This window comes from Methylobacterium sp. E-016 (genome assembly GCF_022829745.1).
Lineage (GTDB): Bacteria > Pseudomonadota > Alphaproteobacteria > Rhizobiales > Beijerinckiaceae > Methylobacterium.
Genome location: NZ_JAKSYF010000083.1, coordinates 1 through 54,640, shown reverse-complemented (window position 1 = coordinate 54,640; position 54,640 = coordinate 1). Strand labels below are relative to the sequence as shown.

Genomic DNA, 54,640 nt, shown 5'->3' with positions numbered 1-54,640 from the left:
GGGGCGACCTACCGGGTCTACATGTACGGGTTCGCGCCGGGCTTCGCCTATCTCGGCGGCCTGCCGAGGGAACTGGCGGTGCCGCGCCGGGCAAAGCCCCGCCCGCCGCATCCGGCCAACGCGCTCCTCGTCGGCGGAGGGCTCGCCGCAATCGGCACCGTGCCGATGCCGACCGGCTGGTACGTCATCGCGCGGACCCCGGCCCGGCTCTATGCGCCCGAGCGCGACGAGACCTTCCCGGTCGCCGCCGGCGACCGCATCCGCTTCGCGCCGGTGGACGCCGCGACCTTTTCGGCCCTGGAGCGGCGCGCCGCAGCCGGCGAGGTCGTGGCCCGGCGCGAAGCCTATGCCGGGGACCCGGCGCCGTGAGCCCGCGCCTCGCGATCCTCGCTGCCGGGCCGAGCGTGACGCTGCAGGATGCCGGGCGCCACGGATACCTGCGCTACGGCATCACCTCTGCCGGGCCGATGGACGCGCTCGCCTTCGACACCGCCAACCGCGCCGCCGGCAACCCGCCCGGCGCCACGGCGATCGAGGTCTCGGCCGGCGGCATCACCGTCGCGGCGGAGGGCGGCCCGCTCAGTCTCGTCCTGGCGAGCACGAGCTTCCGCATCGCCCTCGACGGCCAGGCGCTGCCGGCCGCCGTCGCGCTGACGCTGGAGCCCGGCCGGACGCTCGCGGTGCGGGCGGGCTCGGCCGGGGCATGGTGCTACCTCGCGGTGTGCGGACGCATCGCCGTCGCGCCGGTGCTCGGCTCGACCGCGACCCACACCCGGTCCGGCCTCGGCGGCCTCGATGGCCGCGCGCTGGCGGCCGGCGACAGCCTCGCGATCGACGCGGCGCGCGCCGGCGCCGGCGATCCGCAGGCCCTGGTCGCGCCCTGGCTCGACCGGCCGGCCGACACGATCCGCGTCGTCCTCGGGCCGCAGGACGACGCCTTCGCGGCGGACCAGATCGCGGCGTTCCTCGACGGCCCGTGGACGGTCGCCGGGCGCGGCGACCGCATGGCCTGCTTCCTCGACGGTCCGCGCCTGACCCATGCACGCGGCCACGACATCGTCTCCGACGGCATCGCCATGGGCGCGATCCAGGTGCCGGGCGAGGGGCTGCCGATCGTGCTGATGGCCGACCGGCAATCGACCGGCGGCTACCCGAAGATCGCCACGGTGATCGGCCCCGACCTCGGGCGGCTCGCCCAGGCCCAGGCCGGCACGCGGCTGCGCTTCGCCGCGGTCTCGATCGCGGACGCCGTCGCGGCCCGCAGGGCGGAGGCCGCGTGCCTCGCGCCCGAGATTCGGGTGGAGCCGGTGGTCCGCACCGCATTCCCGTCGGAGCTGCTGCTTGGGCTCAACCTCGTGGACGGCGTCGTCGACGCACGTGGGTGATCGCTTAGGCGGTTGGACGAAGACTTGCTTGGGCGCAGCCGCATGGATCTCGATACGATCAGCTCGGTCCTCACCCCGCGGGAGCCCGGCTCGCTGCCGGGCTGGCGCGCGGGCGACGCGTGGCTCGCCGGCGGCACCTGGCTGTTCTCGGAGCCGCAGCCGCATCTCGCGCGGCTGATCGACCTCACCGCCCTGGCGCTTCCGCCGAGCGCGGCGACCGAAGCGGGCTTGAGCCTGTCGGCCACCTGCACGATCGCCGAGCTGGACCGGATCGAGCTGCCGCCCGCCTGGATCGCCGCGCCGCTCGTCGGGCAGAGCTGCCGGGCGCTGCTCGGCTCGTTCAAGATCTGGAACCGGGCGACCGTGGGCGGCAACCTCTGCCTTGCGCTACCCGCCGGGCCGATGATCGCGCTCGCCGTGGCGCTCGACGGCGTCTGCACCATCCGCACCGGCGCGGGCGGCGAGCGCCGGATGGCGGTGGCCGAGTTCGTGCTCGGGCCGCAGGCGACCGCGCTCGCTCCGGACGAGGTCCTGCTGCGCCTCGACATGCCGGCCTCGGCCCTCAAGCGGCGCGCGGCCTTCCGCCGGATCTCGCTGAGCCCGAACGGCCGCTCCGGCGCCCTGCTGATCGGCACGCGGGACGCCGACGGCACGCGCGTCGTCACCGTCACGGCCTCGACCCGCCGCCCGGTGCGCCTCGTCTTCCCGGCGCCGCCGAGCGCCCGCGACCTCGCCGACGCGATCGCAACGCGGATCGACGACGCGCTCTGGTACGACGACGTGCACGGCGCGCCGGATTGGCGCCGCCACGTCACCGGCCTGCTCGCCGAGGAGATCCGGGCCGAGCTCAGCGAGGGCGCATGAGGATCGTCGTCAACGGCCATGCCGAGGAGGTGGCGCCGCGTCCCGGCCAGTGCCTGCGCACGCTGCTGCGCGAGCAGGGCTGGTTCGGCGTCAAGAAGGGGTGCGACGCCGGCGATTGCGGCGCCTGCACGGTCCACCTCGACGGCGAGCCGATCCACAGCTGCCTGCTGCCGGCGTTCCGGGCCGAGGGGCGCAGCGTCACCACCATCGAGGGGCTGTCCGGCCCGTGCCGGCCGGGGCAGGGGGTGCCGGACCGGGCGCCGGACCCGCTGCACCCGATGCAGGCGGCCTTCGTCGCGGCCCAGGGCTTTCAGTGCGGCTTCTGCACGCCCGGGATGATCATGACGGCGGCGTCCCTCGACCAGGGCCAGAAGCGCGACTTCGGCGCGGCGCTGAAGGGCAATCTCTGCCGCTGCACCGGCTACCGCGCCATCCGCGACGCCATCGCCGGCATCGCCTCGGCCGAGGCGGCGACTGCGAGCGACCCGATCGGGCGCAGCGTGCCGGCGCCCGCGGCGCCGGACATCGTGTCGGGCCGCGCCGGCTACACCTTCGACCTCGCCATGCCGGGCCTGCTGCACATGCGGGTGCTGCGCTCAGACCACGCGCACGCGCGGATCGTCGCGATCGATCGCGCGGCCGCCCTGGCGCTCCCGGGCGTCGTCGCGGTGCTCACCCATGCGGACGTGCCGAACCTGCGCTTCTCCACCGGCCGGCACGAGAACCCGGCCGACGACGCGTCCGATACCCGCGTGCTCGACGACACCGTCCGCTTCGTCGGCCAGCGCGTCGCCGCGGTGGTCGCCGAGACGGAAGCCGCGGCCGAGGCCGGCGTGCGAGCGCTCGGGATCACCTACGCGGCGTTGCCAGCTGTGTTCGATCCGGTGGCCGCGATGCAGCCCGGCGCCCCCCTCGTCCACGCGTCGATCGAGCCGGGCGCGGACGCGCCGCCCCACCCGTCGCGTCCGAACCTCGCGGCCGAGGCCCACGGCCTGGTCGGCGACGTCGAGGCGGGTTTTGCCGAGGCGCACCGCATCCACGAGGGCACCTATCTCTCGCAACGGGTGCAGCACGCCCATCTCGAGACCCACGGCGCGATCGGCTGGCGGGATGCGGACGGCCGCCTCGTGATCCGCTCCTCGACGCAGGTGCCGTTCCTGACCCGCGACGCGCTCTGCATGCTGTTCGGCCTCGACCGATCGCAGGTGCGGGTGATGGCGGCCCGCGTCGGCGGCGGCTTCGGCGGCAAGCAGGAGATGCTGACCGAGGACCTCGTCGCGCTGGCGGTGCTCCGCACCGGGCGCCCGGTGAAGTGGGAGCTCACCCGCCAGGAGCAGTTCACCGCCACCACCACCCGCCATCCGATGCGGGTTCGGGTGAAGCTCGGCGCGCGGGCCGACGGCACGCTCACCGCGATCCAGCTCGACGTCGTCTCGAACACCGGGGCCTACGGCAACCATGCCGGCGGCGTGCTCCACCACGGCACCAACGAGGTGATCGGCGCCTATCGCTGCGCGAACAAGCGCGTCGACGGCTACGCCGTCTACACCCACACCCTGCCGGCCGGCGCCTTCCGCGGCTACGGCCTCAGCCAGACGATCTTCGCCGTCGAATCGGCGATGGATGAGCTCGCCCGCGACCTCGGCCTCGACCCCTACGCGATGCGCCGCCGCAACGCAGTGCGCCCCGGCGACCCGATGGTCTCGACCAGCCTGGAGCCGCACGACGTCGAATACGGCAGCTACGGCCTCGACCAGTGCCTCGACCTCGCCGAGCGCGCGATGGCGGCCCCCGGCGGCGACCCGGCTCCGGAAGGCTGGCGTGTCGGCGAGGGCATGGCGATGGCGATGATCGACACGATCCCCCCGCGCGGGCATTTTTCGGACGCGCGGATCGCGCTGCGCGCGGACGACGGACGCGATCGGGCCCACCTTTTCCCTCCCCCCGCTGCGGGGGAGGGTACCCTGCGCAGCAGGGGGGGAGAGGGGAGCGCCGTATCCGGCACTGTCGCTCCCCTCTCCCGACCCTCGCTGACGCGAGGCCCACCCTCCCCCGCAGAGGGGGGAGGGACCCGCGCTTCGCCCGTCGCGCCCGCGCTCTACGAATTGTCCGTCGGCACCGCGGAGTTCGGCAACGGCACCACCACCGTGCATGCGCAGATCGCGGCGGCCGCCCTCGGCACCGCGCCGGACCGGATCCGCATCCGCGCCTCCGACACCGACGCGGTCGGCCACGACACCGGCGCCTACGGCAGCACCGGCATCGTCGTGGCGGGCCGCGCGACGCTGAACGCGGCCGAGGCGCTCGCGCGCGCGATCCTAACCTGGGCCGCGGCGCAGGCGGGCGCCACGGCCGCCGACTGCCGCCTCGAAGCCGACCACGTGATCGTTCCGGGGAGCCGCATCGCGTTGGCCGACCTCATCGCCGAGGGTCCGCTCGAAGCGGAAGGCCGGGCCGACGGCTCGCCGCGCTCGGTCGCCTTCAACGTCCAGGCGTTCCGGGTCGCCGTGCATCCGGGGACCGGCGAGGTCCGGATCCTGCGCAGCGTCCACGCGGCCGATGCCGGCCGCGTGATCAACCCGATGCAGTGCCGCGGGCAGGTCGAGGGCGGTGTCGCGCAGGCCCTCGGCGCGGCGCTGTACGAGGACGTGCGTCTCGACGAGGCCGGCCGCGTGATCACCCAGACGTTCCGGAACTACCACATCCCGGCCTGCGCCGACGTGCCGGCGACCGAGGTGCTGTTCGCCGACACCCACGACAGCATCGGCCCGCTCGGCGCGAAATCGATGAGCGAGAGCCCGTTCAACCCGGTCGCCCCGGCGCTCGCCAACGCGATCCGCGACGCGACCGGCGCGCGGCTCACCGCGACGCCGTTCGCGCCGGACCGGATTTTTCGGGATGTCGGGGCGGCCTGACCTTCAGCCCGGCACGATGCTCCGGTCGAGCACGCGGCCCTGGCCCGGCACGGACAGCACCCGGCCGTCCTCGGCGACGACCTGCCCGCGCGCGATCGTCATCACCGGCCAGCCGGTCACCGAAAACCCCTCCCAGGGGGTGTAGTCGGCGCCGTGATGGAGCGCCGCCTGCGTGATCGTCTCGCGGCGGTTCGGGTCCCACAGGGTCAGGTCGGCGTCGAAGCCGGGGCCGATCGAGCCTTTCTTCGGATACAGGCCGTAGAGCTTGGCGTGGTTCGTCGCGGTGAGCGCCGCGAACTGGTTCAGCGAGATCCGCCCCTTCGACACGCCCTCGGAGAAGAGCACCGGCAGCCGGGTCTCGATGCCGGGGATGCCGTTCGGGATCCAGCGGAAGGAGGTTCTTGCGCGCGGGTTGAGCTTGCCCTGGGGGTCGTCGTAGCGGAACGGGCAATGGTCGGAGGAGACCACGTCGAAGATCCCGCGCTGCAGGCCGGACCAGATCGCCGCTTGGCTCGCGGCATCCCGCGGCGGCGGCGAGCAGACGTACTTCGCGCCCGACATCGGGTCGTCGCCGATCCCCTTCATGTCTTCGGCCGTCAGCGTCAGGTATTGCGGGCAGGTCTCGGCATGGATCTTCAGGCCGCGCCCCTGCGCCCACGCGATCTGCTCCATCGCCTGCTCGCCCGAGACGTGGACGATGACGATCGGCAGGTCGACCAGCTCGGCATGGCTGATCGCCCGATGCGCCGCCTCGCGCTCGACCGGTTGCGGCCGCGACAGCGCATGGCCGAAGGGCCGGGTCTCCCCGGCCTTCTCCAGGCGCTCGCCGAGGTAGCGGATCGCGTCGTAGCCCTCGGCATGGACCATCACGCGGGCGCCCTCGCGCCGGGCGACGTCGAACACGTCGAGGATCTGCCGGTCGTTCAGGACCAAGTCGTCGTACGTCATGAAGACCTTGAACGAGGTGTAGCCGGCGGCGATCAGCGCCGGCAGCTCCTGCCCGAGCACCGCCTCGGTCGGGTCCGAGACGATCAGGTGGATCGCCGCGTCGACGTGGCATTGCCCCTCGGCCAGACCGCGATAGGCCTCGGCCGCCGCGCGCAGGGAGCCGCCGCGCGGCTGCAACGCGAACGGCATCACGCAGGTGTTGCCGCCGGCGGCGGCCGCCCGCGTCGCCGAGGCGAAGTCGTCGGCCATGACGATGCCGGGCCCCGAGGGCTGCGCGATGTGGACGTGGCTGTCGATGCCGCCCGGCAGCACCAGCAGCCCGGACGCGTCGATGGTCCGGGCCGCGTCCGCCACCCGCTCGGCCACCGCGACGATGCGGCCGTCGCGGATGCCGATCTCGGCACGCAGCGTGTCGGCGGCGGTGACGACGGTGCCGCCGCGGATCGCGAGATCGAAGTCGGGCATGGTTTCGCCGCCTCTCGGGTGGAACCTCGGTCCTGTCGACCGGTCCGGCCGCCCTGGCACGATGCGTGCCCGGATCGCCTCCATCCGCCCGCGAGAGTGTCCGACCCGATGTCCCCAGCGCCGCTGAACCGCTTCTCCGTCGTGCCGCTCGCGCAGATGACGCGCCGCCTCGCCGACGTGGCGTCGGGCCGGGCCGAGCCGGACCTCGTGATCGCCGGCGCGCGGGTGCTCTCGACCTATTCCGACCGCATCCTGCCCGAGCGCGAGGTCTGGATGGCGGGCGGCCGGATCGCCGCGGTGAAGCCCGCTGGCAGCCATCGCGGCGGCGCGGCGCGGTTCGATGCGGGCGGCGGGCTGATCGCGCCGGGCCTCGTCGACCCGCATCTGCACATCGAGAGCAGCATGATCACCGCCTGCGCCTACGCCGAGGCGGCGCTCCTGAACGGCACGACGACGATCGTCTGCGACAGCCACGAGATCGGCAACGTGCTCGATGCCGACGGCGTCGCCTGGATGCTAAAGGATGCCCGCGCGGCGCCGCTCAATATCTACCTCACCGTGCCGAGCACGGTGCCGGCAACGACGCCGGAGCTGGAGACCGCCGGCGGCGACCTCACCGCCGAGAAGATCGCCGCCCTGTTCGACGCCTGGCCCGAGGCCTTGGGCCTGGGCGAGAAGATGGATTTCGTCGCGGTCGCCGAGGGCGATCCCCGCGCCCACGCGATCATCGCGGCCTCGCTGTCGCGCGGGCGCCCGGTCTCGGGCCACATCTACGGCCGCGACTTCGTCGCCGCCTACGCCGCGTCCGGCGTCACCGACACCCACGAGGCGATCGACCGCGACATCGCCGACGACCTGCTCGACGCCGGCATCTGGATCTTCCTGCGCGGCGGGCCGCCGACGACGCCGTGGCACTCGCTGCCGAAGGCGATCGGCACGGTGGTCGATTACGGCGCCGCCTGGAAGCGAGTCTGCTGCTGCACCGACGACCGCGACGCCGAGGACCTCCTCGCCTACGGGCTCGACTGGGTGGTGCGCGAGGCGGTGCGGATGGGCATCCCGAAGCCGGCGGCCTGGTCGATGGGCTCGCTGCACCCCGCGACGCGCTACGGCCTCGACGGCGAGATCGGCGGCCTCGGCGGCGGCCGGCGGGCCGACCTCGTGCTGCTCGACGACGACCTCGTGCCGCAATCGACCTGGTACGGCGGCGAGCTGGTGGTCGAGAACCGCACGATCACGCCGCGCCTCGACGCGGCCCTGTCGCGCCCCTACCGCTACCCGGCGCGCGCCTACGCCACCGTCCACCTGCCGGTGCCGGTGCCGTCGCTGATCCCGACGCTGCCGGAAGCCCCCTGCACCGTCAACGCGATCCGCACGACGCTGCCCGGCATCGAGCTCGTCCACGAGCGCGTGGCCCTGACGCCTTCCGCGGACTGGCCGACGACGCTCGCCGAGAACGATCTGTGCCACGTCGCCGTGGTGGAACGGCATGGGCTCGGCGGCCACGCCGCGCACGGGCTGCTGCGCGCCTTCGGACTCAAGCGCGGCGCAGTGGCGAGCAGCGTCGGCCACGATTCGCACAACCTCATCGTCGCCGGGCTGGACGAGGCCGACATGCGGGTCGCGGTCGACGCCGTCGCGGCGCATCAGGGCGGGGTCTGCGTGGTCGAGGACGGCGCGGTCGTCGCGATGGTGCCGCTGCCGGTGGCGGGCCTGCTCTCGGACAAGCGCGTCGGCGCGGTCGCCGAGGAGGTCCGCGCCCTGAAGGTCGCCTGGGAACGGGCCGGCTGCACCATCCCCTACATGGGCTTCAACCTGATCCCGCTCTCGGTGATCCCGCAGATCCGCATCACCGACAGGGGCCTGGTGCTGGTGCCGGAGATGCGCCAGGTGCCGCTGTTCGAGCCGGCCTAGGAGAGTTTCCGCCCAATCAGAGCAGGAAGTCGAGCAGCGTCCGGTTGAAGCCTTCCGCCCGCGTGACGCTGTGGGCGTGGCCGCCCTCGGACACCAAGTCGAGGCGGGCCTTGGCGAGGCCGGCGGCGAGGCGTTCGGACGCGGTGTAGGGCACCAGCACGTCGTCGCGGGCGGCCATCACCAGGGTCTCGTGCGGGATCGCGCCGAGCCGCCCGGCCAGGGTGAAGCGCTCCAGCGCGCCGATCCGCGCGAGCACCGTCTCGGGCCCGGGGTAATGCGCCAGCGCATGCGCCTCGTCCGCCGCCACCCGCGCGGCATTCTCGGACAGCCACGGGGCAGGATAGAGGAAGATCGCCTGCGCGCGGACGAAGGCCTCGGGGCCGGCATGGTTCAGGAGTGCCTTGCGGGCGGAAAAACACCGCAGCGTCGCGGAATCGATCGCGTCCCAGCCGTTGATCACGACGATGCGCCCGACGCGCGTCGGGTGGTTGAGCGCCAATTGCAGCGCGATCAACCCGCCGAGCGCGTGCCCGACGACGTCCGCCCTCGCGGTGCCGGTGGCGTCGAGGACCGACAGCGCGTCCTCCGCCATCGCCGCGATGTCGTGGCCGGGCTCGAGCGAGCCCTTCGAGCGGCCGGTGCCGCGATGGTCGTAGGTCAGGACGCGGAAGTGCGGAACCAGCGCGGGCATCTGCGGCGCGAAGTAGCCTGCCATCCCGCCGAGCCCCGGCGAGAGCAGGACGGTCCGCGCGCCGTTGCCGGCGACGTCGTGATGGACCGGCATCAGACCGAGGTGTCGACGGCGAGCGCGCCGACCGGCCTGCCGACATGCGCCATAGAGGCGATCTCGACCAGCGCGTCCGGCTTCACCAGCCCGCACTGGATGCAGTAGCGCGCCGGCTTCTCGCCGGGGAAGTATTCGGCATAGACCGCGTTGATCGCCGCGTAGTCGGCCCAGTCCTTCAGGAAGACGTGGTTGAAGGTCACGTCGTCCATGGTCCCGCCGGCGGCCGCGACGACGCCCTTGATCGTCTCGAGCACGTGGCGGGTCTGGGCCGACGCGTCTCCCACATGGACGACGTTGGCGTCGGCGTCGAGCGGCAGCGTGCCCGAGACGTAGAGCACGCCGTCGGCCAGGGTTCCGGGCACGTAGGGCGCCAGCGGCTTGCCGGTGCCGGGCGGGATCACGACGGTCTTGGGCATTGTGTTCGGGACTTTCCGTTGGCGATCACTCGGCGGCTTCGGTGCGACGCGGCTCGGCACCGAGCGCCGTCTCGAAGGCCGCCACGTCCGAGACCCAGCCGAAGAACGTCTCGATGTTGAGGAGCGCGCCCTCCTGCAGGCTCGGCGGGCCGGCCTGGTGGGTAGCGTCGGCCAGCACGATGCCGAAGTATTCGAGGAAGAACCCGTCGCGCAGGGTCGATTCCACGCAGACGTTGGTGGCGATTCCGGTGAAGACCAGGGTGCGGATGCCGCGCGCCCGCAGGGTGCTGTCGAGCGCCGTGTTGTAGAAGCCGCTGTAGCGCGGCTTGCCCATCACGATGTCGCCGGGCTGCGGCTTCAGCGCGTCGACGAGGTCGTAGTCCCAGGTGCCGCGGGTCAGCAGCCGGCTGTTCAGCCCCGGCTGCCGGCGCATGGTCTTCAGCGCGTTGGACTTGTGCCAGTTCGGCGAGCCCGGCCCCCCGGCCTCGACGTAGTCGGCGTCCCATCCGTTCTGGAACCACAGCACGACGATGCCGGCCGCCCGCGCGGCCGCGACGGCGGCGGCGATGCGGCCAATCACCGGCCCGGTCTGCGACACGTCGAAGCCGGCCAGATCGAGGTAGCCGCCCTTCGTCGCGTAGGCGTTCTGCATGTCGACGACGATGAGCGCGGTGGCCTCGGGCGCGAAGGCGATCGGCTCGGGCCGCGCGGGCAGCGTCACGCCGCCGAAGCGGCCGGCGGCGTCGCGGTATCCGGCGGGCGCCTCCATCACGCGACCTCGGAGAGCGGCGCCGCAGCCGCGGCGACGTGCCGGCGGGTCTGCATCAGCGGCTGGATCTTCTGCCCGAAATCGTCGAGCCCCTTCAGGAAATCGTCGAACACCAGCAGCACCCCGCCGGTGCCGGGCACGGTCATCACCGCGTCGAGCATCCGCGCCACGCTCTCGAACGAGCCGACGAGGGTGCCCATGTTGATGTTCACCGCCGAGGTCGGGTCGGCCATCTGGCGCACGTTGGTGTCGGCGCCGGACTTCGTGTCGGCCGCGCCCTGCACGCCGAGCCAGGCGATCGCCTCCTGGTCCGCGCCCGCCTTGTAGTGCTCCCACTTGGCGTGAGCGGCGGCGTCGGTCTCGTCGGAGATCACCATGAACAGCACGTAGGAGGAGACGTCGCGGCCGGTCTTCGCCTTGGCGGCCTCGAGGCGCGCAACCGTCGGCGCGAAGGCGGTAGGGGTGTTCACGCCCTTGCCGAAGCAGAAATTGTAGTCGGCGTAGGTTGCGGTGAAGGCCATGCCGGCCTCGCTCTGGCCGGCGCAGATCACCTTCATCGCACCTTGCGGCCGCGGGCTCAGGCGGCAATCGTCCATCTGGAAGTATTGGCCCTTGAGGTCGCTGCGCCCGGTCTCCCAGAGCTCGCGCAGGATCTGCGCGTATTCCGAGAGGTACCGGTACCGGTCGGCGAAGAAGGCGTCGCCGGGCCAGAGGCCCATCTGCGAATATTCCGGCTTCTGCCAGCCCGTGATCAGGTTGAGGCCGAAGCGTCCCTCGGAGATCGAGTCGATCGTCGCGGCCATCCGCGCCGTGATCGCGGGCGGGAAGCACAGGGTCGGCGCCGTGGCGTAGAGCTTGATCCGCGAGGTGACGGCGGCGAGCCCGGCCATCAGCGTGAACGATTCGAGGTTGTGGTCCCAGAACTCGGTCTTGCCGCCGAAGCCGCGCAGCTTGATCATCGACAGGGCGAAGTCGAGGCCGTAGCCCTCGGCCTTCAACGTCACCGCCTTGTTGAGGGCGAAGCTCGGCTTGTATTGCGGAGCATTCTCGGAGAGCAACCAGCCGTTGTTGCCGATCGGGATGAAGACCCCGACATTCATCGCTGCGGCGGGTTCGTCCATCGGCCACCTCTTCCGAACGCGACCCGACCCGCTCGCGGCGGGCCCGAGACGGGGAACGGTAACCGCTCGAACCAGCCCGTCAAATCGCGGACGCGGCTCTGCACAAAATCTCCGCGGGTTGCTCAGGCGATGCGCGCGATCCGCCCAGACGGGAAGCGATCCCGGGTGCGGATCGAGCCGCCCGGATGCGCGAAACGCCGCCCGCGATCTGGTAGACCGGGCATCACGTGCCCTGCCCGATGGACGCCGCGATGCGCGAGACGCCTGCCCCGAACGCCGCCACCCCACTCCGCGCCGCCACGAACCGGGCGTCCTATCCGCGCCACGTCCCGATCGGCACGCGCTGGGCCGACAACGACGTCTACGGGCACGTCAACAACGTGGTCTACTACGCGTTCTTCGACACCGCGGTGAACGGCCTGCTGGTCGAGGCCGGCGTGCTCGACATCGCGCGATCCCCGGTGATCGGCCTCGTCGTCGAGACCGGCTGCCGCTACCACGCGCCGATCGCCTTCCCGGACGTGGTCACCGCCGGCGTGCGCGTCGCGCGGATCGGCCGGTCGAGCGTGCGCTACGAGATCGGGCTGTTCCGCGGCGACGCCGACGAGGCCGCGGCCGAGGGCTTCTTCGTGCACGTCTACGTCGACCGCGCCACCCGCCGGCCCGTCGCGTTGCCGGAGCCGCTGCGCACGGTTCTGCAAGGGTGGACCAGCGCCGCGGAGCCGTCCCTGCCGTGACACCTCCGCCCCCCCTTGCTATGGCGCGGGGATGAGACACCGTCGCATCGTCGGGCGCCGGTGCGAGCGGATTTGACACGATCATGAACATCTTCGCCCTGTTCGAGGCGCGCGTGCGCGAGGCCGTCGAGGCGCTGGTCCGCGGCGGGACGCTGCCCGAAGGCCTCGACCTCGCCCGGGTCGTGGTCGAGCCGCCGCGCGACGCGAGCCACGGCGACCTCGCCACCAACGCCGCCCTGGTGCTCGCCAAGGAGGCCAAGACCAACCCGAAGGCGTTGGGCGAGGCGCTGGCCGCCGAGCTGCGCACGGACCCGCGCGTGGTCGGAGCCGAGGTCGCCGGCCCCGGCTTCATCAACCTGCGCCTCGCGCCCGCCGTGTTCCACGGCGTTCTGCGCGGCGTGCTGGCCGATCCCGTTGGCTATGGGCGCGGACGGATGGCGGGCGGCCGGGTCAACATCGAGTACGTCTCGGCCAACCCGACCGGCCCGATGCATGTCGGGCACGGCCGCGGGGCGGTGTTCGGCGACGCGCTGGCCAACCTCCTCGTCGCCGCCGGCCGGCAGGTGACGCGCGAGTACTACATCAACGACGCCGGCGCGCAGGTCGACGTGCTCGCCCGCTCCGCCTACCTGCGCTACCGCGAGGCGCTGGGCGAGGAGGTCGGGGCGATCCCCGAGGGTCTCTATCCCGGCGACTACCTCGTGCCGGTGGGGCAGGCGCTGGCCGAGACCCACGGCCGCGCGCTGCTCGGACAACCGGAATCCGAATGGTTGCCGGTGGTGCGCGAGACCGCCATCGCCGAGATGATGGCGATGATCCGCGGGGACCTCGCCGCGATCGGCATCCACCACGATGTGTTCTTCTCCGAGCGCGCCCTGCAGGGGGAGGGCGGCGGCGCGGTCGCGGCGCTGCTCGCGGAGCTGCGCGAGAAGGGCCTCGTCTACGAGGGCCGCCTGCCGCCGCCCAAGGGGCAGGTGCCGGAGGATTGGGAGGACCGCGAGCAGACCCTGTTCCGCACCAAGGATTTCGGCGACGACACCGACCGGCCGCTGCTGAAGTCGGACGGCTCCTACACCTACTTCGCCTCCGACATCGCATACCACCGGGCGAAGTACCTCGCCGGCGCCACCGAGCTGATCGACGTCCTCGGCGCCGACCACGGCGGCTACGTCAAGCGCATGCAGGCGGCGGTGAAGGCGGTCACCGACGGGCGGGCGAGCCTCGACGTGAAGCTGTGCCAGCTGGTGCGGCTGTTGCGCGCGGGCGAGCCCGTGAAGATGAGCAAGCGCTCGGGCGAGTTCGTGACGCTCCGCGAGGTCATCGACGAGGTCGGCCGCGACGCGATCCGCTTCATGATGCTCTACCGCAAGAACGACGCGACCCTCGATTTCGACCTCGCCAAGGTGGTCGAGCAGTCGAAGGACAATCCGGTCTTCTATGTCCAGTACGCCCATGCCCGCATCCGCTCGGTGCAGCGGCAGGCACGCGAGGCGTTCCCCGACTTCGATCCCGCCGATGCGGCGGCGCTGGGTGATGCGGACTTCGCGCTGCTGTCCGATGAGGGCGAGGCCGAGATGCTGCGGCTGATCGCGCAATACCCCCGCGTGCTGGAGGCGGCCGCCGCCGCCCACGAACCGCACCGGATCGCGTTCCACCTCTATGAAACGGCGAGCAGCCTGCATAGTTTCTGGAACAAGGGCAAAGACTTGCCGCAATTACGGTTTGTTAATCCAACCGACCGAAAGTCGACTCGGGCGAGGCTGGCGCTGATCGAAGCGCTGCGAGGCGTCCTGGCATCCGGTCTCGCCGTGCTTGGCGTGAGCGCTCCGGACGCGATGCGATGAGTGCGCCCCCTAAGTCGGCGTAGGATAAGGATGCTGCCATGACGAACGCTTCGCGTGCGCCTGTCGATTTCGACGCCTTCGCGCGCGATCTGCAGCAGCCTTCGCCGGCCCCGCGGGCCGTCGAACCTGCCGCGCAGAAGCCCGACCCGCTGGCGGAACTCGCCCGCATCGTCGGCCAGGACGATCCTTTCCGCGCCCTCCTCGCCGCCCGCGACGACCGGCGCGAGCCCGCCCCCCAGGCGTCCGCCCATCGCGGCCGCCAGGAGCCGAGCTTCGGCAACGAGGCCGCCCATCATCCGAACGATTACGCCGAGCCGCAGCGCAACACCCCGGCCGACGCGTTCGACCAGTATCTCGCCTCGGTCGACCACGGCTCCGACCAGCCGGTGGCCTACGGCGACGCGCAGACCTACCAGGACGGCGGTTCCGAGGCCTACGACCAGCGCAGCCTGAAGCGGGTGAAGCCGCGCCGGCGGCTGGTCACGGTCGGCGCGGGCGTCGCCGTCGTCGTCGTCGCGGTGACCGGCGCACTGACCTACAAGGGCCTGAGCCGCGGCGGCAGCGGCGGCGGCGTGCCGGTGATCCAGGCCGACACCTCGCCGGTGAAGGTCGCGCCGAAGGTCGCCGACGGCGTCGAGATCCCGGACCAGAACCGCCAGATCTACGAGCCCAAGGCCAAGGACAGCCAGATCCGCATCGTCAACCGCGAGGAGCAGCCCCTCGACGTGGCCCAGGCCGCCCGCGCGGCGCAAGGGCAGGATCGGCCGGCACAGGATCGCGGCGAGACGGCCAACCTCACGCCGGGCTCGGCCTCGTTCGACGTGTTCGGCCAGCCGCGCAAGGTCCGCACCGTCGTGGTCCGGCCGGACACCCCGCCCCCGGCGGTCCAGCGCGAGGCCCAGGCGGAATCGTCCCCGATCTCGCCGGTCCCGACCATGACGCTGCCGGGCGACGATGCATCCGCCGCACGCCCCAAGCCCGGCCGGATGGCGGCGGCTTCGACGCCGCAGATGCCGAGCCAGACCGCGACCGCGCAGCCGCCCTCGCAGCCCGCCGCAACGCAGGCGCCGCCGGCGCCCGAGCGCACGCCCGCTGCGGCGGTCCCGCCGCCGGCCAAGCCGAAGGCACCGCAGCGCGTCGCCGCCGTCGCGCCCGAGGCCGCCGTCCCGGTCGAGGCCCCGGCCACGACGGCGACCGTGAGCAACGCCGCCGTCGGCGGGTTCTCGGTCCAGCTCGGCGTCCGCACCAGCGCCAAGGAAGCCCAGACCGCCTTCCGCGAGATGCAGGAAAAGTACAGCCAGCTCGCCGGCAAGCCGGAGCTGATCCGCCAGGCCGAGGTCAACGGCAAGACGATCTTCCGGGTCCGCGTCGGGCCGCTGGCCAAGGCGGAAGCCACGAGCCTCTGCACCGAGCTTCAGGGCGCCGGCGGACAGTGCTTCGTCGCCAAGAACTGAGCCCGCCTCCACAAAACCCGCGTCGGCGGATCGCCTGAGATCGGCGATCCGCCGGGGCCGCGCCTGAGTCGCCGGCGCAACACCCGAGCGTGCGCGGACCGATGGTCCGGCAGACGTCGCGGTTTGGCCTTGCGGCGCGGGCATCTCCTGTCGGACGCTCGCCACGGATTCGTATTCTTCGTCCGGGCAGGCGATGCCCGCAACCCAACCCTCCCGGGAAGACCGTCCCCGATGACCTCCCGTGCCCTGATCCTCGGCTGCGCCGGCAAGACCCTGTCGCCGGACGAGACCGCGTTCTTCCGCGACGTGCGGCCCTGGGGCTTCATCCTGTTCAAGCGCAACATCGGCACGCCGGACGAGGTCCGGGCGCTGACCGCGTCGCTGCGCGCCACGATCGGCCGGGACGACGCGCCGATCCTGATCGACCAGGAGGGCGGCCGGGTTCAGCGCATGGGGCCGCCGCACTGGCCGGCCTACCCGGCCGGCGGGCGCTTCCGCCGGCTCGACGGGGCGGCCGCCGCGATGGCGCGGCTCGGCGCGCGCCTGATGGCGCACGACCTCGCCGACGTCGGCATCAACGTCGACTGCGCGCCCGTCCTCGACGTGCCCGAGCCCGGCGCCCACGACATCATCGGCGACCGCGCCTACGCCACGACGCCGCAGCAGGTGGCCGAGATCGGCCGGGCGGTGGCCGAGGGCCTGATGGCCGGCGGGGTGCTGCCGGTGATGAAGCACATCCCCGGGCACGGCCGCGCCGCCTGCGACAGCCACCACGGCCTGCCGGTGGTCGAGGCGAGCCTCGAATCCCTCGCGGCCCAGGATTTCCGGCCCTTCCGCGCCCTCGCCGACCTGCCGATGGCAATGAGCGCCCACGTGGTATTCACGCAGATCGATCCCGACCGGCCGGCGACCCAGTCGGCGCCCGTGATCGCCGACGTGATCCGCGGCGCGATCGGCTTCGACGGCCTGCTGATGACCGACGACCTGTCGATGCATGCCCTGACCGGGCCGTTCCGCACCCGGGCCGAGGCGGCCTTCGCCGCCGGCATCGACGTGGCGCTCCACTGCAACGGCGACGCGGACGAGATGCGCGCCGTCGCGGAGGGCACGCCGTCGCTGGCCGGTGCCGCCCTGCGCCGCGCGGAGGCGGCGCTCGCCCGGCTCGGGGGCGCCCGCGACGGCCTCGACCTGCCGCTGGCCCGTGCGCAATTCGCCGCGGCCCTAGCGCAGGCCGCCTGACGGGGCGCGGTCCCCGCATGGGATTGCCGGGGCGATCCGGGTTTGACCGCTTGTGTTAACCCGGCGCGGTCCCTAGGTTCTGCCCGAAATTCAACCGCGGACACGTGCCGACGCGGACACGTCTCTCACGATGCGTGACCCGTGGCGCAGGAGGTTGCCATGGGCAGCATGAGTATCTGGCACTGGGTCGTCGTCGCCGTCATCGTGATGCTGCTGTTCGGCCGCGGCAAGGTCTCGGACCTGATGGGCGACGTCGCCAAGGGCATCAAGGCGTTCAAGAAGGGCATGGCCGAGGACGAGGCGCCGACGCAGGCCGCGACCCCGCCCGTCGCCCCGGCCGAGCCCGTCCGCACCATCCCGCACGCGGGCGAGACCAGCCCCGGCACCGCGATCCCGGCGAGCCACCTGCCGCAGGGCGAGCGCAAGCCCGTCTGAGGAGGCCCGGGCCCGCGCCCCCGCGTGGGGGCACGGCTCATTTCCCGAGGCCCGTCGGCGCCGTGGCGACGGGCCCGAGGCTGCAGGACCGTCGACGACATGCTGGACATGAGCTGGGGGGAGGTGATGCTGATCGGCGGCGTCGCCCTCATCGTCATCGGGCCGAAGGACCTGCCGAAGGCGCTGCGCACCGTCGGGCAGGTGACGCGGAAGGTCCGCCGCATGGCGGGCGAGTTCCAGATGCAGTTCAACGAGGCGATCCGCGAGGCGGAGCTCGACGACGTCCGCAAGGAGGTCGACGGCATCCGCGACACGGTGCGGGGCGCGAGCGGCGGCTTCAACCCGGTCCAGACCATCCGCGACGAGCTCAAGGGCGCCGTCGAGGCCCGCGCGCCGAAGCCGAGCTCGGCGACGCTGGCCGACGCCACCGCGCAGCTGAAGGCGGCCGAGAGCGCGGCCCCGACGACCGGCGGCGCCTACGACGTGCCGAAGGCCCTGGAACAGCCCGTCGCCCAGCCCGTCGCGGAAGTGCAGGCCGCCCCCGAGCCGCTTCCCGTCCCGGGCTCCGTCGACGACCCCTACGGGCCGGCCCCGGACCCGACGCCCGCGCCACACGGCCCGGCCCCCTCCGCACCGGCCGCACCGGCCGCAGGCCATTAAGCGATGATCGATGAGACGGACGAGGCCGAGATCGAGGCGTCGCGGGCGCCGCTCCTCGACCACCTGATCGAATTGCGCGCACGGCTGATCAAGTCGCTGATCGCGTTCGTGATCATGTTCTTCGGGTGCTTCTTCTTCTCGCGCGAGATCTACAACATCCTCGTCCACCCCTACGTCTCGATCGTCGGGGTCGAGAACGCCAAGCTGATCGCGACGCACTTCCTCGAGCAGGTCTTCACCAACATCAAGCTCAGCGTCTTCGGCGCGGCGTTCCTCGCCTTCCCGGTGATCGCGACGCAGATCTACGCCTTCGTCGCCCCGGGCCTGTACCGCAACGAGCGCAAGGCGTTCATGCCCTACCTCGTCGCCACGCCAGTGTTTTTCGTGCTCGGCGCGCTGGTCGTGTTCTTCCTGGCGATGCCGCTGCTCATCAAGTTCTCGGTGTCGCTGCAGCAGGTCGGCGTCGCCGGCGAGCCGACGATCGCGCTGCTGCCGAAGGTCGACGAGTACCTCTCCCTGATCATGACGCTGATCTTCGCCTTCGGCATCGCCTTCCAGCTGCCGGTGATCCTGACGCTGCTTGGGCAGATCGGCATCATCGACGCCAAGTTCCTGCGCGAGAAGCGGCGCTACGCGATCGTCCTCGTCTTCGTCGCCGCCGCCGTGCTGACGCCGCCCGACGTGATCTCGCAGCTCTCCCTCGCGCTGCCGATGCTGCTGCTCTACGAGGCCTCGGTGTTCTCGGTGTCGCGCATAGAGACGCTGCGCGCCCGCCGCCGCATCGCCGAAGGGCTCGACCCGTAGGACCGAGCCGCGACGCCGGGCGTCGATGACGACGGGGCATGACCCGGCTGCGGGTGAGGCTCGATTCCAAGGATCCCGGGCGGGGCTTGCTCCGGTTCGACGCTCCGTGCCGCAGCGACCGGGCCCCTCAGAGACCGGGCCCTTTGGCGGCGCCGAATATCTTGGCCGGCCGACCGCCGACCGTCCCCTGAACCACCACGACCCAGGCATCCGCCTCCGCGACGCGGGCCGCCGTTCGGGGCACCTCGAACCGCACCGCCTGTCCGGTCCAGGGCCCGAGGCGCTGCAGGCCGCGCACGACGTTGACGTAGGTGGCGGTTCGGCCGCGGTTCTCGCCGCCGCCGATCGCGACCGGGCGGCTGCGCAGGACCGGAACCAGCCAGACGTCGCCCTTCAGATCCGCCTTCGGTACCGGCTCGGCCCCGATCTCGATCACGATCCGCTCGTCGCGCTCCTCGCCGCGGACCGGCACGGGGAGACCGCCGCGGGCGTTCGCCTCACGCAGCAGCTTCTCCAGGGCGGCCCTGTCCGAGGCGACGGTCGAGGCCGAGCCGTTGATCACGGCCTGGGGGGTGAACATCTGGCGCGCGCCGTGCACGCCGGAATAGGCATGCTGCCGCTCGCCGAACGGGCGCTGAGCCAGGGTGTCCTTCCAGCCGAGATAGTCCCAGTAGGTCACGGGAAGCGTCAGCGCGAGGATGCCGGGCTGGCGGGCGAGGTCGCCGATCACCGGATCGGCCGAGCGGCAGGCGGCGCAACCCTGGCTGGTGAACAGCTCGACCACCGCGCGCAACGGCTCGGCCGCAGCCGGACCGCACGGCAGGCCGGCGGCCAACGCCGCGAGCAGGACGCGGATCGGGACGAACGCGTGGGAACGAGCGTGGGTCGCCGTCATCGCCTCAGGAGAGCGCACGCGACGCCGGCTGGGAAATCACGTTGGCTTGAGGCTCGGCGACCTCGGTCGCACGCGCCTTCGGCAGCATGTTCGGCCGCCAGCGCCGGTGCATCCACAACCACTGCCCGGGATTCTCGCGCACCCAGCCCTCGACGATCGCGGTCATCGCCTGCATCGCGCCGGCCACCTCGATCTGCCCGTCCGCGTCGCGCGGCAGATCGAGGGGCGGGGTCAGCTCGAGCCGGAACCGGCCGTTCGGAAGGCGCACCACGCGCGCGCCGTGCACCGGGCAATCGTAGTGGCGGGCGAGCTTGGCGAGCAGCGGGTTCGCCAGGCACGGACGCCCGAAGAACGACACCACGACGCCGCGGGTGAAGTGCTGGTCGATCAGCTGCCCGAGATGGCCGCCGCGCTCGACAACGCCCTGCATCGCGAAGGCGCCGCCCGGCCCGGAGGCGGCGAGCCCCCCCATGGTCTTGCGCCGGACCTCCTGCACGAGGCGCGCCGCGGCCGGGTTGTTCGGCGCGCGGAACACCGCGGTGGTCTCGAGATCGAACTTCGCCGCGCAGATCGCCGGCAGCTCCCAGTTGGCGAGATGGGCCGAGAACACGAGGCCCGGGCGGCCGTCGTCGCGCAGCGCCAGGAAATGCTCCAGGCCCTCGACCTGCATGCGCTGGGTCGCGGGGTCGGCGGGGTCGAAGTCGAACAGCGTGTCGAGATGGGCGTACTCGGCGCCGGTGCGGCCGAGATTGTCCCAGGCGGACCGCGCGATCCCTCGGATCTCGGCCTCGGACGCGTCGGGGAAGGCGGCGCGCAGATTCGTCAGCGCCGTCCGGTGCGAGGGCAGCCAGGGCCCGAGCGCGCGCAGCAGCGCGCCGCCGGCATCCCCCGCGCGCTCGGGGCCGAGGACCCGCGACAGCCAGAACACCGCGCGGATCAGCGGCAGCATCGCATAGCCGGCGAGCCGCGGCAGGTTGCGCTTCAGGGTCAGGGCGAGGCGCAGCAACGGGTCACTCTCGGGTGGGAGGCGCCCCGTCGAGGCGGGGCGCGGGCGCGGCGGGCGACGCCGCGCGGGAAGCTCCGCGGGCTTAGATCATTTCATCGCGACAGGGGAGGGCGTCAGAAGCTCACGAGGATCTTGCCGAAGACCTGGCGCGATTCCAGCCGTTCGAGCCCCTGCGCGAAGTCCGCCAGAGGATAGACGGTGTCGACGACGGGGCGGATGCCGTCGGCCATCTTGTCGAGCGATTCCGAAATGTTGGCGAGCCGGCAGCCGAACGAGCCGGTGATGCGGTATTGCTGCTGGAACAGCTGCATCAGGTTCATCGTCGTCGAGACGCCCGAGGTCGAGCCGCAGGTCACGAGGCGGCCGCCGCGCTTGAGGCAGAGCAGCGAGCCGTTCCAGGTGTCGGGGCCGACATGCTCGAACACCACGTCCACGCCCTTCCGCTTGGTCAGCCGGCGGACCTCGCCCTCGAAGCGCTCGGTGCGGTAGTTGACGACGTGGTCGGCCCCGAGCGCGGCGGCCTTGGCGCCCTTCTCGTCGTCGCCCACCGTCGTGTAGACGGTGCAGCCGATGGCCTTGGCCATGCGGATCGCCGCGGTGCCGATCCCTGAGCCTCCGGCATGGACCAGGATGCTCTCGCCGGGCTCGAGCTTGGCGTTGTCGAACAGCATGTGCTGCACCGTGCCGAAGGCGATGCCGGCGCAGGCCGCGTCGGTGAGGCTGACCGCCTCGGGCACCTTGACCACGAGCCGGGCCGGCATGGTGACGAACTCGCGGGCGAAGCCGTCGATGTGGAAGCCCATCACCCCGCCGACATCCTCGCAGAGGTTGTCGCGGCCCTCGGTGCAGGCGCGGCATCGGCCGCAGGTCATCGCGCCGTAGAGCGCTACCTTGTCGCCGGCTTCGAGCCCATCGACGCCCTCGCCGAGCTCGGCGATCTCGCCCGCGGCCTCGGCGCCGACCGTCAGCGGCAGACGCCGCTTGGCGAAGGCCATCCCGCGAAAGCCCCAGACGTCGATGAAGTTCAGGCCAACCGCGCGGACGCGCACCCGAACCTCGCCGGGACCGGGGGGAGGGGGCGCCTCGACCTCGGTCAGGCGCAGGTCGCGGTCGCCGAAGAGTTGCAGGGCTTGCATCGGATGACTTTCAAACGCTTGGCCGGCCCCGCCCGGACCTCGGCCGATCCCAATCACGCCCGCATCCCGAGGTGCTCGCGCCAGCGGGGCTCGTAGGAGCCCTCCAGCGGGCGGAGCGATCCCTGGAGACCTCCCTCGAGGCCTCCGCTTCGCTCCGGCACCTCGGGATGAGGGCGCGGGGTGGCCGTAACATATCTCATCCGTCCGCAGCACCAGCGCATGGCGGTGCGACAACGCTGAGATCGTCACGGGCTGCCGCGTCCTGCTCGCCACGCCATTCCTCGAGGCGAGGATCGAGACCGACGAGATGCAGGGACGGGTCGGTCGATCCCGCATCCCTTGGAGCCCGAGTTGCCATCACATCGGCCTGCGCGACCGAATCCGAAACGGGGATCTCATTCCGGTGCGAGGTAGCGCCGCCGCGCCCAGCCCACGACCCGGCCGACCTTGACCCGGCACCACGTCGTGCGGCTCGGCGTGTCGTTGGTGCAGCCGACGACGAGCGCGCGGGCGCGGATCTCGCCGACCACCTCGGCCGCCGGGTCGGGCTCGGCGCGGATGCTCAGCGTCTCGCCGCGCGGCAGGCCGTCGACGCGGTACGGGACCGGATCGGCGCGCACCGCACCGGTGCCGAGGTGAAGCAGCAGGCCGGCGAGGGCCGGACGGACGAGGAGCGAGGCGCGCATGATCAGCGGTGGACGCCCATCATCGCCGTCAGGCCGCCGTCGACGGGCAGGACCGCGCCGGTGACGTAGGCGGCGGGATCCGCCATCAGGAAGGCGGCCAGCGCCGCCACCTCCGTCGGGTCGGCGAAGCGGCCGGCGGGAATCTGGCGCTCCATGCCGGCGCGGTGGGCGGCGTATCCGGCCATCATCGGTGTGTCGACGAAGCCCGGGGCGATCACGTTGACAGTGACGCCGCGCTTGGCCGACTCGATCGCCAGGGTGCGGCAATAGGCGATCAGCGCACCCTTGGTCGCCGCATAGGCCGCGTTGCCGGTGTTGGCGCGCAGCGCCGCCACCGAGCCGATCGCGACGATGCGCCCGGCCCGCGCCCGGATCATCCCGCGCACGAGGCTCTTGGCGATCCGCGTCAGCGAGAAGAAGTTCACCTGCATCAGGGCCTCGGCACGCTCCTGATCGAGCATCGCGGCGAGCGCGTCGTAGGATTGGCCGGCATTGTGGACGAAGCCGTAATAGCTCTTCGCCTCCGCCGCCTCGCAGAAGGCGTCGAGGGCGCCGCGGTCGGCAAGATCCAGCGGGATCGCCTCGAAATCCGCGTCGGGATGGCGGTCGCGCAGCTCGGCGAGCAGGGCCTCGGCCGGCGCCTGCGACGCGCGGAAGGTGAAGTCGACGCCGTGCCCGGCGGCCGCCATCGCCCGCACGATCGCCGAGCCGAGGCCCGAGGCGCCGCCGGTGACGAGGATGCGGCGAGCCGCGGTCGGTGCCGCGCTCATGCCGGCTCGGACCCGAGCACGAGGCAGGTGTTCTGGCCGCCGAAGCCGAACGAGTTCGACAGGACGCGCGCCACGGGCAGGTCGCGCGCCGCGGTGACGATGTCGAGCGGGATCGCCGGATCCGGCACGGCGTAGTTGATCGTCGGAGGAATGCGCCCGTGCCGGATCGTCAGCAGCGAGATCACGGCCTCGATCGCCCCGGCGGCGGTCAGCGTGTGGCCGAGCATCGACTTGTTCGAGGTCACCGGGATGCGCGCGGCGGCGTCCCCGAACACCGCCATCAGGCCCATCGCCTCCATGCGGTCGTTCTCGGGCGTCGAGGTGCCGTGGGCGTTGACCGTGTCGACCGCCTCCGGCCCGATCCCGGCATCGTCGAGGCTGGCGCGGATCGCCGCGATGATCGGCGCGCCGTCGGGGCTGGAGCGGGTGCGATGGAAGCCGTCGCCCTTCTCGCCGCAGCCCAGCACGTAGCCGAGGATCGTCGCGCCGCGCGCGACGGCCGAGGCCGCGTCCTCGAGCACGAGCGCGGCCGCGCCCTCGCCCATGACGAAGCCGTCGCGATTCTTCGAGAACGGCTTCGAGGCGGTCTCCGGCGGGTCGTTCTGGGTCGACAGCGCCGAGAGCAGCGAGAAGCGGATCAGCGATTCCGGGTTCACCGAGCCGTCGGTGCCGATGCAGAGCGCCGCCGTCATCTCGCCGCGCCGGATCGCCTCGACGCCGAGCTGGATCGCGGTGGCGCCCGACGAGCAGGCGGTGGAGAGCGAGATCGGCGAGCCCTTGGTGCCGAAGCGGTCGGCGATGCGGTCGGCCACGGTGCCGAAGATGAAGAGGTCGTGCCACGCGTCGAACTTGCGCGAGGCCGCCGCGTGCTGGAGACCGGCATAGGTCACCGGCCCGTCGCCGCCGCAGGCCTCCGCCAGGGCCTGGCGCTGCGGCCATTCCATCTCGACCGGCGGCACCGCGATGAACAGGGCGCCTGGGAAGTCTCCGGCCGCGCCGATGCCGGCCTGCGTCACCGCCTCCTCGGCCGCCACGCGGGCGAAGCGCTCGGAGAGGGCGGGGGCGACCAGTGGATCGGTGTCGAGGAAGTCGACCGTGCCGGCGATGCGCGTGCGCAGCCCGTCCGTCGGGAAGCGCGCGATCGCGTGGATGCCGGATCGCCCCTGCGTCAGGGCGGTCCAGGTCGCGTCCTGGCCGTGCCCGAGGGAGGAGACGATGCCGAGACCGGTGACGGCGACGAGCGGGCGACCGCGGGCGTCGCGATGGGAATGTCCTGCCATGGCGCCGTCTTAATCGGTTTTTTTCGGCCGTGCATCCCGCGGCGTGACGGACCGGGCTCGGCCGTCAGACCCACTCGCCCCGGCGCATCACCGGCACGGACTGCCCGTCGGCGGCGATGCCGTCCACGTCGACCTCGGCCGAGCCGATCATCCAGTCGATGTGGATCAGGCTGCGGTTGGCGCCGCGTGCCGCGAGGTCGTCCTCCGAGAAGTCCTCGCCACCGCCCACGAAGCACTTCGAGTAGGCTTGGCCGAGGGCGATGTGACTCGCGGCGTTCTCGTCGTAGAGCGTGTTGTAGAACAGCAGCCCCGATGCCGAGATCGCCGAGGAAGCCGGTACCAGCGCGACCTCGCCCAGGCGGCGGGCGCCCTCGTCGGTGTCGAGGACGCGGGCCAGCACGTCGGCGCCCCGGGTGGCGGCCGATTCGACGATGCGGCCTTCCGAGAACCGCACCTGGATGCCCTCGATCAGCGTGCCCTGGTACGAGAGCGGCTTGGTGCTGGCGACGTGGCCCTCGACCCGCGCCCTGTGCGGCGTGGTGAAGACCTCCTCGGTCGGGATGTTGGCGTTGCAGGTGATGCCGCTGCGCGAGGTCGCCGCGCCGCCGCACCATTCGTGGTCGTCGGCGAGGCCTACGGTGAGGTCGGTGCCCGGCCCCCGGAAGCGGATCGCCGAGAAGCGGTGTCCGTTCAGCCTGTCCTTGCGCGCGTGGAGGTGGGCGTTGTGCGCGGCCCAGGCGGCGACCGGATCGGGGCCGTCGACGCGGGAGGCGGCGAACACCGCATCCCAGAGCTTGGCGACCGCCTCCGCCTCGGGGAGGTCAGGGAACACCGTGCGGGCCCAGGCCGGGGTCGCGGCCGAGACGATGGTCCAGTTCGTGGCGAAGTTGGCGATCAACTCGAGCGCCGGCACGTAGGCCTTGGAGCGCGACCGGTTGGCGCGGGCGACCTTCTCCGGATCCTGGGCCGACAGCAGCGACGGGTCGTCGCCGCTGATCGCGAGGCGGGCGGCGCCGTTGCGGTAGGCCTCCGCCATGCCCGCATAGAGCCACCCGGCGGCGGTATCGAAGGCCGCGTCCGAGGCGTGGGCGAAGCGCGCGAGCGTCGCGGCGTCGTCGCCGAGCAGGGTCGTCACCAGCGACGCCCCGGCGCGGTAGGCCTCGACGGTGATGGCACGCGCCAGCGGCAGCGCGTCGAGGGGCGCTGTCAGGACAAGCTCCTGCCCGGGCTGGAGGTTGAGCCCGACCCGGACTGCAACCGTCGCGAGCCGGTCGAGCCGCTCCTCGTGCGCCGACCTCGCGACCGGCGGCTCAGCATGCGCGTTCATCGCGACCCCTTCGAAACGTCCGATCCTGTGGTGCAAGATCGGTGCGGGGTCCATCGAGTCAAGCGGCGCGGGACCAGGTGATCTCGCCGAGGCTCTCGCGGAAGGCGAAGCGCATCAGGTGGTCGGAGACGACGTTCTCCAGGCGGGTCAGCCCGGCGGGATCGGACGTGGCGATCCGCATCAGCAGGGCGTCGGGCTCGGCGTCGAAGGTGCAGACGCGGTCCTCGCTGAACGGCACGGTGCCGTGCTCGGGGGTCGCCGAAACCGGGAACTTGTGGCTCCAGTGGCGGCAGAGCTGCTGCAGGTAGCGGCTCGCCTCGGCGGTCTGCACGCGGGCCTGAGAGGTGGGCATCTCGATGGTCTCCTTGAAACGTCTCGTCGCGAGCCGGCCGTCGCCTTCGCGACTGCGAAGGCAGGCGGGGACCCAAGCAAGTGCCGGACCCTGGCGCCGGGCGCCGCGACCGGGGTTGACGATGAAACGCAACCTCAGCCGTTAACGCCCCGCTAACGCAGGGAAACCCGCACGCTCCCGGTCTTCTCCCGACCGGTCGCGATTCGAACCTTGGACCGGCCGGAGAGCCGATTTATGGCGCGATGCGTCATCGCATCATGGCAAGACATGGTGCGTCGCACAATCGAAATCCAGCCGGCTCGGCACTCCGCGGCGGTCGGCTCAAGGCAGGGCGGGCTGCGGATCGTCGGAGAGAGCGACGACCTTGCCCGGGTTGAGCCGGTCCTGCGGGTCGAGGCCGGCCTTGATCGCGCGCATCAGGTCGAGGGCGACCGGGTCGGCGTAGTGCTGCAGCTCGTCGCGCTTGATCAGGCCGACGCCGTGCTCGGCGGCGATCGAGCCGTCCATCGCGGTCACGATGTCGTGGACGATGCGGTTGAAGTCCGCCCAGGTGCCGAGGAACGCGGCCTTGTCCATGCCGACCGGCTGGCTCAGGTTGAAGTGCATGTTGCCGTCGCCGACATGGCCGAAGGCGCAGACCCGCAGGCCCGGCATCGCCGCCTCGCAGGCCGCGCTCGCCTGCTCGACGAAGTCGGCGAGCCGCGACAGCGGCACCGACACGTCGTGCTTGATCGAGCCGCCCTCGTAGCCCTGCGCATCCGAGAGATGCTCGCGCAAGGCCCAGAGCGCGAGGTTCTGCGCCTCGCTCGCCCCGAGCGTCGCATCCTCCACGAGCCCGTCCTCGATCGCCTCGGAGAGCGCCGCCTCGAGCTCGGCCCGGGTGTCGGCGTCGGGCCGGGCGGAGGCGAGCTCGATCAGGGCGTAGGCGCCGTGCTCGCCCGCGAGCGGGCGGACCGTGCCGGGCATGTGCCGCAGCACCATGTCGAGCCCGACCGGCGGGATGAACTCGAAGGCGGTGAGGTCCCGGTCGGCGCGCTTGCGCAGGCGCGCGAACAGGTCGAGCGCCACGCGGGCCGAGGGCAGCCCGACAAACCCGACCGTGCGCGAGGCGGCCTTCGGGAAGAGCTTCAGCACCGCCTTGGTGATGATGCCGAGGGTGCCTTCCGAGCCGACGAACAGGTGCTTGAGGTCGTATCCGGCGTTGTTCTTGCGCAGAGCCTTGAGGCCGTTCCACACCCGGCCGTCGGCAAGCACCACCTCGAGCCCGAGGACGAGGTCGCGGGCGTTGCCGTAGGCCAGCACCGCGATCCCGCCGGAATTGCACGCCAGCGCGCCGCCGATCCGCGCCGATCCGCGCGAGGCGTAGGAGAGCGGGAACAGCAGCCCGGCGGCGTCGGCCGCGTCCTGCACCTCGGCGAGGATTGCGCCGGCCTCGACCACGATGCTGGCGTTCACCGGATCGAGCGCGAGGACGCGGTTCATCCGCGCGAGCGACAGCACCACGCCGCCATGCGGAACGCCGCCGCCGACGAGCCCGGTGTTGCCGCCCTGCGCCACCACCGCGACGCCCGCCGCCGCGCAGGCCTCGACCACGAAGGCGACCTCCTCGGTCGAGCCCGGCCGCACGGCCGCGAGCGCCGAGCCGCGGTAGAGCTTTCGGGACTCAACGAGATACGGGTCGAGGTCGGACGGGTCGGTCAGAACATGGGGGGCCCCGAGGCGCGCGCGCAGGGTTTCGAGGAGGGTGTCGGCGGAAGGGGCCGGGGCGAGGGCGGGTTCGGTCATGATCGGTTCTTCGGCGGGGATTCTCTCGCGGACGCGGCCGCGATGCAAACGCTGCGGGCTGGCATGGACCGGTCGGTGGCCTAAGACTAGCCGCAGCGGGCGCCCGGTCCACCCGATGCCCGAACGACGACCCGCCCCTGTCTCACGAGGCACGCCATGCTGTCCGTCATCCCGAACCCGCCCCGCGTCGCCCTGCCGGTCGCCGGCAGCACGGACCTGTTCCCGGTGCGCCGGGTCTACTGCGTCGGCCGCAACTACGCGGCGCATGCCCGCGAGATGGGGAAGGACCCGGACCGCGAGCCGCCGTTCTTCTTCATGAAGCCGGCCGACGCGCTGCAGCCCTGCGGGCCCGAGCCGACGCGGCACCCCTATCCGCCGCGCACCGAGAACTACCATTTCGAGATCGAGCTGGTGGCGGCGCTCGCCAGCGGCGGCCGCGACATCCCGGTCGAGGCCGCGCGCGATCACGTCTACGGCTACGCCATCGGCCTCGACATGACCCGGCGCGACCTGCAGGACGAGGCCAAGGCCCTGGCCCGGCCATGGGACCTCGGCAAGGCGGCCGACCTCTCCGGCCCGATCGGCCCGATCCACCCGGTCGCCGAGATCGGCCATCCGGCGGCCGGACCGATCACCCTCTCGGTCGGCGGCGCCGAGCGCCAGCGCGGCGACCTCGGCGACATGATCTGGTCTGTCGCCGAGCAGATCTCCTACCTCTCGGCCTATTTCGCGCTTGAGCCGGGCGACCTGATCTTCACCGGCACGCCGGCCGGCGTCGGCCCGGTGCGGCGGGGCGAGCGCATGGTGGGGGCGATCGCGGGGCTGGGCGAGATCGTCCTGGACGTGGCCTGAGCGGCTGCGCGGCTCCCCCGATGACGAAGCTCCTCGACCGGCCGCTGGCGCGCCGCCTGTTCCACCTCGGCGCGCTGGCGGCGCGCGGCATGACGCTCGGCGTCCGCGGCGCGGCCTTCGACGCGCAGGGCCGGGTCTGCCTCGTGCGCCACACCTACGTCAGCGGCTGGCAGCTGCCGGGCGGCGGCGTCGAGCGCGGCGAGACCGCGCCGGAGGCGATGGCGCGCGAGTTCCGCGAGGAAGCCGAGATCGCCGTCGATCCCGCGGTCGGGCTGCGCCTGCACGGCTTCTACCGCAACCGCGCGGCCTCGCCGCGCGACCACGTCGCCCTCTACGTCGCCCCGGCCTTCACGGTGCTCGGGGAGAAGCGGCCCGACCGCGAGATCGCGGCCTGCGCCTTCTTCGCCCTCGACGCCCTGCCGGACGCGACCACCCGCGCGACGGTGGAACGCCTGCGCGAGATCCGCGACGGCCGTCCGCCCGCCGATCTCTGGTGAGATCGGACGGACGCGAAAAATCCTCGCAGCCGGCGCTTGCAACGCCGGTTGGAATGGTGTTTAGAGAGCGCCGCCGGGGCCGCCGGGCACGAGAGTTTCCAGCGGGCCAGCATTGTGAGCGGGTGTAGCTCAGGGGTAGAGCACAACCTTGCCAAGGTTGGGGTCGAGGGTTCGAATCCCTTCGCCCGCTCCAATTCACTCGGACAGATTTGGACGCGATTACAGCGCGTTAGCAGAGGCCACCTTCGGGTGGCCTTTTGCGTTCCTGGGGGTGTGGTCCCGTAATTGGTCCCGAAACGGGCTAAAACTCCGCTCGGGATGGGCCCGGCAGGGTGGAAGGCGATCGGCGGTCCCGATTGAAACGGGGCCGGCCATTCGGTCGCAGGCCGACGCTCTCACGCGCCATGGACAGTCCCAAGCCAGGAATTTCCGACCTCGTGTGCGCTGTCGCACATGGACGGTTTTCAGCCGATCGAGGGATTTCGGCGCCGGCCACCCGGATTCCCGCGGGCGGCTAAATCCTGCGTCAGGGGGCGAGCCTGCCGAGATCCTCAAGGTCCTCCGGATCCGGCGGCGCGAGGATCTCGGGTTGGGCTTCCAGCAGCGGCCCGACCGCGGCCGCGATCTCCCGCTTGTCGAGGAGACGGTAGGCCCCGTCGCGCAGCAGGATGACGGCTGGGGCGGGCTTGAGCTTCTTGGCCCCCTTCTCGGGCGTCAGGTACACGCCGTCGTACCCGGGGGGGCCGGGCTTGAACCACACCACGAGGGCGTCCGGCGTCTGCCGCCTGAACCAATCCGACGTTGCGACCCAGGCCGCGCAGGCCTCCTTGGCCACGCGCTTCCGGTTCACGTTCGACAGCTGGGACGCCAGGAACAGCGCGTGCCCGGCGAGCTCGCCAACCGGCAGGGGCGTGAACACGATCTCGCCGGGGGGAGCGTCGACCCGGGTGAAGGTCTCGATGATGGGTTCGGGTTTGGCGTCGGGCATGTCCGCATGATGCGGGCGAGCCGTTAACCGCCCGTCAGCCGGCGGAGCGGGCGGCCTCCCGGGCCCGGCGCTCCGGACCCAGCTTCCTCGCCAGGTCCGCCGGCCGCTGGGCCCGCACGAAGCCGCGGGAGACCTGCCCCGAGAGCTCGGCCATCTCGATCAGGGCGTCACCAGGCGCCCGCCTCAGGGCGTCCCTCGCGTCGCCGTCGGCGGCCTCCATGTAGGCCCGCTCCATCTCGTCCACGAGGACCTCCATTGATTCGCATATGAGAACGAATGAAGAACAAATTGGTGCGGGAGTCGATCCCTGGACGCGACGTTTCGGCCCTCAGTCAGACGAACCAGCTGACCACCAGTGCGACCCCGATGCCGAGGCCGACCTGCAGAACGGTGGAGCGCAGGCGGTCGATCGCTGCGGTGAGGTTGGCGGCATCCAGGTTGGGGGCGGGATCCGCGGGAGCCTGAGGCGGCGGCCCCTGTTCCGGCACCCCATCATCCTCGTCGACCTTCGGCTGCGGCGCATCGCTCCAGCTGAGATGGCGGACCGTGCCGCGGGCCACCTCTGGGCTCTCGCTCGCGTGGTCCGCGTGGGGAGCCAGATACCAGGTGACCCCGTAGCCGGGCGGCGTGTGCTCGTCGCCCTTCATGATCCAGAGATCGAGCTTCACGCCGAGGTGGAACGACGGCATCTCGCCAGCGCGGTAGGCCGCGAGCATCGCGGCCATGTCCATCTCGGGGATCCAGCACTCCAGGAACCAGGCATCCTCGCTCTTGAACTCCCAGTCACCGGCGATGAAGCCGAGCACGCTGGTGAACGGGGTGTAGCCGTTGCCGTCCTCCTGGGGGATGGCGGGCCGGATCGTCACGGGCAAGACCCGGCAGGTGTCGCCCCATCCCGCGAGCCGGACGGTGTCCCTCCGGATCGTGGCCATCCCGGAGATCTGAGGTGTTCGGCTGATGGTCCCGTAGTCCGTGGAGACGGCCTGTCCCATCTTGAGGTTCGAGACCTCGACCCAGAGGGTTCGATAGGGGTCGTGGTGCCACTCTCCCTCGACCTCCGGGATCGCCATCGTCCCGTCCGTAACGATCGATTTCAGCCGCGCGCGCTTGTCCTGTCTCGCCATCTGCCCCCCGAGGTTGAGGCACTCTCGCGGGCTGGCGACGCCCCGTCCAGGGTTCCCGTCCTTAGGCCTGCCTGCGTCCCACGCGGCGCCGGTCGTTGCGGGCCTCCCGCTCCACGGTGTGCCCGATCCACCGGGCGAGCGCGTCCCGGATCCGGGACTCCCGCTCGGCCGGGCCGTCCCCGGGATCCGCGGCGATGATGCACTCGACCGTCCGGGTTGCCCCCCGGGCGAGCTCGTCGATCGTGGACTGCCTCACGGGGTGACCTTCACCAGCGTCAGCCGCGATGCGTTGGCCGCGAGGTGCGACCGCCAGGCCTGCGCGTGCACGCGCCTCGCGAAGCGGACACCGCCAACCTTCTCCGGTATCGCCGAGAGTGGGGGCGGGGGTCCTCCGTTCGGTCCCACCAGTTCCTCGACCGCCTCGCGCAGGACGACCTCCCGCCGGGTCGGCCACATATCGTCGCGAGCCTGTCGGAATGCCTCGTGGTGGCCGGCGAACGTGGCGGCGGCGACGGCGCTCCACCAGAAGGCCTGCTCGGCCGGCCAGTTCCGGATCATCGCGTTCCCACAATCCTGAGGACGATCGCCTGGGGCATCGGGCGCTCGGCGTGACGGGCCATCATCGCCAGCATGGCGAGGCCCTCAGCCTGGTTGAGCAGCAGGGCGGCCGCCTTGTCGACGGCGTCCCGAGCGGCGGCGATCTTTGCCTCGGTGGTCGTTGTCTCGGTCATGCCGCGTCCCTCTTATTCCAGGACCACTCCATCGACGGGGTGAACCTCCGCATCAGGGCGTTCTTCGCGACCCGGACGCGTCCCCGGTTGCGACGCCGGGCGCGTCGGGACAGGGGCTTGCCGATCGAGGGGCGCATCGCCTCGGTGCGGGCCTCCTTCGTCGCCAGGTTCTCCAGGACCTGGCGCCAGAAGTTCGGGAGGAGCTCCCGTGGCATGCCGTGCCGCATGAGAGCGACGTCGCGATCGTACGCCCCACGCTGGGCCTCCAGCAGCGAGGAGGCGGTCCCTATCTCAGGGTGGACCACGGCCATCCGGGGTGGCGCCAGGCGGAAGGGCGTCTCGGTGTAGATGCGCATGGCTCAGGACTTCCGTCCGTTCACGTGAGCCTGGAGACGGCCCAGCCCGGCGCTGATCCAACGGCCGGCGTCGAGCATCCCGAGGGCGAATTCCGCCCCCATGGCCGCCCCCTACCTGGCCGCATGCGCAGCCGCAGGATCTCCCTCCCGCCATGTCCGGCGGGAGATCAGCGCCTCCAGCGTACCGGCCGAGGCGTCGCAGTCGGCTTGAGCCGCCAAGCGCCTGGCTGCCCGCGGGATGGCGTGTGCCGGCAGGCCTGAACGCCGGAGCTGTCGGCGGATGCCGCGCTCAGACTTGGTCATGCCGGCCTCCGTGCCTTGGCCTCGGCCGCCCGGCGCTGCTCGGCGAGCAGGCCGTCGAGGCTGTCCCGGAGCGCCCGGACGAGCGTCATCCCGTCGATGTCGTCGGGGTCCGTGCAGGCCTCGGCCTCGCGCAGGGCGGCCCGCACCGCGGCGATGTCGTCCTCAATCGCGACGTGGCGCTTGGGCGCCTCGCCACCCAGCTCCTTGACCTGCGCCATCCCATTTCCCCCATCGAATCCGTGCAAATGGGAGTCTGCCACGGATCGAAGATTTCCACTGGACGGCGTCCGAAAATTCGCGCAGCCGGCTGAGTCGCAGGGGGTTCCTTGCATGCCGATCAGGTACGCTCAGGGCATGAGCATCTTCGACCTTGGCGAGTCCCTCGCCCTTGCGCGGCGCCACCGCCGGCTCTCGCAGCGGGCCCTTGCGGCCAAGGCCGGCGTCAGCGTCGAGTGGGTGTCCCGCTTCGAGCGCGGTGACAGCATGGAGCCATCGATGCACCGCGTGATGCGATGCCTCCATGTGCTTGGGCTGGACCTGCGGCTGTCGACGTACAACCAGGGCCGGCCCAGCCTCGACGACCTCATCGCGCAGGACGAGGAGGCCGATAGCAGCCCGGCGCTGAAGGCGGCGCTAGGGCTTGGTTAACCCTAGGAACGCGACTCGGTCCGCAACGGCTGCACATAACTTGCACCCTGAGCCGGCTTGGCGCATAACGGCGTCACACCGGAGATGACGTCGATGATCTGCCCTCGCTCGAAACGGATGCCCTGCCTGACCGCCTGAGCCCTGCTCGGCGCGCCCCGCGTGCACTCCCGTTCCAGCGAGATCCCCATGACCGACGACGCCTCTCGGGCGCGCGCCGCTGCCGTCCAGGCCGCCCGTGCCACGCTCCTCGACTCCACCGCCCTGACGGGGCCCCGCCAGCCCGAGGCTCCCATCGGGCCGCGTGCGAAGGCGTTCGGCGGCGAGCACGTGCGGTACGACGCCCGCGTCGACGCCGGCCTGGCTCTCGCCCGGTTCCTCGGCGAGGAGCCCCGGCTCCCGGCCGCGCTAGTCCGGCAGCTCGGGCAGACCCGGCGGGACGTCAGCATCGCCTCCCTGCAGAAGGTGGAGGCGGCGCTGCGCGGGCACGCCAACGCGGAGACCACGTCGGACGCGGGCCGGAACGCCGCGGCGCTGCTGGCGGATGACCTGCTTTTCGCACAGGCGGCGCTGGGGTCCGCCAAGGCGGCGGCGTGCTGCAGCTCGATCTGCTTGCGCCTGGCGCTGGCGTCGGCCTCCAACGGGCATCACGCCGCCGCTTGGCTCGCCCTGCGGAACGCCCTTCGATACTGCGGCGATGCCACGGAGGAGCTGGACGAGGCGGGGTACGTTTCCGAGGACCTGGCCAGCAGCCTGGCGCCGTACGACAACCACGTGGCCCGATTCGCCGAGACGCTCGCGATCATCGCGGCGGCGCACCGGCAGATCGGCATCGAGGAGGACCTCGCCCGCGGTGGCGCCGGCGGCACCGCCAAGGACTGGGTCGACGCGCAGGCGGACGGCCTCGCCGCGCTGGCGCAGCTGGACTGGCCCCTCGGCGACGGAGGCTGGAGGGACCGGGCGGCGCGCGCCACCCCGACGCTCGTCGTCCTAGCCAAGGGGGCCTTGGACCACCTACCCGGTTCCGAGACCACGGGCTCATCGCGGACGTCGCGGGGGTCCACGCCGCGCGCGGAGTTCAACACGCTCGCCGGGGAGGCCCTGCCGCTCGTCCATGGCGTCGATGTCGTGGCCGTCGGCAAGCTGCTCGACGCGCGGTTCCCGTGGTTCACGGACCTCACCGCGCTGCTGCTGCGGGACCTCGCCAACGGGGGTGTAGCCCGGCTGCGGAACACTCTCGCGGTGTCGCCGCCGGGCAGTGGGAAGACGAGCTACCTGCAGGTGTTCTGCGAGGCGGCCGGGATCCCGTGCGTCCTCTACAACGCCGCCGGCGTCGCCGACGCCGCGTTCGGAGGAACCTCGCGCCAGTGGAGCACGGGGCGCGCAAGCGTCCCGTTGCAGACGATCCAGCGGCTCCGCGTCGCCAACCCCGTAATCATCATCGACGAGATCGAGAAGGCGGGTACGAGGTCGGAGAACGGGCGCCTCACGGACTCCCTGATCGCCCTGCTGGAGCCGGTAGGGAGCCGCGCCTTCCACGAGGTCTATCTGGAAACGAACGCCGATCTGAGCGGCACCCAGTTCCTGGCGACGGCCAACGGGACGGGAGCCGTCCCCGGCCCCCTCCTGGACCGCTTCCGCGTCGTGCACGTCGGCCTTCCCAAGGCCGAGGACCTGCCCGTCGCGGCGGCCAACCTCGTCGCCGAGCTCCGCGACGAGCGTGGCCTCGACGCCGGCTGGCTCCCCGACCTCGACGGCGACGAGCTGCATCTGCTGGCGCGCGTGTGGAAGGGGGGCAGCCTGCGCCCGCTCCGCCGCGCCGTGACGACGCTTCTCGACGGCCGCGAGACCCTCGCCCGTCGCCACTGACACCTCATCACTGAAGGAGACCCTCCATGTCCGACGCACGCCCGAATGCCGCCCCGGCCGCCTCCCTCGACGAGGCGATCCTCTCCCTGCGCGCCCGCCGGGAGACGAGCGACCTCCGCTTGGAGGCCGAGTTCTCAGGCCTGTCTGTACTCCACCTGGCGCGGCGGGCGCAGGCCCTCGGCCGCCTCGGGCCCTGCGACGTCGACCGCCTCGTCCAGGGCGTCGTCCGCCTCGTCGACGCCCTGCCGGGCACGCGCGGAGACAGGGCGTGAAATCCGCGCGCGGCCCCCCTCTGCCCACCCCGCATCCTGACAGGAGACCCCCATGCTCATCGACGAATTCCGCGTCATAGCCGACGACGCCGTGTGCCGGCATCCCGGGCACGTCGACGTTGTACCCACCGGCGTCAGCCCGTCCCCGCACGGTCCCCTCGTGACGTGGACGGGCGGCAGCGTGCTCCCCCGGCAGGACAACGGCAGGACAGTGGCGCCGCCCCCCGCGCAGGACGTCCTCCGCGTCCTGGCGCGCACCCTCGCCCTGCGCTGGCAGACCGGCCGCGCCGTCGTCCCGGACGACTGGGACGCCACCCTGCGGGCGCGCCACCCGAGGACGTTCGAGGACGGCGGGCCGTACTCGGGTGGCGGGTGGCGGTGGCTATGGGAAGCGGGCGCGAGCCTGATCTCCGAGGCCGGCGCGACGGGATTCCGCACGACGCAGACCAAGGAAAAGTTTGCGCAAGCGCGATGGTATTACTCCATCGAAGGCAAGACTAGGAAGGCGATGCGCAATGAAGTCAACACTATAGTTGACTGCGTAGAGCACCTGTCGGCCTTCATCTGCGAGACGTGCGGAGCGCCTGGTCGGATCCGGCACGGAGGCTGGTCGAAGGCCTGCTGCGACGCCCATGCCGCCGGGAAGAAGTGACGTCTACCGCAACCTGACGCGCCGGCTCTGGTCCGTGCGCGTCGGCGGCCGGGTCGTCGGCCACGTGCCGGCGATCGTGCTTGCCGACGTCGTCCTCCGGGCGTCGGAGGCGGGCAGGCTGCGGTGCCTCCGGACGGGGGCCCGGGACGTCCACGCGTGGGCGACCGGCACGGTGGCCGAGGGGGACCGGCCGCCCTCGGCGCAGCGGCTTCGGTACGGGCTCTGGTGTCCCGGATTTAGGACGAACGGCCTCCTGGTCACCCGGGCGGCGCAGGTGTGGTTCGAGGCCGACGGGTCGGCGTGGTGCGTGGGAGGGTGGGATGCTGAGAGCCTGGATTTTCAGTGACGTGCACGACGACGCCGACTGCTGGGAGGGCCCGGCCGTCCCGCCGTGCGACGTGGCGATCATCGCCGGCGACGTCGCCGACGGCCTGACGCGGAGGTCCATCCCCTGGCTCGCGGCGTGCGTCGTGCCCTTCGTGCGGCGCGTCATCTACGTCCCCGGGAACCACGACTTCTACGCGTCGAGGTGGCAGAGCGAACTCGAACGCGGGCGCGAGGCCGCGGCCGCCGCCGGCATTCACATCCTCGCCGTCGGGGAGACCCTCGACATCGAGGGCGTGCGGTTCGTCGGGGCCACGCTCTGGACGGACTATGAGCTCCTCGGCGAACCGTTCCGCGTGTTGGCGCAGTCAACGTGCGGGGACCGCGTCGGCGGAATGCGGGATCATCGGCAGATCCGGACGCGGCTCCCGTCGGGCGAGACGAACGCTTTCCGGCCACCGATGGCCGCGGCCGCGCACGTTGCCCAGCTCGGCCGGATCGAGCGCGCCCTAGCCGAGCCGCACGCGGGCCCGACCGTCGTCGTCACGCACCATGCGCCGCATCCCGCGTCGCTGGGCAGGCAGGGTCCGTTGCAGGCGATCGATGCCGCGTACGCCTCGGACTGCAGCCGCGTCCTCGAAGGGGAGCACGCCCCGGATCTCTGGATCCACGGGCACATCCACCGGTCCGCCGACTACCGGATCGGTGGGACCCGCATCCTCGCGAACCCGCGCGGCCGCCGGGGCGAGAACCCCGCCTTCGACCCGTCCCTAGTCCTGGAGATCTGACATGCGTGCGCTCGCCATCCTCGCCCTGCTCGCTGGCCCGGCCGGGGCGGACCCCTACCAGCCCGCCCCGGGCCTCTACTGCCCCGAGGGGGCCGACGTCCCCGCCATCGTCGTCGGGCCCGCCCCCGGCGAGGTCGGCATCGATCTGATGGAGTGCCACGGGGCGAGGATCTCAGGCGGCCGGGTGACGGCCTCCCGGTGCTACGGCAACGGGGGCCGGCCGGTCCCCTACGAGGCGGAGCTCAGCCTCCTGCCCAGCGGCGTGCTGCTGCACGACGGCGTCCGGTACCGGCGGCGGCCGTCCGGGGGGCCGTGCCCGTAGGCCACCGAGCGCCTGGATCGGGGGGTGCTGCAGCGCGCTCCACGAGCGAGGCCGGATTTCGCTCGCGGTGTAACGCCGATCGCGCGGACTGAAACGCGCGAAAATATGCTGAGAGCGTGCCGAAACCGTGCGCAGGCGTGCCCGGGCCGGGTTGCCAATGATACCGAACCGGCCTTCGCTCCCATTTCGCTGCACCAGATTTCAGTCACGAAAAAGGGGCCCGGTCACCCGGGCCCCTCGTCACCACTCAGAGTCTGAGGGGTGTCAGTCGAACAGGTCGGGCTCCCGTGCGGCCCGCCAGTCGACGGAGACGCAGAGCTCGCGTCCGTAGTGGAGGATGCCCTTCGACGTCATCTTTGGCGTCGCACGGGGCTTGCCGCCGTACTCCTCGATCCGGACGCGGAACGGGGCACGGTCGATGAGGTCCTGCCGGGGGAGGTTCGACCTGTTCAGATCCAACAGGTCGCCGCGCTCCTTCAGCCAAGCGATGAACTTGTTCGGCTTTTGCCCGAGGGCCTTGCCACCGGCCTGGAGGCTGTAGAGATCCTCGCTCTCGGTGAACCGCTCGACGCACTCCACCGCCGGCAGGGCCCGCTGTACCTGCCGCTGCGAGGCGGTGAGCTGGCGAGAGGTGTCGATGAGCTCCTGGTCTGTGATGACGAGGCGCTCGACGAGGGCGTCCTCCCGATCCATCCGGGCCAGGAGCATCCTCCTCAGCACCCTGTTCTCGTCGAGGTCCTCGGGGATCGCGACCGGCGTCGGGGCGGGTGCCACGGCGTAGGAACCGGTCCGCCGGATCTCGGGGAGGACCTCGTTCATCGCCCACCGACGGAACCGCCATGCCGTCGCGCCCTTCACGAGGGCACGCTGGCTGCGCATCAGCAGGGTGTAGAGACCGCCCTCGGTGATGACCAGGACCTCGCCCTGGGGATGCCCTAAGAAGATCTTAGCCCTCTCGTCCTCGTCGAGCGCCTTGAGCGAGACGGACGGGTTCGAGAGGCGGGCGGCCTTGCAGACGTCGGCGCCGACGAACCAGGGCTGCCCGTCGATCTCCACGACGCGGATGTCGTGGTTGTCGAAGCGGAAGATCGAGATCGCCGGCGCGGCCGGGATGCGGACGATGGCGTTCACGCGCGCCTCCCGTCGGTGGCGAGGGGTACGGCCACGAAGGCGATGTTCGGGGGCAGTAGGCCGGCGATGTCCCGTGCGGTCTCGGGCGCACCGATGACGATGCCCCGCTCGTACTGTCTGTTCTCGGCCAGGCATTCGACCATGTCGTGCAGGTCGCTCACGACGGCGGCCCGGCAGACGTAGACGCAGGGCACGTCCTTCCCGTCGATCAGGACGTGCCAGAAGGCCCGGGCGAACGGGCGGACTTTGCTGACCTCGGCGCCCGGCAGAAATGCGCCCGGGTCCCGGCGGAAGATCGCCTCGCGCGCCTTGTCGTTCTTCCCGCCCGGCGCGTCGTCGCCGGTCACCAGGAGGAGGCGGTCACGCGCAGCGGCTTTGGCGGCCTCGATCCGGAGCTCGATCGTACCGAGGACGCTCCTGCGCAGCATCGGGAACGCCGGCTCGGCAGTGCGCTCCAGGAGGAACGACCGCGCCGCGTGGGGATCCTCGACGCTCATGGCCGCCGCGATCTCAAGGACCGAGGCCTCCTCGAAGCGCTCGGCGTACTGCGAAATTCCCTGGGCGAGGGACGCGGCGAGGCTACCGTTCGGGGCGGTCGTGGTGGTAAGGTGGGTGCACGGTTCGGTCACGGGGATGCTCCTGTGGCTGACCAGGCCTCGGCGGCGTTCGCGCGCTTCCGGGGCCATTTTTTTCGCCAGTGGATCCGGCGATGTCGGCACGAATCGGAGGATATCACCTTCTTCTGAGAACGCGAGTCGATGTGCCGTCATTGCACGTTTCGGGCGCTTTGGTGATAATGGCCTTCCATCGAATCCGGCTCGGAGTGCCTCGTCGTGTATCCCTCCCCAATGCAGCTGCGCGCCGCGCGGACCCTCGTCGGCCTGACGCAGGACGAAATTTCCCGACGCGTCGGCCTGTCCCAGAGGACCATGGTCGCCGTCGAGATGAGGAAGTCGTCCCTGAGCGCGCTCCACTCCGTGATGGGGTTTTACACCGGCTTGGGCATCAGCTTCTTAGGCACGCCCGACTACACGGTGCAGACCGTCACCTACACGCAGGCGACGCCTCCGGACGTGCCCCCGATCCCGGACACGTAAGGGAATGTCTGGCGGGCGGTGACCTGCGCGCGGCGCGGTTCGCTGCCGCGATGAGTTTGCCTCGGTAGCGCCCGCCCCACCGTGCCAGGACGCTCTCCACGCCCTCGCTCGCCAGCGTGGCCCGCACGGCGGCCGCGGTTGGGGTGGGCCTCAGCCGACTCTCCCAATCCTCCTCGTGGACTAAGCGGACCGCGCGAATCGGTCAGGTGTAGTCAACGGGCACGGATGCGTCCCCAAGGGCGGCGCAAGCCGATCGGCATGCCCGGTAGGTCGGGACAGGGTCGGCGAGGATGCCGACTCGCAGCAGGCCTGCGAAGGTGAGTAGGAACGCCTGGTCACTGGGCATCACGCCTCGGCTCCGATCCTACCGGCGTCGATGTGCTTCACGGCCGACAGGGCCCGCTCCAGGGCCGCCGCGAGGTCATCGGGTAGACCCCGATCGGGTTAGGAGTTCGAGCCACCAGCTCACCAAGCTGTTCGCGGATTCGATATGTCCTCACGGCATCAGGCGACGGCCGCATGCGAGCACAAATAAATTTTCGACCGCATTAGAGCCCCGTGGAGCCGTCCACGGGGCTCGTTGGCTGAATCCTCCGGTGCCTCGAAGTTAGGCCGTGGGCGAGGCTGAAATCGATGCTTTACCCCCGTGAGATCATGCACCCCGTCGGGGCGGTAGAACTACTGGTCTCGCGAAGTATATCAGTGGATCTCCAAAGCACAGACCCATAGACTAAGGCTAATTTCGAGCGGATCATCGGTCCCGACACGGCGGTGTGGTGCCTGACGTGTCGATGGATACGACATGCTCAACACGGCACAGGCGCGCGACCGCGCCCTCGATTTCCACTGGCGCATCCCGGAGAACATCCTCTCGGCCGCCGGCATCCCCGACATCCCCGATCGCAGGCAGGACGTCGCCAGGCGCAGCGTCCTCGCGGCCGCGTGCATCGCGGCCGACATGGCGCCCGGCGAGGATCGCTGGGTCAGCTACTCGCGCCGCAAGGCGTTCTACGCCGGTCAATCGCGGTACATGGGCCTGCCCTACACCTACGACCGCGTGCTCGCCGCCGTGGCTGAACTCGTCGAGCTCGGGCTGATCGAGGAGGTCCGGGCCCGCCCTGGCGACCACCTCTCCACCGGGATGCAGAGCCGCCTGCGTGCGACCCCCGACCTCGTCCACGCCTTCCGCGACGCGCCCTTCGAGTACGAGACGCGCCGCTGCCGCCTCATCCTCAAGGACGAGGCCGGCGACGTCATCGGCTACGACCCGACACGTCAGACGCGACGCCTGGAGGCCGAGCTCGACCGCATCAATGCCTACCTCGGCAACGTCTCGGTCACGATGCCGACGGGCGACGGGTGGGAGCACGCCACGCGCGTTGTCCGGGCCCGCAACGACCGCAAGGAGAAGGGGACGTGGGCCAGCGTCGTCCCGACCCCGAGCCCCGAGGTTTACCGCGTGTTCGGCCGTGGCCGTTGGGACCGCCACGGCCGGCTCTACGGATGGTGGCAGAACCTCCCCAAGGGACGCCGCCGGGAGCTCCTCATCAACGGCGAGGCGGCCTTCGAGCCGGACTTCGCCACCCTCCATCCGCGGATCCTCTACGCAGCCCGTGGTCACGTCTTGCGCCACGATCCCTACGTCACGGGAACATTCCCCCGTGACGAGGGCAAGCTCGCCCTCAACGTCGCCTTGAACGCGAAGACCATGAACGCGGCAGCGGCGGCCATTATGGACAAGGACGACTGGGAGCACGGCTGGGACTACACCCGCGGCCTGCTCAAGGCCGTCGTGGCGCGGAACACCCCCATCGCCGCAGACATCGCTGCAGACCGTGGGATCCGCTGCATGGCCGTAGACAGCGCCATGGCGGTGGATGTCCTCAAGGCCTGCGAGAAGGCGTCCATCCCCTGCCTGCCCGTCCACGATAGCTTCATCGTACCGGCCTCCAAGGGCCCGTGGATGGAGGCCAAGATGGACGAAATCCTGACGGGCGTTCTCGGCGCTGTAACCCGTTCTCCCTCAACGATAATCGGGTGATTGGTTCCACATATGGGCCCCTGGGCCCCCGTTGTCCCCTTGGGCCCGGGCCTCCTGGTTCCCCGCGGGTCGTCATCCCGCCGTCGTCCCCCTGCTACCTTCCCCGTCGCTGCCGCCCGCCCCGTTCCCTGGTGTAGCTCACTACCGTGACGTTCTGCGCCGCCCTCCCTGGATGTGGCTGGCCGTCGACGCTCAGGGGGGGTCGTAGGAATGGCTCTACCCCCTACTGGACCGCCGTTGTTCCAAGTCTAGAACCGCCGCTTACCCCTTGCTAGACCGTCGTTATTCGCCCTCTTTTTGCTTGTCCGATGCTGTTCGGTGGGGTATATTCTAGGCTGTCGACGTATCCGTCGTCCTCGCGATGCACCACATCCTGAGCGCACCCTCCGGCCCCCGGGGTCGGGGGGTGTTATGTTTCAGGGCCCCACGTGACGTTCACCCCCTTAACGCCCCCGGTCCACGCTATCTCACATGGTTAGTCTCTCCCTCGACGTCATCTGCGACGCGGTCGGCGCCTGGCTGTGGCTCAGGTAGGCCCAACAGGCCGATGGCTACTGGCTCGATCCGAACGCTCCGGCTCCGCCCGACGCGGCCGCTGTCCTGGCCTACGCATACGAGGCGCACCTAGCGGCCGAGGCGGGCGGCACGACGTGGGACGGCTGGGCGGTCGCCGTCAACGAGCGGGCCCTGACGCGCACGCTAAGCGAGGTCACCGCGACGCTGCTCGACGCCCGGAAGGACAGCGACCCGTGGACGTTCGCCGACGGGGTAGATCGGCCCCTCACGAACGACCGCTTGAAGGTGCTGAGCCTGCAGATCCGGAGGCACATTGGCGTCTGTCTGGCGGTCTACAACCAGGTCGCCGCCGGCATCGGCGCCGGCGCCATCACCACCGCGGAGGTCGACGGCGCCTTCGCCGACGTCGACGCGATCGTCTTGAAGGCGGCGTCGTGACCATCCCACTCCTGGCCATCCTCGCTCGCCGCCTGACCGCGTCGACCCTCTCCGAAGTGGCGGTGCTGGAGACAGCGACGCACGGGACCGTCCGGACCTGGGCGGGGTTCGTTCGGCGCAAGGCCAAGGAGGACGTGATGCCTAGCGAAATTTCTGCTCCTGACTGCGGAGCCGATCGCCTCCATCGCCGAGGCCGACGCGCCGGGCACGGACGTCCGCGACCTCGTCTACGTCTCGGGGACGCTCCACTCCGTCCGGTCCCCCTCGCTGACCGAGGCGGCATGCGGAAGCTCCAGCTGAGCCTAGTGAAGCTGACCGCCGTCGACGTTGGCGAAGGATCCGTCCACGTCGCGATCGTCGGCGCCCCGACGAGACGGCCCCCGTGGTCGCCATCGTGGCGGCCGACGTGCCCCAGCGCTCAGACTCTTGTGCTTACGGTCGTGGAGCCCTTGAAATAGGGATCGCTATCCTACCGGGCGAGGCGATGGCGTAGAAGAGGTCGGCGTGGACGTGCAGATCAGGAGGGTCGCTTCACGAACCCGATGTCGACGGCGACGGCCTTGAGCCTTTCGGGCTCGCGCTCCTTGCGTTCCGAATACCGGTCGACGAGGTAGTCGGATCGCTCGCGCGTGAGGAGCGTGAACTTCATCAGCTCCTCGCAGACATCGACCACCCGGTCGTAGAGCGGACCCGGCTTCATCCGGCCGGCGTCGTCGAACTCCTTGTACGCCATCGGGACCGAGGACTGGTTCGGGATGGTGATCATCCGCATCCAGCGACCGAGCACGCGGAGGCTGTTGACCGCGTTGAACGACTGCGAGCCGCCGGAGACCTGCATCACGGCGAGCGTCCGCCCCTGCGTCGGGCGCACCGAACCCTCCGAGAGCGGCAGCCAGTCGATCTGGCTCTTGATGACCCCGGTCATGGCGCCGTGTCGCTCGGGGCTGACCCAGACGTGGCCCTCCGACCAGATCGAGAGGTTTCGGAGTTCCTGGACCTTCGGGTGATCGGCCGTGGCGTCGTCGGGCAGCGGCAGGCCGTGCGCGTCGTAGATCCGCACCTCGCCGCCCATCGCCTCCAACAGGCGCGCGGCCTCGTAGGCGAGGAGGCGGCTGAACGAGCGCTCACGGAGCGATCCGTACAGGATCAGGAAGCGCGGGGCGTGGGTGAACGGTGTCTTCACGTGCAGGGCGTCGGTCGTCGGGACCACGAAATGCCCCTCGCTCAGGTTCGGCATTCCATCGGCGAAGGGCTGCAGGGGCTTGTCCAAGACGTTTCGTTCCTCTACGTTTCAACGATGGTTGAGATATTGACATCATGATGGACGAACGGCAAGCCGTGGCGGCCTTCGCGGCCCTCGGCCAGGAGCATCGCCTGCGCATCGTGCGCCAGCTCGTCACCGCCGGGCCGGAGGGCATGGCGGCCGGCATGCTGGCCGAGGCGGTCGGCGTGTCCGGCACCAACCTGTCGTTCCACCTCAAGGAGCTCAGCCATTCGGGGCTGGTCACCTCCCGGCGGGAGGGGCGCTCGATCATCTACAGCGCCGCCTACCCGGACCTGTCCGAGCTCATCCAGTTCCTGATGCGCGACTGCTGCCAGGGACGCCCCGAGGTCTGCGCCCCGGCTGTCGCTGCCCTCGCCGCCTGTTGCACGGAGACCGCCTGATGGACGTCGTGATCTACCACAACCCGGATTGCGGCACGTCCCGCAATACCCTAGCCCTCATCCGCAACGCCGGCATCGAGCCGCACGTGGTCGAGTACCTGAAGACGCCCCCAAACCGGACCCTGGTGCGCCAGCTTGCCGAGCGGGCGGGCGTGAAGGTCCGTGATCTGCTCCGTGAGAAGGGTACGCCCTTCGGCGAGCTCGGCCTCTCGGACCCGAGCCTGACGGACGATCAGCTTCTGGATGCCATCGGCGAGCATCCGATCCTGCTGAACCGCCCCTTGGTCGTCACCCCACTGGGTGTTGCCCTGTGCCGCCCCTCCGAGGCGGTCCTCGACCTCCTTCCCGCCCAACAGGGCGAGTTCGTCAAGGAGGATGGCGAGCGCGTCGTCGACGAGCACGGGCGCCGCGTCGCTACCGCCTGACCCGCCCTGAAAGACCAAGAACAAGAAACGGTCCCGATGCTCGCCCTCGCCATCTTCGTGGTCACCCTCGTCTTCGTCATCTGGCAGCCGAAGGGGTTCGGGATCGGATGGAGCGCCCTGATCGGGGCCGCGGTCGCGCTCGCCACCGGGGTCATCCACCCCGGGGACATCCCGGTGGTCTGGCACATCGTCTGGGACGCCACCTTCACCTTCGTCGCCCTGATCATCATCTCGCTCCTGCTCGACGAGGCCGGCTTCTTCCACTGGGCGGCGCTGCACATCGCCCGCTGGGGTGGGGGTCGGGGACGGCTGCTGTTCCCGCTGGTAATCCTGCTGGGGGCCGCGATCGCGGCGGTGTTCGCCAACGACGGCGCGGCACTGCTGCTCACCCCCATCGTGCTCGCCATCCTGCTCCGGCTGAACTTCAAGCCGGCGGCGGCGCTGGCCTTCATCGTCGCCTGCGGGTTCGTCGCGGACTCGACCAGCCTGCCGTTGGTCATCTCGAACCTCGTCAACATCGTCTCGGCGAACTTCTTCGACATCTCCTTCAGCCGATACGCGGCCGTGATGGTGCCGGTGAACCTCGTCTCGCTGGCCGCGACCCTGGTGGTGCTGTGGCTGTTCTACCGGCGCGACCTTCCGGCCACGTACCCCGTGGCCGAGCTCGAAGCGCCCCGCCACGCGATCAAGGACCCGCTGGTCTTCCGGGCGGCCTTCCCGCTCCTCGGGCTGCTGCTGATCGCCTACTTCGTGACGGCACCGTTCGGCGTGCCGGTCTCGGTGGTCACTTGCGCCGGCGCACTGGTCTTGCTGGCGCTGGCCAACCGCAGCCGCGTCATTCCCATCCGCAAGGTCCTGACGGGGGCCCCCTGGCAGATCGTGCTCTTCAGCCTCGGCATGTACCTCGTGGTCTACGGCCTGAAGAACGCCGGCCTGACCGACTATCTGGCGCAGGGGCTCGTCTGGCTCTCGGGCCATGGTCCGTTCGTCGCCACCATCGGCACCGGGTTCGCCGCCGCCATCCTGTCCTCGGTCATGAACAACATGCCGAGCGTGCTCGTGGGTGCGCTCTCCATCCAGCAGGCTCCGGATCTCTCGCCGCTGATGCGCGAGCTCATGGTCTACGCCAACGTCATCGGCTGCGACCTCGGCCCGAAGTTCACGCCCATCGGGAGTCTGGCGACCCTGCTCTGGCTGCACGTCCTCGACACCAAGGGCCAGCACATCACCTGGGGTCAGTACATGCGGGTGGGTCTGGTCATCACCCAGCCCGTGCTGCTCGTCACCCTGGCGGCGCTGGCCCTCTGGCTACCCGTGCTCGGCGCCCGGTAGCGATCCGATGGCCCCGGCGCGCCGATGGCCCGTGATCTCGGCCCTGGGCGTGGTCCAGATCCTGACGTGGGGCTCCTCGTTCTATTTGCTGTCGGTTCTGGCCGCGCCGATGTCGAAGGATACGGGATGGCCTCTGGGATGGGTCATCGGCGGCCTGTCCCTCGGTCTCCTCGTCGCGGGCTTGGCCTCGCCGCGGGTCGGCACCTACATCGGCGAGCATGGCGGCCGGCCGGTACTGGCCTTCGCGGCCGTCGCCCTCGCCGTCGGCCTTGCCATCCTCGGCCTCGCTCCGAACCTGCTGACTTACCTCGCGGGGTGGCTCCTGATCGGCCTGGGCATGGGCACCGGACTGTACGATCCCGCCTTCGCCACGCTCGGACGCCTCTACGGCGCCGAGGCAAGGCCTGCCATCACCACGCTGACCCTCTGGGGCGGCTTCGCCAGCACGGTGTGCTGGCCGCTCTCGGCCTTCCTGATCGAACAGGTTGGCTGGCGTGGGACCTGCCTCGCCTATGCCGGGCTGCACCTTTCGGTCACGCTGCCGCTCGTCCTGCTCGCGATCCCCCGGCCCCCCGCACATCCGATCACGCGACCCGCAGGCCCGAGCCCAGTCATTCGTCTCGATGGTCGGGAGCGTCGCGCCTTCCTCCTCATGGCCGGGGTGCTGACCCTTGGCGGGACCGTGATGGCCCTGGTCTCGGTTCACCTCATCACCTTGCTTCAGGCCCGTGGCGTGGCTCTTACCTCGGCCGTGGCCTACGGCGCCCTGATCGGACCGGCCCAGGTGGGGGCACGCATCGTCGAGATGGCCGGCAAGGGCCGGCACCACCCGCTCTGGACCCTCACGGCGGCGATGGTTCTCGTGGCGACCGGGATCGCGATGCTGGCAGCGGGCTTGCCCGTGGTCGGACTGGCGCTCGTCCTCTACGGGGCCGGCAACGGGATCTACTCGATTGCCCGCGGCACGGTGCCTCTCGCGCTGTTCGGTCCCGAGCGCTACGCCCCGCTCGTCGGCCGGCTCGCCCGTCCGGGGCTGGTGGCGCAGGCGCTCGCGCCCTCCCTCGGGGCCGTCGTGCTGACGCAGGCGGGCGCCGACGCGACCTATGTCCTCCTTTCCGTACTCGCCCTCGCAAACGTCGCGCTCGCCGTATCCCTTTGGCGCGTCCGGTAGTCCCGTCCCTTCCTCGCCGGTCTACGATGTGGCATCGTCCGACGGTGACCTTCTGGCTCGCCCTTCGCAGGCTGCTTCCGCTCCTGGCGGTTCTCAGCCTCGCCCTTGCGCCGGTGACCGCATCCGCGGCCGCCGCGGGCATGCGCGCGCCGATGGCCGTTCAGGGTCACGTCATGGCGATGCCCGACGAGGCCATGGACGACATGGCCGGGATGGCCATGGACGAGATGCCGTGTTGCCCCAAGGAGCGGCCGGACTTGCCCGATTGCTCGAAGGGCTGCCCGCTGATGGCGCTCTGCCTGGCGAAGGTCGCCACCGGCCTGCCGGTCGCCGTCGGACTTCCGGGCCGCGTTGCCGTCATCGAGGGGCCCGCCCGGGCCGTCACCGCCTCCTTCGACAGCCTGTCGCAAGGGCCGCCCACCGAGCCTCCCCGAGCCTGAACCCGATGCCGCCGGCGCCTGCGCCGGCCGATCCCGCGCGCCTGAAGGCCCGGGTCACATCGTTTTCAGGAGATCATCCACCGTGTCCAAGACATCGTTTTCACGCGCCCTGACGGCTGCGCTGCTCGGTCTCGCCCTGACCACCGCGGCCCGGGCCGACACCAAGGACTACGAGTTCCAACTGGTGAAGGACGAGGCCAAGCAGGGCGAGGCCATCCTCGACGTCCGCCTCGTCGACAAGCGCACGTCCAAGCCCGTGCCGAACGCCGTCATCTTCGCCAAGCGCATCGACATGGCGCCCGACAGCATGGAGGAGATGACCTCCAGGATCGAGCAGCTACCGTCGCCGGAGCCGGGCCTCTACCGGTTCAAGGCGAAGCTGACGATGGCCGGCGGCTGGCGCCTCTCGCTCGGAGCCAAGGTTCAGGGCGAGACCGGCACCGTCGAGAACAAGCTGGTGTTCAAGGCCACCAAGTGAGCCGGATGGCATGGCTGGCCGGGACCCTCGCCGCGCTCGCGGCGGGGGCCCTGGGGTATGGCGCGGGGCATGAGGGCAGCCCCGTACCGGCGCTCGTCCAGCAGGCGCGGACCGGGTTCACCCACTGGCTGCCGAGCACGCCCCGGCCGGCATCCCCGATACAGGCATCGGTCGCGGCGAAGGCGACGGGACCGGTCGTCTTCTACCAGGACCCGGACGGGAAGCCGGACTACGCCTCCGAGCCGAGGCGCACGGCGGACGGTCGCGACTATCGCGCCGTCCGCGCCAGCGAGGAGGTGCGCTTCGACGAACCCGACGAGGCGGAGGCGATGCCCGACGCCGGGCACGGCGACATGGCCATGGGTCAGGCCACCACGCCTGCGGGGGCCCGCAAGGTGCGCTTCTACCGCAACCCGATGGGCCTGCCGGACACCTCGCCGACCCCGAAGAAGGACTCGATGGGGATGGACTACCTCCCCGTCTACGAGGGGGAGGACACCGAGGACGGCACCGTGAAAATCTCGCCCGGCAAGCTACAGCGCACCGGGGTCCGGACGGCGGTCGTCGACCGACGCGTCCTGTCGATGCCGGTGCGCGCGCCCGGCGCCATCGAGGAGGACGAGCGCCGGATCTCGGTCATCGCGATGCGCACCGACGCATTCATCGAGAAGGTCGAGGCCGTCACCACCGGCGACCACGTGCACAAGGGCCAGCCGCTCCTGCGCCTGTTCTCGCCGGAGATGAACGCGGCGGCTGCGCAGTACCTCACCGGCATCGGCTACGAGGGCGCCCGCCGGCGCCTGGAGAACCTCGGCATCCCGCCCGAGGTCATCGACGAGATCGAGCGATCCCGAAAAGTGCCCTCGACCATCACCTGGTCGGCGCCCCGCGACGGCGTCGTGGTCGAGCGCAACGTCTCCGACGGCATGCGCGCCAAGTCCGGCGACACGCTGTTCAAGCTCGTCGACCATTCCAAGGTCTGGGTCCTCGCCGACGTGACCGAACGCGACTTGGCGGCCGTGGCAGAAGGCCAGATGGCGACCGTGCGCGCCAGGACGTTCCCGGACCGCGTCTTCACCGGCGCGGTGACCCGGATCTACCCGCACCTCGCCATGGGGACCCGGACAGCCCGTCTGCGCATCGAAATGCCCAACCCGAACGGCGACCTGCGCCCGGGGATGTTTGCCGACGTGACGATCGCCACCGGCAGCGACAGGCCGGTGGTCGCGGTGCCCGACGACGCGGTCATCGACACCGGCACGAAACAGGTCGTCCTGCTGGACAAGGGCGAGGGTCGCTTCGAACCGCGACCGGTCAGGCTCGGCGTCCGCGGCGACGGCTACGTCGAGGTCCGCGACGGCATCGCCGCGGGCGACCGCGTGGTGACCTCGGCCAACTTCCTGATCGACGCCGAGAGCAACCTGAAGGCGGCGCTGCAGGGGCTTTCGGAGCCCAAACCCGACCCGGGCCCGCAGGCCGCCGCCGAGGGGAAGGCGCCATGATCTCCCGCCTCATCGCCTGGTCGGCAAAGAATCTGGTGTTAGTCCTGATCGGGACCGTGTTCGCGGTGGGAGCCGGGCTCTACGCCCTGAGGACCCTGCCGCTCGACGCGATCCCGGACCTCTCGGACGTCCAGACCATCGTCTACACCGAGTACCCCGGGCAGGCGCCCCAGGTCATCGAGGATCAGGTCACCTACCCGCTGACCACGGCCATGCTGACGGTGCCGCGGTCGAAGGTGGTGAGGGGGTTCTCGTTCTTCGGGGTCTCGTTCGTCTACGTCATCTTCGAGGACGGCACCGACCCGTACTGGGCCCGCAGCCGGGTGCTCGAATACCTCAACACGGTGGCCAAGCGCCTACCGGCAGGGGTGACCCCGACGCTGGGACCGGACGCGACAGGGGTGGGCTGGGTCTATCAGTACGTCGTGGTCGCCAAGGAGCGGTCGCTGGCCGAACTCCGCTCGCTCCAGGACTGGGTCGTCCGCTTCGGGGCGTCCCGCGCCGAGGGCGTGGCCGAGGTCGCCGGCGTCGGCGGCTTCGTGAAGCAGTACAACGTCGTCGTCGATCCGAACCGACTGCGGGCGCAGGGCATCACCATGTCCAAGCTCCGGGAGGCCATCAGGTCGAGCAACGCCGACGTCGGCGGCCGCACCGTCGAGTTGTCCGAGTTCGAGTTCGTCGTCCGTGGCCGCGGGTACCTCAAGAGCGTCGCCGACATCGGGAGCATCGTCCTGAGGACGGAGGCGGGCACACCCCTGCGGGTGAAGGACGTCGCCCGGGTCGAGCTCGGTCCCGACGAGCGCCGCGGCATCACCGAGATGAACGGGGACGGCGAGGTCGCCGGCGGCATCATCCTCCAGCGCTTCAGGGCGAACGCCCTCGACGTCATCGCGAGCGCCAAGGCGCGCCTCGCCGAAGTCGCCGCCAGCCTGCCGAAGGGCACCGAGATCCTGCCCGTCTACGACCGCTCGCACCTGATCGAGGCGGCCATCGAGACCCTCAAGGGCACCCTGATCGAGGAGAGCGCCATCGTCGCTCTCGTCTGCGTCGTCTTCCTGCTCCACGTGCGCAGCGCGCTGGTGGCCATCCTGATGCTGCCGGTCGGCATCCTGATGGCGTTCGCGGGCATGAAGGCGCTGGGCTTGGGCGCCAACATCATGAGCCTGGGCGGCATCGCCATCGCGGTCGGCGCCATGATCGACGCCGCCATCGTCATGATCGAGAACGCCCACAAGCACCTGGAGCGGGCGGACCCCGGCAAGCCCCGGGTCCAGGTCCTGATAGAGGCCGCCTCCGAGGTCGGTCCCTCGCTGTTCTTCTCGCTCCTCATCATCACGGTCAGCTTCCTGCCCATCTTCACCCTGGAGAGCCAGGAAGGGCGTCTGTTCGGGCCGCTGGCCTTTACTAAGACGTTCGCGATGGCGGCGGCGGCGGTGCTGTCGGTGACGCTGGTTCCGGCCCTGATGGTCCTGTTCGTGCGCGGCCGCATCGTGCCCGAACACCGCAACCCGGTGAACCGGCTCCTGATCTGGCTCTACCGTCCCATCATCGCCGGCGTCCTGCGGGCGCGGGTGCTGACCATCCTGATCGCGCTGGGCGTTCTAGGCGCCTCGGTCTGGCCGGCCCTGCAGCTCGGGTCCGAGTTCATGCCCGACCTCGACGAGGGCACCCTGATGTACATGCCGACCACCCTGCCGGGCATCTCGGTGACCAAGGCCGGAGAGCTTTTAGGGAGACAGGACACCATCCTGAAGAGCTTCCCGGAAGTCCTGTCTGTGTACGGCAAGGCGGGCCGGGCCAACACGGCCACGGACCCGGCGCCCTCCGAGATGTTCGAGACCATCGTCAACCTGAAGCCGAAGGCGGAGTGGCGCCCGGGCGTGACGTTGGCGAGCCTCAAGGCCGAGATGGATGCCGCGCTCCAGTTCCCGGGCGTCTCGAACGCCTGGACCCAGCCAATCCGCGCCCGCATCGACATGCTCGCCACCGGCATCCGAACCCCCGTCGGCATCAAGGTGCTCGGAACCGACCTCGCCGAGATGGAGAAGGTCGCCCGCCGGGTCGAGGCGGTGGTGAAGGCGGTGCCGGGCACGTCGAGCGCCTATGCCGAGCGCGTCCAGGGCGGGTACTTCCTCGACATCACGCCGGACCGTGAGGTTCTGGGCCGCTACGGCCTAACGGTCGGCGAGGTTCAGGACGTGATCGCCATGGCGCTCGGCGGTGAGAGCGTGACCAACACCGTCGAGGGCCGCGAGCGCTACACCGTGAACGTTCGCTACCCGCGCGCCTTCCGGTCGAGCCCACAATCCATCGCGACCGAGGTGCAGGTACCCATCGCGGGCGGAGGCACGGTCCCCTTGGGTGAGGTCGCCAAGGTCGCGCTGACCCGGGGCCCGACCCAGATCCGGACCGAGAACGGGCAACTCGCGGTCTTCATCTACGTCGATGTCACCGGACGCGACCTTGGCGGCTACGTGGCCGAGGCGCGAGCGGCGGTGGCCGGCGAGGTGAGCCTGCCGCCGGGGACCACCCTCCAGTGGAGCGGGCAGGTCGAGTACCTCGACCGCGCGACGGCCCGGCTCAAGATCGTGGTGCCCCTGACCCTCCTGACCGTGTTCCTGCTGCTCTACCTGAACTTCCGGCGCCTGACCGAGACCCTCATCGTGATGCTGTCGCTGCCCTTCGCCCTGGTCGGCGGCGTCTGGCTGATGTGGTGGCTCGGCTTCAACCTGTCGGTCGCCGTGGCCGTGGGCTTCATCGCGCTCGCCGGGGTCGCCGCCGAGACCGGGGTGATCATGCTGGTCTACCTCGACCATGCGCTGGCCGAGGTCCGGACGGAGTGCGAGCGGGAGGGCCGGCCCCTATCGCGAAATGACCTGAGGCGGGCGATCATGGTCGGCGCGGTCGAGCGGGTGCGGCCCAAGATGATGACCGTGGTCGCCATCATGGCCGGGCTGTTACCCATCCTGTGGAGCACCGGCTCGGGCTCCGAGGTCATGCAGCGCATCGCGGTGCCGATGATCGGCGGCATGGTGTCGTCGACCGTCCTGACCCTCGTCGTGATCCCGGCAGTGTACGGGCTGGTGAAGGGATGGGGACTGCCGAGATCCGACATGCGGCCGGAATCCGTCGAGGGGCACACGATGCCCTTGGCCGCGGAATGACAACGAGGACGAGACCATGCTGGTGGTCGAAGACGAGCCGAAGGTAGGCAGGTTGGTCTCCGACATTCTCGAAGACCTCGCCTAACCCGACATCGAGGGTCGCTCGCATCCGGTCGATGATCGAGGAGAGCCGGGAGGAGGCATGGGGCTCCGGCCAACCGATCCCGGGCTTACCTCCGAAGGGGCCCGGGGTGCTTCTCCGGCGGCATCGTCTCGCGCACGTGGTGCCGGACCAAGGAGGGGCTGAACGGCTTCCCGATGAACGTCGCCCCATAGGGCAGGTCCCCGGGTTCAGGTCGCACATTGCCGGAGGCGACCACGATGGCGATGTGGGGCCACGTCACGGCCGTCCGCCGCGCCAGGTCGAAGCCGTTGTCCGGGCCGGGCATCTGCACGTCCGTGAACAGCAGCTGCACCTTGCCGTGGTGCTCGTCTAGCACCCGCATCGCCTGGGCGACGTTCATCGCCTCAAGAACCACGAAACCGGCATCCTCCAGGATGTCGGACACATCCATCAAGATGAGGGCGTCGTCGTCGACCACGAGGACATGGGGGGCATCGGCGGTGTCAGGCAGGGGCATGGATACCAAAGGCCGGCCTGGCCGGTAGGTTGCCGCATAACATAGGTTTCTTTTGCGTCCTTGAAGCCCGGTTGCCTGGCGACGTTTCCGTAGGTCCCGTGGATGCGGGCCCCTAGGGCCTGTCGTCGCCTGAACAGATTGGCTGGGCTTGCGTTTTCGTCTCTCTGATGGAGGAGGGACGATGCTGAGCGACGCGCAATGGGCTGATCTGGAGCCTCTGGTTGAAGCCTGCCGGCCCAAGGCCAAAACGCCTCCGCAGGATCTGCAGCGCACGCTCTCGGCCATTCTCTGGCGGCATCAGAACGGGGCCAAATGGCGGGCCATTCCCGAGGAATTGGGACCCTGGTGGCGGGCCGCCCAGATCTTCATCCGCTGGTCGCGTGCCGGCGTCTGGGAGCGGCTTCTTCACCTTGTGCAGGAACGCGGCGTCCAACTCGGCATGGTGTTCCTCGACGGCACGAACGTGCGGGCGCACCAAAAGGCGGCGGGAGCCGCCAAAAGGGGGGATCTGCGGCCGAGCGAGACGCTCGTGAAGCTCTTGGCCGCTCGCGTGGCGGCGATAGTACCAAGGCTTGCGTGATCGCCGACGGGCAGGGCCGCGCCATCGCCTTCCGGCTGGCGCCCGGTCAGGCCCATGAACTCCCTCACGCTGTTCCCCTGCTCGATCAACTGCCGGGGGTGCCCAAATGGGTCGTGGGAGACCGCGGCTATACCAGCCACGTCTTTCGCGAACACATCTGGGACATGGGCGCTCGGCCTGCGATCCCGCCTCAGCGCCACGAAGCGCCCGTGGCCTGCCCGGATTGGATCTACAACAACCGTAACCAGGTCGAGCGCCTCTGGGCCAGGCTCAAAGAGTGGCGCGCCATCGCCACCCGCTACGAGAAGACCGCCGTCAGCTTCATGGGCGTCCTCTACCTCGCCGCCGCCCTCGATTGGCTC

At 70.9% G+C, this 54,640-nt stretch carries 59 protein-coding genes and 1 tRNA gene (1 of these 60 cut by a window edge); 34 read left to right on the top strand and 26 right to left on the bottom strand.

Features of this window, described 5'->3' with window-relative positions; genetic code table 11:
* The 4 genes in view from MKK68_RS10785 to MKK68_RS10770 are tightly spaced (at most 42 nt apart) and all read left to right on the top strand, a layout consistent with a single transcriptional unit that may run on beyond the window.
* On the top strand, positions 1-369 hold the final stretch of the coding sequence (locus MKK68_RS10785; protein WP_244030251.1) for a 5-oxoprolinase subunit B family protein. Its footprint begins 387 nt before the window's first position; the window shows 369 of its 756 coding nt (coding positions 388-756); the start codon falls outside the window, past its left edge; it ends in the stop codon at positions 367-369.
* A complete protein-coding gene (locus MKK68_RS10780) occupies positions 366-1,385 on the top strand; it encodes a biotin-dependent carboxyltransferase family protein (protein ID WP_244030249.1) in 1,020 nt (339 codons plus the stop codon). Before MKK68_RS10785 ends, MKK68_RS10780 begins: the two co-directional genes overlap by 4 nt.
* A 42-nt stretch (positions 1,386-1,427) precedes the next feature.
* Positions 1,428-2,249, top strand: a complete 822-nt coding sequence (locus MKK68_RS10775; RefSeq protein WP_244030248.1) for an FAD binding domain-containing protein — start codon at positions 1,428-1,430, stop codon at positions 2,247-2,249.
* Positions 2,246-5,164: a molybdopterin-dependent oxidoreductase gene (locus MKK68_RS10770; protein WP_244030246.1), complete on the top strand. Its 2,919-nt coding sequence runs from the start codon at positions 2,246-2,248 to the stop codon at positions 5,162-5,164. The genes MKK68_RS10775 and MKK68_RS10770 overlap by 4 nt, the downstream gene beginning before the upstream one ends.
* Before the next feature lie 3 nt (positions 5,165-5,167).
* On the opposite strand, the gene hydA is transcribed toward MKK68_RS10770, so the two are convergent.
* Positions 5,168-6,577, bottom strand: coding sequence for a dihydropyrimidinase (gene hydA / locus MKK68_RS10765; protein ID WP_243945490.1), 1,410 nt, complete (start codon positions 6,575-6,577; stop codon positions 5,168-5,170).
* A 108-nt stretch (positions 6,578-6,685) separates the two neighbouring features.
* On the opposite strand from hydA, the gene MKK68_RS10760 reads away from it, so the two are divergent.
* Positions 6,686-8,491, top strand: a complete 1,806-nt coding sequence (locus MKK68_RS10760) for an adenine deaminase C-terminal domain-containing protein (protein WP_244030244.1) — start codon at positions 6,686-6,688, stop codon at positions 8,489-8,491.
* 16 nt (positions 8,492-8,507) lie between these two features.
* Here MKK68_RS10760 and rutD read toward each other — a convergent pair whose 3' ends face one another.
* From rutD to rutA, 4 genes are read right to left on the bottom strand one after another with little or no spacing between them, the layout of a single operon-like run.
* On the bottom strand, positions 8,508-9,275 hold the full coding sequence (gene rutD / locus MKK68_RS10755; protein ID WP_244030242.1) for a pyrimidine utilization protein D: 768 nt from the start codon (positions 9,273-9,275) through the stop codon (positions 8,508-8,510).
* A complete protein-coding gene (gene rutC / locus MKK68_RS10750) occupies positions 9,275-9,694 on the bottom strand; it encodes a pyrimidine utilization protein C (RefSeq protein ID WP_244030240.1) in 420 nt (139 codons plus the stop codon). Before rutC ends, rutD begins: the two co-directional genes overlap by 1 nt.
* 25 nt (positions 9,695-9,719) lie before the next feature.
* Positions 9,720-10,463 (bottom strand): pyrimidine utilization protein B, encoded by a 744-nt coding sequence (rutB, locus tag MKK68_RS10745; RefSeq protein WP_244030238.1) that lies wholly within the window; start codon positions 10,461-10,463, stop codon positions 9,720-9,722.
* Entirely contained in the window at positions 10,463-11,563 is a 1,101-nt protein-coding gene (rutA, locus tag MKK68_RS10740; protein WP_147842930.1) for a pyrimidine utilization protein A, read from the bottom strand. The genes rutB and rutA overlap by 1 nt, the downstream gene beginning before the upstream one ends.
* A 272-nt stretch (positions 11,564-11,835) precedes the next feature.
* On the opposite strand from rutA, the gene MKK68_RS10735 reads away from it, so the two are divergent.
* From MKK68_RS10735 to tatC, 7 genes are all read left to right on the top strand, one after another.
* Positions 11,836-12,321 (top strand): acyl-CoA thioesterase, encoded by a 486-nt coding sequence (locus MKK68_RS10735; protein WP_210246704.1) that lies wholly within the window; start codon positions 11,836-11,838, stop codon positions 12,319-12,321.
* Positions 12,322-12,404: 83 nt separating this feature from the next.
* The gene (argS, locus tag MKK68_RS10730) at positions 12,405-14,165 is read left to right on the top strand and encodes an arginine--tRNA ligase (RefSeq protein WP_244030236.1); all 1,761 of its coding nucleotides are present in this window, start codon (positions 12,405-12,407) and stop codon (positions 14,163-14,165) included.
* Positions 14,166-14,203: 38 nt separating this feature from the next.
* On the top strand, positions 14,204-15,619 hold the full coding sequence (locus tag MKK68_RS10725; protein WP_244030234.1) for an SPOR domain-containing protein: 1,416 nt from the start codon (positions 14,204-14,206) through the stop codon (positions 15,617-15,619).
* Between the two features lie 231 nt (positions 15,620-15,850).
* Entirely contained in the window at positions 15,851-16,858 is a 1,008-nt protein-coding gene (nagZ, locus tag MKK68_RS10720) for a beta-N-acetylhexosaminidase (RefSeq protein WP_147858685.1), read from the top strand.
* 159 nt (positions 16,859-17,017) lie between these two features.
* Positions 17,018-17,293: a twin-arginine translocase TatA/TatE family subunit gene (locus MKK68_RS10715; RefSeq protein WP_147727044.1), complete on the top strand. Its 276-nt coding sequence runs from the start codon at positions 17,018-17,020 to the stop codon at positions 17,291-17,293.
* 99 nt (positions 17,294-17,392) lie between these two features.
* Positions 17,393-17,953 (top strand): Sec-independent protein translocase protein TatB, encoded by a 561-nt coding sequence (gene tatB, locus MKK68_RS10710; protein WP_244030232.1) that lies wholly within the window; start codon positions 17,393-17,395, stop codon positions 17,951-17,953.
* Between the two features lie 3 nt (positions 17,954-17,956).
* The gene (gene tatC, locus MKK68_RS10705; RefSeq protein ID WP_244030230.1) at positions 17,957-18,757 is read left to right on the top strand and encodes a twin-arginine translocase subunit TatC; all 801 of its coding nucleotides are present in this window, start codon (positions 17,957-17,959) and stop codon (positions 18,755-18,757) included.
* Between the two features lie 127 nt (positions 18,758-18,884).
* On the opposite strand, the gene MKK68_RS10700 is transcribed toward tatC, so the two are convergent.
* The 9 genes from MKK68_RS10700 to MKK68_RS10660 form a co-directional block, all read right to left on the bottom strand.
* Entirely contained in the window at positions 18,885-19,652 is a 768-nt protein-coding gene (locus MKK68_RS10700; RefSeq protein ID WP_244030228.1) for a DUF1223 domain-containing protein, read from the bottom strand.
* A 4-nt stretch (positions 19,653-19,656) separates the two neighbouring features.
* The gene (locus MKK68_RS10695) at positions 19,657-20,658 is read right to left on the bottom strand and encodes a lipid A biosynthesis lauroyl acyltransferase (protein ID WP_244030227.1); all 1,002 of its coding nucleotides are present in this window, start codon (positions 20,656-20,658) and stop codon (positions 19,657-19,659) included.
* Positions 20,659-20,771: 113 nt separating this feature from the next.
* A complete protein-coding gene (locus MKK68_RS10690) occupies positions 20,772-21,794 on the bottom strand; it encodes a zinc-binding dehydrogenase (RefSeq protein WP_244030225.1) in 1,023 nt (340 codons plus the stop codon).
* Between the two features lie 395 nt (positions 21,795-22,189).
* Positions 22,190-22,480 carry an SH3 domain-containing protein gene (locus MKK68_RS10685; RefSeq protein ID WP_244030223.1) on the bottom strand — a complete coding sequence of 97 codons (291 nt, stop codon included), beginning with the start codon at positions 22,478-22,480 and terminating at the stop codon, positions 22,190-22,192.
* A 2-nt stretch (positions 22,481-22,482) separates the two neighbouring features.
* Complete coding sequence (locus MKK68_RS10680; RefSeq protein WP_147727051.1) at positions 22,483-23,250, bottom strand: SDR family NAD(P)-dependent oxidoreductase; 768 nt, start codon at positions 23,248-23,250, stop codon at positions 22,483-22,485.
* Entirely contained in the window at positions 23,247-24,530 is a 1,284-nt protein-coding gene (locus MKK68_RS10675) for a beta-ketoacyl-ACP synthase (RefSeq protein ID WP_243938276.1), read from the bottom strand. The genes MKK68_RS10680 and MKK68_RS10675 overlap by 4 nt, the downstream gene beginning before the upstream one ends.
* A 64-nt stretch (positions 24,531-24,594) precedes the next feature.
* Positions 24,595-25,857, bottom strand: coding sequence for an aminopeptidase (locus MKK68_RS10670; protein WP_244030221.1), 1,263 nt, complete (start codon positions 25,855-25,857; stop codon positions 24,595-24,597).
* Between the two features lie 58 nt (positions 25,858-25,915).
* A complete protein-coding gene (locus MKK68_RS10665) occupies positions 25,916-26,209 on the bottom strand; it encodes a DUF2218 domain-containing protein (RefSeq protein WP_147727054.1) in 294 nt (97 codons plus the stop codon).
* Positions 26,210-26,530: 321 nt separating this feature from the next.
* The gene (locus tag MKK68_RS10660; RefSeq protein ID WP_244030219.1) at positions 26,531-27,994 is read right to left on the bottom strand and encodes an FAD-binding oxidoreductase; all 1,464 of its coding nucleotides are present in this window, start codon (positions 27,992-27,994) and stop codon (positions 26,531-26,533) included.
* A gap of 156 nt (positions 27,995-28,150) precedes the next feature.
* Here MKK68_RS10660 and MKK68_RS10655 point away from each other — a divergent pair, with 156 nt between their 5' ends.
* From MKK68_RS10655 to MKK68_RS10645, 3 genes are all read left to right on the top strand, one after another.
* Positions 28,151-28,846 carry a fumarylacetoacetate hydrolase family protein gene (locus MKK68_RS10655; RefSeq protein ID WP_244030216.1) on the top strand — a complete coding sequence of 232 codons (696 nt, stop codon included), beginning with the start codon at positions 28,151-28,153 and terminating at the stop codon, positions 28,844-28,846.
* Positions 28,847-28,866: 20 nt separating this feature from the next.
* Positions 28,867-29,343, top strand: coding sequence for an NUDIX domain-containing protein (locus MKK68_RS10650; protein ID WP_147858682.1), 477 nt, complete (start codon positions 28,867-28,869; stop codon positions 29,341-29,343).
* A gap of 118 nt (positions 29,344-29,461) precedes the next feature.
* Positions 29,462-29,536: transfer RNA gene (locus MKK68_RS10645), tRNA-Gly, on the top strand.
* Positions 29,537-29,869: 333 nt separating this feature from the next.
* Here the strand turns inward: MKK68_RS10645 and MKK68_RS10640 are convergent.
* The 8 genes from MKK68_RS10640 to MKK68_RS10605 all read right to left on the bottom strand — a co-directional run bounded on the left by MKK68_RS10640 (position 29,870) and on the right by MKK68_RS10605 (position 33,063).
* Positions 29,870-30,331, bottom strand: coding sequence for a hypothetical protein (locus tag MKK68_RS10640; RefSeq protein ID WP_147840866.1), 462 nt, complete (start codon positions 30,329-30,331; stop codon positions 29,870-29,872).
* A 34-nt stretch (positions 30,332-30,365) separates the two neighbouring features.
* On the bottom strand, positions 30,366-30,566 hold the full coding sequence (locus tag MKK68_RS10635) for a hypothetical protein (RefSeq protein WP_243925038.1): 201 nt from the start codon (positions 30,564-30,566) through the stop codon (positions 30,366-30,368).
* 97 nt (positions 30,567-30,663) lie between these two features.
* On the bottom strand, positions 30,664-31,455 hold the full coding sequence (locus MKK68_RS10630) for a hypothetical protein (RefSeq protein ID WP_147840864.1): 792 nt from the start codon (positions 31,453-31,455) through the stop codon (positions 30,664-30,666).
* A gap of 61 nt (positions 31,456-31,516) precedes the next feature.
* Entirely contained in the window at positions 31,517-31,711 is a 195-nt protein-coding gene (locus tag MKK68_RS10625) for a hypothetical protein (protein ID WP_147840863.1), read from the bottom strand.
* Positions 31,708-32,013, bottom strand: a complete 306-nt coding sequence (locus MKK68_RS10620) for a hypothetical protein (protein WP_147840862.1) — start codon at positions 32,011-32,013, stop codon at positions 31,708-31,710. The genes MKK68_RS10625 and MKK68_RS10620 overlap by 4 nt, the downstream gene beginning before the upstream one ends.
* The gene (locus MKK68_RS10615; RefSeq protein WP_187275334.1) at positions 32,010-32,186 is read right to left on the bottom strand and encodes a hypothetical protein; all 177 of its coding nucleotides are present in this window, start codon (positions 32,184-32,186) and stop codon (positions 32,010-32,012) included. The genes MKK68_RS10620 and MKK68_RS10615 overlap by 4 nt, the downstream gene beginning before the upstream one ends.
* On the bottom strand, positions 32,183-32,542 hold the full coding sequence (locus MKK68_RS10610; RefSeq protein ID WP_147840861.1) for a hypothetical protein: 360 nt from the start codon (positions 32,540-32,542) through the stop codon (positions 32,183-32,185). The genes MKK68_RS10615 and MKK68_RS10610 overlap by 4 nt, the downstream gene beginning before the upstream one ends.
* A 299-nt stretch (positions 32,543-32,841) precedes the next feature.
* Positions 32,842-33,063 (bottom strand): hypothetical protein, encoded by a 222-nt coding sequence (locus MKK68_RS10605; protein WP_056251323.1) that lies wholly within the window; start codon positions 33,061-33,063, stop codon positions 32,842-32,844.
* A gap of 136 nt (positions 33,064-33,199) precedes the next feature.
* Between MKK68_RS10605 and MKK68_RS10600 the strand changes: the two genes are divergently transcribed.
* From MKK68_RS10600 to MKK68_RS10570, 7 genes are all read left to right on the top strand, one after another.
* Positions 33,200-33,493, top strand: coding sequence for a helix-turn-helix domain-containing protein (locus MKK68_RS10600; RefSeq protein WP_187275333.1), 294 nt, complete (start codon positions 33,200-33,202; stop codon positions 33,491-33,493).
* Between the two features lie 186 nt (positions 33,494-33,679).
* On the top strand, positions 33,680-35,359 hold the full coding sequence (locus MKK68_RS10595; RefSeq protein ID WP_147840859.1) for an AAA family ATPase: 1,680 nt from the start codon (positions 33,680-33,682) through the stop codon (positions 35,357-35,359).
* A gap of 26 nt (positions 35,360-35,385) precedes the next feature.
* Positions 35,386-35,631 (top strand): hypothetical protein, encoded by a 246-nt coding sequence (locus tag MKK68_RS10590; RefSeq protein WP_147840858.1) that lies wholly within the window; start codon positions 35,386-35,388, stop codon positions 35,629-35,631.
* 52 nt (positions 35,632-35,683) lie between these two features.
* Entirely contained in the window at positions 35,684-36,283 is a 600-nt protein-coding gene (locus MKK68_RS10585; protein ID WP_147840857.1) for a hypothetical protein, read from the top strand.
* Positions 36,264-36,629, top strand: a complete 366-nt coding sequence (locus MKK68_RS10580; protein ID WP_147840856.1) for a hypothetical protein — start codon at positions 36,264-36,266, stop codon at positions 36,627-36,629. The genes MKK68_RS10585 and MKK68_RS10580 overlap by 20 nt, the downstream gene beginning before the upstream one ends.
* Positions 36,604-37,395, top strand: a complete 792-nt coding sequence (locus MKK68_RS10575) for a metallophosphoesterase (RefSeq protein ID WP_147840855.1) — start codon at positions 36,604-36,606, stop codon at positions 37,393-37,395. The genes MKK68_RS10580 and MKK68_RS10575 overlap by 26 nt, the downstream gene beginning before the upstream one ends.
* Position 37,396: 1 nt before the next feature.
* Positions 37,397-37,717, top strand: coding sequence for a hypothetical protein (locus tag MKK68_RS10570; protein WP_147840854.1), 321 nt, complete (start codon positions 37,397-37,399; stop codon positions 37,715-37,717).
* A 264-nt stretch (positions 37,718-37,981) separates the two neighbouring features.
* On the opposite strand, the gene MKK68_RS10565 is transcribed toward MKK68_RS10570, so the two are convergent.
* Positions 37,982-38,848: a BRO family protein gene (locus MKK68_RS10565; RefSeq protein WP_187275331.1), complete on the bottom strand. Its 867-nt coding sequence runs from the start codon at positions 38,846-38,848 to the stop codon at positions 37,982-37,984.
* The gene (locus tag MKK68_RS29735) at positions 38,845-39,477 is read right to left on the bottom strand and encodes a hypothetical protein (RefSeq protein ID WP_162240219.1); all 633 of its coding nucleotides are present in this window, start codon (positions 39,475-39,477) and stop codon (positions 38,845-38,847) included. Before MKK68_RS29735 ends, MKK68_RS10565 begins: the two co-directional genes overlap by 4 nt.
* 204 nt (positions 39,478-39,681) lie before the next feature.
* On the opposite strand from MKK68_RS29735, the gene MKK68_RS10555 reads away from it, so the two are divergent.
* From MKK68_RS10555 to MKK68_RS10545, 3 genes are all read left to right on the top strand, one after another.
* Entirely contained in the window at positions 39,682-39,945 is a 264-nt protein-coding gene (locus tag MKK68_RS10555) for a helix-turn-helix transcriptional regulator (protein ID WP_244030214.1), read from the top strand.
* An 802-nt stretch (positions 39,946-40,747) separates the two neighbouring features.
* A complete protein-coding gene (locus tag MKK68_RS10550) occupies positions 40,748-41,986 on the top strand; it encodes a hypothetical protein (protein ID WP_147840851.1) in 1,239 nt (412 codons plus the stop codon).
* A 795-nt stretch (positions 41,987-42,781) separates the two neighbouring features.
* Positions 42,782-42,940, top strand: a complete 159-nt coding sequence (locus tag MKK68_RS10545; RefSeq protein ID WP_156629667.1) for a hypothetical protein — start codon at positions 42,782-42,784, stop codon at positions 42,938-42,940.
* A 517-nt stretch (positions 42,941-43,457) separates the two neighbouring features.
* On the opposite strand, the gene arsH is transcribed toward MKK68_RS10545, so the two are convergent.
* Entirely contained in the window at positions 43,458-44,210 is a 753-nt protein-coding gene (arsH, locus tag MKK68_RS10540; protein ID WP_147840850.1) for an arsenical resistance protein ArsH, read from the bottom strand.
* A 47-nt stretch (positions 44,211-44,257) separates the two neighbouring features.
* Between arsH and MKK68_RS10535 the strand changes: the two genes are divergently transcribed.
* The 8 genes from MKK68_RS10535 to MKK68_RS10500 all read left to right on the top strand — a co-directional run bounded on the left by MKK68_RS10535 (position 44,258) and on the right by MKK68_RS10500 (position 53,117).
* The gene (locus MKK68_RS10535) at positions 44,258-44,605 is read left to right on the top strand and encodes an ArsR/SmtB family transcription factor (RefSeq protein WP_056251363.1); all 348 of its coding nucleotides are present in this window, start codon (positions 44,258-44,260) and stop codon (positions 44,603-44,605) included.
* A complete protein-coding gene (gene arsC / locus MKK68_RS10530; RefSeq protein WP_055959023.1) occupies positions 44,605-45,030 on the top strand; it encodes an arsenate reductase (glutaredoxin) in 426 nt (141 codons plus the stop codon). The genes MKK68_RS10535 and arsC overlap by 1 nt, the downstream gene beginning before the upstream one ends.
* A gap of 36 nt (positions 45,031-45,066) precedes the next feature.
* A complete protein-coding gene (locus MKK68_RS10525; RefSeq protein ID WP_147840849.1) occupies positions 45,067-46,362 on the top strand; it encodes an arsenic transporter in 1,296 nt (431 codons plus the stop codon).
* Positions 46,363-46,369: 7 nt separating this feature from the next.
* Positions 46,370-47,533 carry an MFS transporter gene (locus tag MKK68_RS10520; protein WP_147840848.1) on the top strand — a complete coding sequence of 388 codons (1,164 nt, stop codon included), beginning with the start codon at positions 46,370-46,372 and terminating at the stop codon, positions 47,531-47,533.
* 44 nt (positions 47,534-47,577) lie between these two features.
* Complete coding sequence (locus MKK68_RS10515; RefSeq protein WP_147840870.1) at positions 47,578-47,973, top strand: hypothetical protein; 396 nt, start codon at positions 47,578-47,580, stop codon at positions 47,971-47,973.
* 82 nt (positions 47,974-48,055) lie between these two features.
* Positions 48,056-48,451 (top strand): FixH family protein, encoded by a 396-nt coding sequence (locus tag MKK68_RS10510; RefSeq protein ID WP_056251379.1) that lies wholly within the window; start codon positions 48,056-48,058, stop codon positions 48,449-48,451.
* A complete protein-coding gene (locus tag MKK68_RS10505) occupies positions 48,448-49,953 on the top strand; it encodes an efflux RND transporter periplasmic adaptor subunit (protein ID WP_147840847.1) in 1,506 nt (501 codons plus the stop codon). Before MKK68_RS10510 ends, MKK68_RS10505 begins: the two co-directional genes overlap by 4 nt.
* Complete coding sequence (locus MKK68_RS10500) at positions 49,950-53,117, top strand: efflux RND transporter permease subunit (RefSeq protein WP_147840846.1); 3,168 nt, start codon at positions 49,950-49,952, stop codon at positions 53,115-53,117. Before MKK68_RS10505 ends, MKK68_RS10500 begins: the two co-directional genes overlap by 4 nt.
* Before the next feature lie 170 nt (positions 53,118-53,287).
* Here the strand turns inward: MKK68_RS10500 and MKK68_RS10495 are convergent, their stop codons facing one another.
* The gene (locus MKK68_RS10495) at positions 53,288-53,659 is read right to left on the bottom strand and encodes a response regulator (protein ID WP_147840845.1); all 372 of its coding nucleotides are present in this window, start codon (positions 53,657-53,659) and stop codon (positions 53,288-53,290) included.
* Positions 53,660-53,879: 220 nt separating this feature from the next.
* Here MKK68_RS10495 and MKK68_RS10490 point away from each other — a divergent pair.
* Positions 53,880-54,640 (top strand): IS5 family transposase gene (locus MKK68_RS10490; protein ID WP_244030212.1). Its coding sequence is split into 2 segments (ribosomal slippage), with 762 coding nucleotides annotated over them: positions 53,880-54,195 and positions 54,195-54,640; the frame shifts between segments, so codons are not numbered across the junction. This gene is flagged as partial in the annotation.

Bases quoted from the DNA above. Each gene is read 5' to 3' on its own strand.
- MKK68_RS10775 (WP_244030248.1), top strand. From the start codon at position 1,428: ATGGATCTCGATACGATCAGCTCGGTCCTCACCCCGCGGGAGCCCGGC.
- MKK68_RS10770 (WP_244030246.1), top strand. From the start codon at position 2,246: ATGAGGATCGTCGTCAACGGCCATGCCGAGGAGGTGGCGCCGCGTCCC.
- hydA (WP_243945490.1), bottom strand. From the start codon at position 6,577: ATGCCCGACTTCGATCTCGCGATCCGCGGCGGCACCGTCGTCACCGCC.
- MKK68_RS10760 (WP_244030244.1), top strand. From the start codon at position 6,686: ATGTCCCCAGCGCCGCTGAACCGCTTCTCCGTCGTGCCGCTCGCGCAG.
- rutD (WP_244030242.1), bottom strand. From the start codon at position 9,275: ATGCCGGTCCATCACGACGTCGCCGGCAACGGCGCGCGGACCGTCCTG.
- rutC (WP_244030240.1), bottom strand. From the start codon at position 9,694: ATGCCCAAGACCGTCGTGATCCCGCCCGGCACCGGCAAGCCGCTGGCG.
- rutB (WP_244030238.1), bottom strand. From the start codon at position 10,463: ATGGAGGCGCCCGCCGGATACCGCGACGCCGCCGGCCGCTTCGGCGGC.
- rutA (WP_147842930.1), bottom strand. From the start codon at position 11,563: ATGAATGTCGGGGTCTTCATCCCGATCGGCAACAACGGCTGGTTGCTC.
- MKK68_RS10735 (WP_210246704.1), top strand. From the start codon at position 11,836: ATGCGCGAGACGCCTGCCCCGAACGCCGCCACCCCACTCCGCGCCGCC.
- argS (WP_244030236.1), top strand. From the start codon at position 12,405: ATGAACATCTTCGCCCTGTTCGAGGCGCGCGTGCGCGAGGCCGTCGAG.
- MKK68_RS10725 (WP_244030234.1), top strand. From the start codon at position 14,204: ATGACGAACGCTTCGCGTGCGCCTGTCGATTTCGACGCCTTCGCGCGC.
- nagZ (WP_147858685.1), top strand. From the start codon at position 15,851: ATGACCTCCCGTGCCCTGATCCTCGGCTGCGCCGGCAAGACCCTGTCG.
- MKK68_RS10715 (WP_147727044.1), top strand. From the start codon at position 17,018: ATGGGCAGCATGAGTATCTGGCACTGGGTCGTCGTCGCCGTCATCGTG.
- tatB (WP_244030232.1), top strand. From the start codon at position 17,393: ATGCTGGACATGAGCTGGGGGGAGGTGATGCTGATCGGCGGCGTCGCC.
- tatC (WP_244030230.1), top strand. From the start codon at position 17,957: ATGATCGATGAGACGGACGAGGCCGAGATCGAGGCGTCGCGGGCGCCG.
- MKK68_RS10700 (WP_244030228.1), bottom strand. From the start codon at position 19,652: ATGACGGCGACCCACGCTCGTTCCCACGCGTTCGTCCCGATCCGCGTC.
- MKK68_RS10690 (WP_244030225.1), bottom strand. From the start codon at position 21,794: ATGCAAGCCCTGCAACTCTTCGGCGACCGCGACCTGCGCCTGACCGAG.
- MKK68_RS10685 (WP_244030223.1), bottom strand. From the start codon at position 22,480: ATGCGCGCCTCGCTCCTCGTCCGTCCGGCCCTCGCCGGCCTGCTGCTT.
- MKK68_RS10680 (WP_147727051.1), bottom strand. From the start codon at position 23,250: ATGAGCGCGGCACCGACCGCGGCTCGCCGCATCCTCGTCACCGGCGGC.
- MKK68_RS10675 (WP_243938276.1), bottom strand. From the start codon at position 24,530: ATGGCAGGACATTCCCATCGCGACGCCCGCGGTCGCCCGCTCGTCGCC.
- MKK68_RS10670 (WP_244030221.1), bottom strand. From the start codon at position 25,857: ATGAACGCGCATGCTGAGCCGCCGGTCGCGAGGTCGGCGCACGAGGAG.
- MKK68_RS10665 (WP_147727054.1), bottom strand. From the start codon at position 26,209: ATGCCCACCTCTCAGGCCCGCGTGCAGACCGCCGAGGCGAGCCGCTAC.
- MKK68_RS10660 (WP_244030219.1), bottom strand. From the start codon at position 27,994: ATGACCGAACCCGCCCTCGCCCCGGCCCCTTCCGCCGACACCCTCCTC.
- MKK68_RS10655 (WP_244030216.1), top strand. From the start codon at position 28,151: ATGCTGTCCGTCATCCCGAACCCGCCCCGCGTCGCCCTGCCGGTCGCC.
- MKK68_RS10650 (WP_147858682.1), top strand. From the start codon at position 28,867: ATGACGAAGCTCCTCGACCGGCCGCTGGCGCGCCGCCTGTTCCACCTC.
- MKK68_RS10640 (WP_147840866.1), bottom strand. From the start codon at position 30,331: ATGCCCGACGCCAAACCCGAACCCATCATCGAGACCTTCACCCGGGTC.
- MKK68_RS10635 (WP_243925038.1), bottom strand. From the start codon at position 30,566: ATGGAGCGGGCCTACATGGAGGCCGCCGACGGCGACGCGAGGGACGCC.
- MKK68_RS10630 (WP_147840864.1), bottom strand. From the start codon at position 31,455: ATGGCGAGACAGGACAAGCGCGCGCGGCTGAAATCGATCGTTACGGAC.
- MKK68_RS10620 (WP_147840862.1), bottom strand. From the start codon at position 32,013: ATGATCCGGAACTGGCCGGCCGAGCAGGCCTTCTGGTGGAGCGCCGTC.
- MKK68_RS10615 (WP_187275334.1), bottom strand. From the start codon at position 32,186: ATGACCGAGACAACGACCACCGAGGCAAAGATCGCCGCCGCTCGGGAC.
- MKK68_RS10610 (WP_147840861.1), bottom strand. From the start codon at position 32,542: ATGCGCATCTACACCGAGACGCCCTTCCGCCTGGCGCCACCCCGGATG.
- MKK68_RS10605 (WP_056251323.1), bottom strand. From the start codon at position 33,063: ATGGCGCAGGTCAAGGAGCTGGGTGGCGAGGCGCCCAAGCGCCACGTC.
- MKK68_RS10600 (WP_187275333.1), top strand. From the start codon at position 33,200: ATGAGCATCTTCGACCTTGGCGAGTCCCTCGCCCTTGCGCGGCGCCAC.
- MKK68_RS10595 (WP_147840859.1), top strand. From the start codon at position 33,680: ATGACCGACGACGCCTCTCGGGCGCGCGCCGCTGCCGTCCAGGCCGCC.
- MKK68_RS10590 (WP_147840858.1), top strand. From the start codon at position 35,386: ATGTCCGACGCACGCCCGAATGCCGCCCCGGCCGCCTCCCTCGACGAG.
- MKK68_RS10585 (WP_147840857.1), top strand. From the start codon at position 35,684: ATGCTCATCGACGAATTCCGCGTCATAGCCGACGACGCCGTGTGCCGG.
- MKK68_RS10580 (WP_147840856.1), top strand. From the start codon at position 36,264: ATGCCGCCGGGAAGAAGTGACGTCTACCGCAACCTGACGCGCCGGCTC.
- MKK68_RS10575 (WP_147840855.1), top strand. From the start codon at position 36,604: ATGCTGAGAGCCTGGATTTTCAGTGACGTGCACGACGACGCCGACTGC.
- MKK68_RS10570 (WP_147840854.1), top strand. From the start codon at position 37,397: ATGCGTGCGCTCGCCATCCTCGCCCTGCTCGCTGGCCCGGCCGGGGCG.
- MKK68_RS10550 (WP_147840851.1), top strand. From the start codon at position 40,748: ATGCTCAACACGGCACAGGCGCGCGACCGCGCCCTCGATTTCCACTGG.
- MKK68_RS10535 (WP_056251363.1), top strand. From the start codon at position 44,258: ATGATGGACGAACGGCAAGCCGTGGCGGCCTTCGCGGCCCTCGGCCAG.
- arsC (WP_055959023.1), top strand. From the start codon at position 44,605: ATGGACGTCGTGATCTACCACAACCCGGATTGCGGCACGTCCCGCAAT.
- MKK68_RS10525 (WP_147840849.1), top strand. From the start codon at position 45,067: ATGCTCGCCCTCGCCATCTTCGTGGTCACCCTCGTCTTCGTCATCTGG.
- MKK68_RS10520 (WP_147840848.1), top strand. From the start codon at position 46,370: ATGGCCCCGGCGCGCCGATGGCCCGTGATCTCGGCCCTGGGCGTGGTC.
- MKK68_RS10500 (WP_147840846.1), top strand. From the start codon at position 49,950: ATGATCTCCCGCCTCATCGCCTGGTCGGCAAAGAATCTGGTGTTAGTC.